The organism is Capnocytophaga sp. oral taxon 335 str. F0486, from assembly GCF_000277665.1.
GTDB lineage: Bacteria > Bacteroidota > Bacteroidia > Flavobacteriales > Flavobacteriaceae > Capnocytophaga > Capnocytophaga ochracea.
Genome location: NZ_AKFR01000036.1, coordinates 1 through 57,671, shown reverse-complemented (window position 1 = coordinate 57,671; position 57,671 = coordinate 1). Strand labels below are relative to the sequence as shown.

The window sequence follows — 57,671 nt, the reverse complement described above, 5'->3', positions numbered from 1 at the left end:
AAGCAATAGCTGCCCTAAATCCTTTGGTAATGGCTGTTTCCAGCAATACAAAGAACACAGGACCTATGGTAAAAGCTAACAACAAGCCCAAAGGTAATGCAAGCAATACATCCGCAAACATCTATTTCTACCTAAAATTTGATTAACTGCACAAAAGTACTAAAAAACTGCTGAAACACAAAAAATAAGGGAGAAGTTTTTAATACCTCTCCCCTACTCTATTGGTATTGTGATAATTATTAACTATGGCTTAATAATTTCATTTACTTGTTTTAGAGTTTCTTCATCTTTCAAATCAACCAATTCATCAAGATCTTTAGAAAGATAAAAAGCTCTTACATCAGGTACATAGACCATATAAGTCTTGCAAACAGTTCCACAACCACCAGCTTCAGCACAATCGTAAAGCAGCTTTCCACAACTATAATCTCCATTACAACCCTTTGTCCAATCTCCACCTTTAGCCCCTGTACAAGATACTGTATATGTCTCTTTGTCAGAGCGAGAAGCTTGTTGCTCTTCATATTTACCAGCAACGTCAAAACCTACACCCCAGCTTGATTCAGCAATGATACTTGACAAGAAAGTGATGGTATTGTCATCTTTGTTTAATTTGTATGAGACAAGTAATACTTTCTCATTTGGAACAAAGTCTACTGATTGCTCTGATACAGTTTCGAAGAACTCCTTATAAGTCATTGACTTATTTTGCAAATCTTGCAATGGATCTTGATTTTTATCCTTAGAGCAAGATATAAAGGCTATGCTCAAGCATACCATTAGAAATGAAAATTTAAATATTCTTTTCATAGTGTAAAAATTTAAATTTAACTAAAGACCTTCAACTTTTGATGACACTAATTCATCAATATCAGCTGATATATAAAAAGCCTTAATGTCTGGAATATAAACCATATTAGCTTTACAAACAGTTGCGCATCCTCCTTGATTCAAGCAACTTTTAACTACACCTAAACAACTATATGCTTCACATTTTTTACTCCAGCCTTTATCACAAGTTACAACATAATCATATTTTCCTCCTTCACGAGAAGTTTTAAGTTCATAATGCTTAACTATAGCATCCCAAACTACTTTTTCACTGGGGAAAGCCTCAGTACTTGACAATAAAGTAATAGTCTCATCTTTCGCATTAAATTCGTAAGAGATAAAAAGTACCTTATCTTCTGGAACACTTACTTCTTTTTCTGAAACAGTTTTAAAGAAGTCCTCATAAGTCATTGACTTATTTTGCAAATCTTGCAATGGATCTTGATTTTTATCCTTAGAGCAAGACACTAACGCTACTATAAAACATAGCACAAAAAACGAAATTTTTATTATCCCTTTCATACTAATTCATTCTTTAAATTCATAAAAATATTTCTTTTGCACGTTCTTTTTTATGAAGACAGTAACCCGTAGCTCAGTTAGGGAAAGTTATTTTTAAGGAAAAATTCTCACTATATTTTGTTTATAGAAGAAAACAACAAAATATATCTCCAAAGGAAAGAATATCAATATCAGTCATAGGCATTAGGATTTTATAAGACAAAGGTATATTATATTTTTATAACTTCCAAATATTTTTACAGCTCTTTTACTATCATTCTACAAAATAGCTTATAATTATTTATATATCAATATTTTAAAAATATATTAGTAAATACATATTGTTACTCAATATATTATTAAAAGCATAAAAAAACTTTGCCAAAGGTACGAGCCGTACGGGCAAGAAACTTTGGCAAAGTATGCGATGCAAAAACTGCTTGTCGTGCTACGACTCATTATTCACTTATCAGTTCAAAATCTAATTGCTTTTTCATCAGGTCGGTGTTTTTCACACGTATCATTACTTCATCGCCAAGCTGATAGGTCTTGCCAGTGGCTTGTCCTACCAAGGCATATTGTTGTTCGTCGAAAGTGTAATAATCGTCTTTGATGTCGCGAGCGCGTACCAATCCTTCGCATTTGTTTACGGTAATTTCTACATAAATACCCCATTCGGTTACACCTGAAATCACTCCTGCAAATTGCTGGTTTTTATGCGCTTCCATATATTTCACCTGCATATATTTGATAGAATCACGCTCCGCCGATGCTGCTAAACTCTCCATTTGTGACGAGTGTTTGCATTTGGTTTCATATTCGGCTTCCGGTTGTGAAGGGGCGTTATCTAAATAGAGTTGCAAAAGACGGTGTACCATTACATCGGGATAACGGCGTATAGGCGAAGTAAAATGGGTATAATAGTCGAACGCCAAACCGTAATGTCCTATGTTTTTGGTAGTATAAGTAGCTTTTGCCATTGAACGTATTGCCAAAGTATCGACTAAGTTTTGTTCTTTCTTACCTTTTACTTCTTCTAAGAGATTATTAAGCGAATCGGTAGTGGTTTGGCGGTTGTTCAAGTTCAAGCTATAGCCAAATCTACTAATTACCGCATTGAACTGTTGGAGTTTATCGGCATCGGGTTCATCGTGTACGCGGTATACGAATGTCTTTTTCATTTTGGCTACGTACTCGGCTACCTTTCTGTTAGCCAAGAGCATAAACTCTTCAATTAGTTTGTTGGCTTCCTTGCTTTCTTTGAAATATACTCCTGTAGGGTTGCCATTCTCATCGAGGTCGAATTTCACTTCCACTTTATCAAAAGTAATAGCTCCTAAACGCATACGCTTTCCGCGAAGTTTTTCGGCTAAAGTATTGAGTGTGAGAATAGCCTCTACTACCTCAGCAGGTACTGCACGCTCTTTATCGATAATGGAAGTTTCGGCAGGAATGGTGTACTCCTCCCCTACTTTGGCTTGCTCTATTACTGATTGTGCTTCTTCATAAGCAAACCTAAATGACGAGTGTGTCACAGTGCGTCCTATCCAAATATCTACCACTTCAGCTTTCTTATTCATCTCAAACACTGCCGAAAAGGTGTATTTATCTTCATCGGGGCGGAGTGAACAAGCGAAGTTACAGAGGATTTCGGGTAACATTGGCACTACCCTATCTACCAAATATACTGAAGTAGCGCGGTTATAGGCTTCCTCGTCTAATATAGTGCCTTCTTTCACGTAGTGTGATACATCGGCAATGTGTACGCCAATTTCGTAATTGCCATTTTCTAATACTTTGAATGAGAGTGCATCATCAAAGTCTTTTGCATCGCGAGGGTCGATAGTGAAAGTGAGGGTTTCACGCATATCACGACGACGGGCAATTTCTTCTTCGGTAATGGAAAGGTCTAACTTTTTAGCAAAGGCTTCTACCTCTTCTGGATAGGTATAAGGCAAACCGTATTCAGCTAAGATAGAGTGCATTTCAGTAGTTTGTTCCCCTGGTTTACCGAGTATCTGTTCCACTACCCCCATAGGCGAATCGCTTTTGTCTTTCCAATCTTCAATGCGTACAATCACACGGTCGCCGTCCTGAGCACCATTGAGTTTGTCTTTCAACACAAAGAAATCAGTATACATACGAGCATCAGTAGGGACGACAAAAGCAAAGTTCTTATGCATTTGCACAGTACCTACAAAGCGCACTTTGTTACGTTCTAACACCTTACTAATTTCCCCTTCCATCTTATTGCGATTTCTAAAACGCGGAAATACATACACTTCCACCAAATCGCCGTGGAGGGCTTTGTTTAGAAAATTCTGTGCTACAAAAATGTCGTTATCTAAACCATCAACTATTACATAACCATTGCCACGCGCACTCACATCGAGCGTACCTACATAATAGTGTTGCATAGGAATAGCTTGGTACTTTCCACGGTCGATTTCTACAATGCGTTTTTTCTCTTTCAGTTGTACGAGTTGTTTCACCAGCATATCACGACGTGGTGCATCGGTAATGTGGAGTTTGGCAGCGATTTGCTTGTAGTTAAAGCTCTCTTCGGGGTGTTCTTGTAACACCGAGAAAATCGCTTTGATAAGCTCTTGCTTGTTGCGTTTAGCTAAACTCTTATTCTTTTTAGGTTTCCCTGATTTGCCTTGCTTTTGAGTTTTATTTGTTTTTTTCATATTGCAAAAGTAAATATTTTTGAGTTATTAACAATCACCAAATTATAAATTGAAAAAGATTTCTTTCTAAAAAAAGAAGGGTTATTATTATGATGACGTTCATAAGAGGGATAAAATTAGGCTGAAAAACTTGCTTTTTTCAGTTTAAGAATATTATGATTAGTTATCAACAATAAAAAGTGATTTACGGTTTTTTAAATGAATATTTTAAGCAAAATTGTTGATAACTCTTTTTGATATTATGCACAACTTTTTGTTGAGAACTTTTCACTTAGCAGATTGTTCATAACTGACAAAAAGTAGTGGATATTTTATAAGAAATAAATTTGCTTTTTTCATCTTCATTTTTGTATACACAGAAAACATAAAAGAGCAAATATTTTAGTATTTTTTCTTCCTCAAGTTATACACAATTTAAGAATGAACAATGAACAATACCGATAAGGATAATGAACAACACTTAAATAAAAAAAGTAGGAACGAATATTATCCGTTCCTACTTAAAAAAAATTGAATATCTCCACAATGAACTATACTTCTTCTTGATCTTTCAAGTGCTGAATGTATTGTGCTTTTTGGATTTCGGCTCTTCTGCGTACAGAAGGTTTAGTGAAATGTTGTCTTTCACGTAGTTCACGTACTACACCTGTACGGTCGAATTTGCGTTTATAACGTTTTAAAGCTTTATCGATGCTTTCTCCGTCTTTTAAAGGAATTATTAACATAAAGATACACCCCCTTTCAATTTTCAGGGTGCAAAGATATGAAGTAATTAGCAAACGAGCAAATTTTTTGAGGAGAAAATTTTAGATTTAAGTTTTAAACCTTAGATAAGTCTGGCTTGTTTGACTTGTTTGATAACTAATGGTTGAATACTGTCATCACTTTCAAAAAACCGGTATTCAGGGGAGATTTTCTTAAAGACTTCTTGCAATTGATGAGAATAGAGTAGGGGAGTGCCAAAAGAAATGGCAATGCCGTGAGCGATGAGCTCTTGTGCTACTTTTAAGTTTTTTCTGAAACCGTGCAATATCCATAACTGTTGTGAGCGGGTGCGCTTGCGGAGTTGTATTACCTCGGCATAAGCTTTCACACAGTGAATGATAAGTGGGAGTTCTAAACTTTCGGCTAATTCTATGTGTCTTAAAAAGATTTCTTGTTGTAAGGGTAGGGGAGAGGTAACGTTCTTATCGAGACCACATTCACCTATTGCCCAGCAGTTGAAATGCTGGGCTAAGGGTATGAGTGCGTTCCACTGCGCCTCAAAATCGTTTAAAAACCAAGGGTGAATACCTACTGAGAAAGGTTCGCTGGTATCGGCGGTGAGTGGATACTGATTGCGAATCACCAAAGTATCGGAAGTTGAGTGCTGGGTATGCGAATGAACGTCGAGATACATTGTTTTAAGAGTTAGGAAGCAGTTAGAAATTAAGGATAAGGAGCAGCGAAGAGTAGCGTCCAATACTTACCACTACGAGCAGCACCAACTTCGGTAACTTGGGCATTCATAATATTAGCGCAGTGTAAAGGACTTTCGAGCCAACTTTTCATCGCTTCTTCTTCATTTTGTTGTCCCATAGCTACATTTTCAGCCCACGTAGCCCATTTATAACCAGCGTTAGTAAGTCTCCCTCCAGGATCTTGTCCGTTTTTACTATGATGAGTTAATACGTTGCGTTTAAGCATATCGTCACTATGGGCTTTGGCTACTTTTCCTATTGTTTTATTCCACTTTACAGGAGGTACGGGTTTATAATAATTACTACCACAATTGCAGCCTTTTTGTCGTTGCTGATTGATAAGGGTGAGCATCTTTTCAGAGTTCAAACCTGTGGTCTCACTATCTTGTGATTTACTACATTGTAGCGATAGGAGCGCTAAGAATAAAAAGAATAGTTTTTTCATCATTGATATTTAATATTTTTCTTTGTTTTTTAACTGTTTTAACCAGATTTTGAAAGGTTGTTATATAACACTTTTGGTGCAAAGGTAATAAAAATAGAGCTACTAAGCAAGAAAAAAAATAGAAAAAATTTGCTATGTAATAAAAAAGTTGTACTTTTGTCGCCGGCAAGTCCTACACGACCAGCTCCTGAAAAATCCTCCAGGGTGGGAACACAGCAAAGGTATTCGGTTGTAGCGGTGCGATGTAGGTAGCTTGCCACTTTTTTGTTTAAGGGGTAAGCTATTAGGTTAGTTCATTCCTCTTTGGCGTGCGATTTGTTCATAGGCTTGTTGTACTTGTTTGAACTTTTCTTCGGCGCCTTTTTTTATGGCTTCATCTTCAGTAATCACTCTATCGGGGTGATATTTTTTTGCCATATTTCTGTAAGCTTGTTTTACTTCGGCATCAGTAGCTTGGGGGCTTATACCTAAAATAGCATAAGCATTTTCATTGGGAGTTTGGGTATAGCTATTACTACCATAAGTGTTAGCAAACATTGCTTTGATGCTTATAAAATCACTTTTTTCTATCTGGAAGTAATAGGCTATTTGCTCTATTTGTTGTACTTCGTCTTGGCTTACTACTCCATCGGCTTGAGCGATACCAAAGAGAAAATAGAGGATTTGCAAGCGTGTTTCGTAGGTAGTACGAGCGCGTATGTACATTGCTACTCGGGGAGCTTCTATCTGGCGTCCTTTTATTAGTTCATTAAAACTGCGAAACACGGCATTGGCGCGTTCTTTACCATAAAGGCGTACGAACTGCAAGCGCACGAAATCTAATTCGGCTTGGGTAACACGTCCGTTGGCTTTGATAACTAAGCTACAAAGTGAGAGGAGATTCAGCTCGAATGTAGCGGGTGATATGTTTTGCTGAAATGGCTTGCGAAAGGGCTGCTCGGTGGGTAGCTGTTGGGAAAGTTGTCTAAAAAGCCAAAAGAAAAAAAGAAATATAAGAATAGAGAATAAGCTCATACGATATAAATTTTAATAATGCCAATAATACCAGAAATGCCAATAATACCAATAATTAAATATGAAGCTAATTTACTAATAATATGTGATTTCTCTTTCTACGATATATACTAATTTGCCTTCGGAAAAGCATTTCTTCTCTATCCAATTGCCTTTTTCATCGTATTGATAAGAAAAGGTATAGTTTATTTTCTTTGCTTTATTATGGGTCTTCTTTTCGAAGATTAAGAGCATTTCAGTAGGAAAAGGCTCTTTTTTATAGGTATACACTGTTTCGAGGCTTTTATTCTTTTCGTTGGATTTGGTTATTTGGTGGGTAACGAATCCGTTTTTATTATACTTTGTCTTCTTGGTGTATTTTACTGATTTATCGGGATTGTAGACTTTGGTTTCGAGTTGGTTATCCCTTTTGTCGTACTTATATGAAGAGTAGTTTTTGATACTTTCATCGGTGTTGTAATAAGTAGCATAGGTAGGGTAACTGCGTTTGTTTGTATCACTTGAAAGTACTAAATATTCCTTACCTGTTTTAGGGAAGTAGACAGTTTTCTGCATTTTTTTCTCTTTATCGTCATAAGTAAGGGTGTACTCACGCAATAGAGTATCGGTTTCATCGTATACTTTTAGGTTTGTTTCTCGGTTATTATCGTCGTAAGTTACTTCTGTTTTAAGGTTGAATACATTTCGGTCGGCAAACATAATTTGTTGGACAACATATCCTTGTTCATTGGCTAAGAGAAACAGATTTTCATCGTAATAGAATTTCTTTACAGCTGTTTTTTGAATGCGGTGTTTCTTGTTTTCTTTTACTTGATAAGGAATAACGCGCACGGATTTTACGTTTCCTTTTAAAAAGAGTTCTTTGAGCAAAAATATGTTCTGCCCAAAGGTATTAGTAGCTGTTAGTAGGGCAATGAGAGTATAAATATATTTCATAATAATTTGTTTTATGGGGGCAAAGATAGGAGGTAATTAGCAAATGAGCAAATTTGGGAATGAGATGTGAGGCCTTAGGCCACAGGCCACAGGCCATAGGCAGGGGAAAATGAACAAATTTGGAAATGAGAAAATGAAGAAGAGTCTGGTTAGGAGCTTTCGGGGAGACTCGGGAAAGTGAGCCACACAGATAGTTTTTAAGAGAAATAGGGATAAGGATTTTCAAAAAGAAAAATTTACTATTGTATAGGTAGCTTGGACGAACCTTAAACGAATCTTGAACGAATGTTGGACGATAGATGGCACTTTTTTGGGAGGAGGCATTTTGTGAAATGGAGTTTTTATGGAAAAATGTACTACTTATATAGCTTGTAGGGTAGAAAAATGTACTGAGTAGGGGAGAGGGCGTTTGGGTATGGCTGGAATTTAAGAAAAAGACAAGGTGAAGGGTAGCGGTAAAAGTGTTGAAAAAGAGGACATAGAAGCAGTTTGCGAGAGTTGAGATATACAGCTTAATACATTAATTATGAATAAATTAAAGGAGGTATACGCAGTTTTTTTAGTTTTTTTATTTGCGTAGTTCATTTTTTATTTGCACCTTTGTAAGATTTTTTGATACACTTGCGCCTTAAATGGCTTGGTGTTTGTGAACTAAAAAATGTAAAAACAGAAACAGAAAACTTATGATGAAGAAAGTCCTTTATTTTTCATTTTTTGCACTTCAGCTTTTGGTATTCACAGCTTGTAATGATACCCCTAATGCTGAGAAGGCAACCGCTTCGGCTACTGTTGAGGCACCTAAACCTCCGGTGTATGAATTTGGTTTCAACCTGAACGATTACACGATAGTGAAAGATACGATTAAGCAGGGTGATACCTTTGGTAAACTATTAGAAGAGAATAATATAGGAGCGGTGGATATTCATAATATCACCCAAAAAACCAAAGGAGAGTTTAACCCTAAGAATATACGTACGGGTAAGGTTTACGCTTTTTTGTACGATAAAAAAGACCCCTCGAAACCCCATAGCTTTATCTATCAGCCGAACGTTACAGATTACGTAGTGGTGCGTCTTGGAGACTCGGTTCACGCTTACAAAGCGCAACGCAAAGTAACGATTGTGGAAAAAGCATTGGCAGGAAATATTAACAGTAATCTTACAGTTGATGCGCTTGCGGCGGGTATCAGTGCGAATGCTACCTACCAAATGGGACAGATTTTTGATTACACCATCGACTTTTTCCGCTTGCAAAAGGGTGATAATTTTAAGATTATTTATGAGGAACGTTATGTGGACGACACTATTTTTGCGGGAGTTGAGAAAGTGAAAGCGGCTTATTTTGAGTGGCAAGGGAGACCTTATTACGCTTTTAACTTCACTACCGATTCGGCAAAAGGCACAAATGGCTATTACGACGAAAAGGGGAATATGATGAAGCGAATGTTTTTGAAATCGCCTTTGGATATCTTCCGCATTACGTCTAAATTTGGAATGCGTTTTCACCCTGTGCTTCACCGTATGAAGGGGCATTTTGGTACCGACTATGCAGCACCTACGGGTACGCCTATACGGGTGACAGCATCAGGAACGGTAATTGAGGCGGGCTATAGTTCGGGTAATGGTAACTACGTGAAGGTGCGCCACAACAATATGTATACAACACAGTACTTGCATATGTCGAGAATATTAGCACGCAAAGGACAACGCATATCACAAGGGCAGGTGATTGGACTTGTGGGAAGTACTGGCTTGGCAACAGGTCCTCACGTGTGCTATCGCTTCTGGAAGAATGGAAGACAAGTAGACCCACTCAGAGAGAAGTTACCAGAATCGGTGCCTATTGATGCGCGACTTAAAGCTAAATATTTGAAGGAGATAGCGCCACTAAAAGAACAGCTTGATGCGCTAAAAGCGACCCCTATTGAAATGGAAGAGGAGGTAACGAATGTACAAAAGCAAACGGTGTCGTAACAATGGTTAATGATTAGTGATTAATGGTTAATTAAACAGAAATACAAATGAAAAAGTTTATTTTTTATCTATTGGCTCTTGTGGGCTTTACCGCCTCAGCACAAGTGTATGAATTTAAGGTAGTAACCGCTATTGAATCGGTAGTACCTTCGGGAGCAGGACGTTCGCGACTTATCTCGGCTAATGAAACACGCAATTATAAAGAATTTACCACTACGCGCTCGGAAGAAGGAGACGAACGCAACAAAAGCGACCGTGATGAGATTCGCGTAAAGGGCTTTGATGAGACCAAACTCCTCAACTTCTTTAATCTCGGGGGGATTCGTTTTCAGAACATCGCTGCCAACGATGCTCTTATCACTTCTAAGTTGAACACAATGAGTGAAGAAGGCTGGGAACTTGCTTTTGTTACCAGTGGAGTAGAGAGCAATGCAGGAAGCAATGATTCTACAGGTATTTTTATCACCCGTTTTGTGTTTAAAAGACTGAAAAAGTAAGTTTCATTAAGTAATTTGTAAATTAGCAAATTAGCTAAAGGTGAGGCGTCATTATTTTGTAGTTTTGCACTCTGAAAAGACAGATGTTAGTTGCTATTACATAGATTATAATTAAACAAATAGAGAATTCAACTGATTATTAAGATAATTAACTTTGCCAAAGTTTCAAACTTTGGCAAAGTGAAAGGTGCAAAATTTACAGACTAATTTGTGATTGACTATAAAAAGAATAACAACATTAAACATATATAAATAAAAATGTTAAAAAATAGTAATCCAACACAAACCAATGCGTGGAAAGCATTGCAAAAACATTTTGCGGAAGTAAAAGACCGCCATATGCTTTCTCTATTTGAGAAAGACCCCGCTCGCGGGGAGAAATTTGCCATCAAATGGCACGACTTCTATGTAGATTATTCTAAAAACCGCATAGACGAAGAAACCCTTAAACTCCTTGTGCAACTCGCTGACGAATGTCACCTTAAAGATGCTATCGAAAAGTACTTCGGTGGCGACCTTATCAACAACACCGAAAAACGTGCGGTTTTGCACACCGCCCTTCGCGCACCCGAAAATAGCGTGATAAACGTAGATGGCAAAAACGTAATGCCCGAAGTAGTAGCTGTAAAACACAAAATCAAACAGTTCGGCGAAGAGGTCATCAGTGGCAAACGCAAAGGTTATAGCGGTAAAGCCTTTACCGATGTGGTGAACATTGGTATCGGTGGCTCTGACCTCGGTCCGGCAATGGTAACTGAGGCGCTTAAATTCTATAAGAATCACCTCAACGTACATTTCATCAGCAATGTAGATGGTGACCACGTGCTCGAAACTATCAAGCACCTCAACCCCGAAACTACCTTGATAGTGATTGTATCTAAAACATTCACAACACTCGAAACCCTTTCGAATGCGCTTACTGTAAAAGAATGGTTCCTCAAATCAGGCTCAGAAAAAGATATTGCTAAACACTTTGTAGCGGTGTCTACTAACTTGCAAGAAATCGATAAATTCGGTATAGACCCTGATAACGTATTCCCTATGTGGGACTGGGTAGGCGGACGCTTCTCGTTGTGGAGTGCCGTAGGCTTGAGCATTGCCCTATCAGTAGGTTATGATAATTTTGATAAGTTGCTCAAAGGAGCTCACGCTATGGACGAGCATTTCCGCACTGCTCCTTTTGAGAAGAATATTCCAGTAGTATTGGCATTGCTCAGTGTGTGGTACAACAACTTCTACGGAGCCGAAAGTCAGGCGATCATTCCTTATACTCAGTATTTGCACCGCTTGGCTGCGTACCTACAACAAGGTATAATGGAAAGTAACGGTAAACAAACCGATCGTGATGGCAACCCTGTAAGTTACCAAACTGGGGTAATCATCTGGGGTGAACCAGGAACGAACTCTCAACACGCGTTCTTCCAACTTATTCACCAAGGTACTAAATTGATACCTACTGATTTCATTGGCTTTAAACACTCATTGCACGGCAATACCGACCACCACAACAAGCTAATGGCTAACTTCTTTGCACAAACCGAAGCTCTTTTAAAAGGTAAAACCGAAGCCGAAGTGCGCAAAGAAATGGGTGACAAGGTAAACGAAGCCTTAGTGCCTTTCAAAGTGTTTACAGGAAACCGCCCTACAACCTCTATCCTCATCGATAAACTCACCCCTGAAAGTTTGGGTAGCCTTATCGCAATGTATGAGCATAAGATTTTTGTAGAAGGTGTGATTTGGAACATCTATAGTTACGACCAATGGGGCGTAGAGCTCGGCAAACAGTTGGCAAGCAAAATCCTTAAAGACATTGCCGCTACCGAACTCTCTGCACACGACAGCTCTACAACCAATTTACTAAAACAATTCAAAAAATAGAAATCTAATTACGAATGACGAGTTACGAATGACAAAACTTTCGTAATTCGTCTTTCGTAATTCGTAATTACAAATGATTCACATTAGAACAGCCGAAGAAATAGAACTACTACACCAAGCAGCCCAAGTAGTATCACGTACTTTGGGCATAATGGCTAAAGAAGTAAAACCAGGGGTAACCACCCTGTATCTTGATAAACTCGCTGAAGAGTACATCCGCAGTCAAGGGGCTATCCCAGGATTTTTAGGTTTGTATGGCTTCCCTAATACCCTATGTATGAGTCCTAATGCGCAAGTAGTGCACGGCATTCCTAACGACCGTCCATTACAAGAAGGCGACATCATCTCAATAGATTGTGGGGCACTGAAAAATGGTTACTACGGCGACCACGCTTATACTTTTGAAGTAGGCGAAGTAGCCCCCGAAGTAAAAGAACTCTTGCGCGTAACCAAAGAATCGTTGTATATAGGTATCCGTCAGTTTCGTGCGGGCAACCGTGTAGGTGATGTAGGGCACGCTATACAACAACATTGTGAGGCACACGGCTATGGAGTAGTGCGCGAACTCGTAGGACACGGCGTAGGGCGCAAAATGCACGAAGACCCCGAAATGCCTAACTACGGCAGACGCGGTAGTGGTAAAAAGTTTAAAGATGGAATGGTCGTGGCTATAGAGCCTATGATTAATTTAGGCACCAAGAGCATACGTCAACTTAAAGACGGTTGGACAATTCTCACCGCCGACGGCAAGCCTTCTGCCCACTTTGAACACGATGTAGCCCTCATAGATGGCAAACCTAAATTGCTCTCCACCTTCAAATACATATACGAAGCCTTAGGCATTGAAAGCAATGAGGAAGATGAGTTTTTGCTCAATTAGATGAATGAACACCTTTATTTCCAATATCTCTGACAATTCTGAATCTTACGTAAAGGTTTCAGAAGCTGAACTATGAAGGTTTAGGAGAGGCAAAAAAAGGTATCTTTATTTCTCATAATGAGGTAATGAAAAGGATTACGAGAACTCATAGAGAAAGAAGCCTAAGAGAAAAAACCTTTGTCTATAAATTCTTACTAGAGAACTTGAAGCATATCAAAAATAATTGAATTTAAAAATACTAAAATTATGAGTACACTTATTATTAAACCACCTAAACATCTCTCATTGGAAAAGGCTAAAGCCGCTCTTGAAAATTTAGATTTTGAGATTGTTACTAATGAATACACTGAACCTTATGCAAAGGTTTCAGAAGCTGAACTACATTCTATAGATGAAGGTTTAGAAGAGGCAAAAAAAGGTGTCTTTATTCCTCATAATGAAGTAATGAAAGGATTACGAGAACTCATAGAGAATTGGAAAAATGGAAGATCTAACGATTATTTGGTTGCCAAAAGCTAAAATTCAATTGTATGATATTTCGCTGTATTGGTTAGAAAAAACTCAATCAGAAAGTTATATTCTAAAATTAGAAGCTGAAATAGCTAAAATTTGTGAAATGCTTGAGTATAATCCAAGAATAGGAACAATAGTAGATAATAGAAAGGATGTAAGAAGAGTAATTGTACTTCGTAATTTTTCAATTTTTTACCAAATTATAGAACAAAAACAAGTGATTGAAATTATATCTTTTTGGGATAACAGAAATAACCCCGAGAAGTTAAATCTCAATAGAATATAAAAATAAATGAATTATTTAAAATTATCAACAATGAAAAAAGCCTTATTTTTAGTAGCTACTGCCGTCCTTACTTTAGCTGCTTGCGGAAAAAGCGACGATAACCCAACACCTAATAACCCTGAACCTCCTAAAACCACTGAGGTAAAGAGGATTAAGGAAGTAAAAATCACCTATTTGAAAAGGGATTATGTCCCTTCTTCAACAGAAGATAGTCCTCGTTACCAATATACAGTAAAAAATAGTTCTGTGGCTTATATGTATGATGAGCAAGGGCGCATTTCAAAAGAGACTGTCAAAGAAGAAGGTAAACCAGAAGAAGAAATTACTTTTGAATATCCTCAAGGAAAAATAGTTGCAAAATTCGGCAATCAAACACGTGAAGATGTTTTGAATAGCAAAGGTTATTACAAAGGCTATGATAATGATTTCGTATATGATGCAAAAGGACAACTTATAGAATCAAGAAGGGGTAAATACACTTGGACAGAAGGGAATATTAGCCAGCTACTTCGCATAAGAGTTGAGAATGGTGAAACAGAAACTATAACCACTACTATGACCTATTATCCTAATGAGAATAAGAATAAGTGGTTGTTTTTCAGTGACGAATCTGGAGATATTATAAGCAAATATATGTCTTTTTTTAAAGGTGAAATATTGTTACCTATAGGAATTCCTACTAAAAATCTCATTAAGTCTATGACAAAAGAATTTAGTGATGTAGAGTTTGGTTATACATCTTCCAATACCACTGCTTTTAGCTATGATTATGATAAAGATGGCTATGTAACAAAAATTGTAGAAAATCGTTTTGGAGTGGAAAATATAAATCAGGGAACCTCCAACTATTCTTTAGAAGAAACTGTAAAAGACTTAGAAAAGAAAATTGCTAAAATACAAGATGGCACTTTAAAAAATCTAAGTTACAAACTTATTAGTAATAACAATGGCACTTATAAGTTTAGTATCACCCATAAAGAGCACATTACCAAAGATTCTAAAGGCAAACCTATTGATGTAAAGTATGAACAAGAGAGAGTTTATACCTTTTCTTATAAAGAAGAAAGTGGCAAGAGAAAGTATTTGGAAAGAAAAGAAATAGTGTTTACCAAACAAGATGCCTCTACTATCTACGAAATCAGCTATTATTAATATGAATCAAGAGTTGAAAAATAATAATCTCTGATTAACAGAATGTTATCGCTTTTGCATCGCATTTTCCCCTTTGAAGATAGCCAGCGAGCAGGCGTATAGAAGCATATCAAAAGTAAAAACCTTAAAAATTGAATATTATGTGTCTATTAGTTTATCCTAAAACTCAAAATCAAATCAATGTACTAACTACTCTTTTCAAAGAAATGAACATTGATTTTGAATACAATCCCCCTCAAGAAGAGAGCTATATTCCTAATGATCTTACTCTACAAGCTATGAAAGAAGCCGAAGCTATGGCTAAAGATAAAAACAAGAAGAGTTATGCAACCGTAGAGGAATTAATGGAATCTCTTAAAAGCTAACTATGGAAGAAGAAACATTTAAATATGAAATATACTATACAGGAGTTTTCAAAAAGGATTTTAAAAAATTCCTTAATGATGAGACCAAAGTAAAGAAGATTACTGACACTATCACATTGTTAAAAAAAGGAGGAGTTGAGGCTCTCCCTGATTATATGAGACCCCACAAACTTACAGGTAATTATAAAGGTCATTTAGAATGTCATATCCTACCTGATTTATTGATAATTTGGTTGCAATATGATGAGGAACAAAATGAAATTTACTTGGTAAGAGTAGGTTCCCACTCCGAATTATTTAAAAAATAGCACTAATTCATAATTAAAATAAATGTACAGAACGCATACTTGTGGAGAGCTACGACTCTCACACGAAAAACAACAAGTAACCCTCAGTGGTTGGGTGCAACGCATCCGCAACAAGGGATTTATGATTTGGGTAGACCTTCGCGACCGCTATGGTATCACCCAGCTTATATTCGATGAAGAACGCACTGATAAAACAGTCTTCGAGCAGGCGAAAACCCTCTCTCGTGAAGACGTGATTCAAATTCAAGGTACTGTGATCAAACGCGAAGCAGCCAACGCAAATATCCCTACCGGAGAAGTCGAAATCCTCGTTACAGCACTTACTTTGCTCAACCACTCCGAACTCCCCCCTTTTACCATTGAAGATAATACCGATGGCGGTGAAGACCTCCGTATGAAGTACCGCTATCTCGATATACGCCGTACCCCCGTACGCGATAATCTTATTTTCCGCCACAAAGTGGGTATAATGGTGCGTAACTATCTATCCGAACAAGGCTTTATAGAGGTAGAAACGCCTGTACTTATTAAATCAACACCCGAAGGCGCTCGCGACTTTGTAGTGCCCAGCCGTATGAATGCTGGTGAGTTCTACGCCTTGCCACAATCACCACAAACCTTTAAGCAGCTACTAATGGTAGGCGGATTAGACAAGTACTTCCAAATCGTAAAATGCTTCCGTGATGAAGACCTCCGCGCCGACCGTCAGCCGGAGTTTACCCAAATAGACTGCGAAATGTCGTTTGTAGAACAAGAGGACATCATCCAAACCTTTGAAGGATTGGCAAAACACCTCCTCAAAGAACTCAAAGGCTTAGAGTTCGGGGCTTTCCCTCGTATGACCTACGCCGAGGCGATGAAAACTTATGGCAACGACAAACCTGATATCCGTTTCGGTATGAAATTCGGTGAACTCAACGACCTTGCGCAACACCGCGATTTCAAGGTATTCAACGAAGCCGAATTAGTAGTAGGTATTGCCGTACCTGGTGCCAACAGCTACACCCGCAAAGAGATTGATGCTTTAGTAGAATGGGTAAAACGTCCGCAAGTAGGCGCTTCCGGAATGGTGTATGTGAAGTGCAATGAAGATGGTAGCTTCAAATCATCAGTAGATAAATTTTATAACGAGGATGACCTCAAGGCGTGGGCAGAGCGCACTGGTGCCAAAGCAGACGACCTTATCTGTATCCTTTCAGGCAAGGCAAACAAAGTACGTGGGCAACTCAGCGCTCTCCGTATGGAACTCGCCGAGCGTCTCGGCTTGCGCAAACCCGATGAATATGCCCCACTTTGGGTCGTAGATTTTCCTCTTTTGGAGTGGAGTGAAGAGGAAGAACGCTTCTTTGCAATGCATCACCCTTTTACCTCGCCTAAACCTGAGGATATTCCGTTACTCGACAGCAACCCAGGTGCCGTTCGCGCTAATGCTTACGACCTCGTGCTCAACGGCAACGAGGTAGGTGGGGGTTCTATACGTATCTTCAACCAAGAATTACAAGCCAAAATGTTTGAGTTATTAGGCTTTACCCCAGAGCAGGCACAAGCACAATTTGGCTTCTTGATGAACGCCTTTAAATACGGTGCTCCTCCTCACGGTGGTTTGGCTTTTGGCTTCGACCGATTGGTAGCACTGCTCGGCGGACAAGAAACCATACGCGACTTTATCGCTTTCCCTAAAAACAACAGCGGTCGCGATGTGATGATTGATGCCCCTTCGCCTATCGATGAGGCGCAATTGAAAGAACTCAATATTCAATTGACAATTAACAATTGATAATTGACAAAAAGGCTGTCACAAACTAAAATTTGCGACAGCCTTTGTTGTTTTTTAACTTAAAAATATCTTTACTTCTCTCTTTCCTCTATCGTTAGAATAGATAAAGGATTGTTAAGACCAAATCGCTTGGTCTTATGGATAGTTCTTAGATCATACAATGCGTTTTTGTGCATAGAAGAACCTTGATGAAATCCCTTACGAAAGTTAGGGTTAGCTTCTAAATTTTTATACAACTTCTTATAAAGAGACTTAGCCGAGACGTCCATTAGTTTGGTAATGAGAATCATCCGCAAGTAAATACACTCTATAATGTCTTCCGTTTCTCTTCCTCCCGTACCTTCTATAACATAAGGCAGTATATCTTGATGATAAATACATTTTTCAGTATTTATGGTAACATCAGGGCTAGAGACAATGATAAACTGACGGTAGGTAAAACCCTCTATATCTTCAAGCATTATTGAGGGGATAGCGCTTTCATTTTCTTGAGTGATAAGAATTTGCCTATATCCTCCCTTACCATCTCCTACCTCTATATAGAATGAGGCTCGGCATTTGTTCAATATATCTTTAACGTTTGCGTAAAACTCTTGTGCAGAGGTCAATATCCAGTGTTGCATATTTTTGATATCTATTTACTTATTTGGCAAAAATACAACTTATTCTTGAATTTACTAACTATACTTTTGTCCTTCTCTTTATAAAAACACTATCTTTGTCCTTTCTTTAAAAACCACTCACCTATGGGATACTATATGGTTGCTTACGGAGTAAAAACTCCAGAGATAAAAGCTGTTTTTGGCTCTAAAAGCGAAACTGAGGAAGAAGAGATAAAGGCTATAGTTATGAACATATTATGGGACTAAAAGAGAACATCGATTTTTGTCTTGAAAATGGATTAGTTATGGTAGTTTTTTGCCATTAGTGAAAAGTGAAAAAGCATTTTTTTCGTAATTCGTATTTTGTAATTCGTAATTATTTCGTATCTTTGCCTTAATTAAAAACAAAAAATGAACAGTATGAAAAGAATTTTATTAGTGGTAGCTGTTGTTTTTGCAACTGTTACCTACGCACAAACCGGAAAAGGAAACTGGATGGTAGGCGCCGATTTAGGTCTTTCATTTCAATCTAAAAACTTAGTAGTGAAAAATGACCAAGTTACAGAATTAGATCAAACAGTAACTACTTTTAAAATCACACCTAACTTTAATTACTTTGTGGTTCATAATTTAGCAGTAGGGTTAGGAGTGAGTTATGAACATTCAAAAGATAAAAGGGGAGATAATTGGGAATACAAATCGAATACCCTTACAATTGCCCCTAATGTGCATTACTATTTTCCTACAGGTGGAAGTTTAGCACCTTTTGTGGGAGCAAAAATAGGTTTTGCAAGCAGAGAAAACCAACCGGGCACTAATGGTGAGTGGAATGGTTTAGTAGTAGGAGGTAAAGCAGGCTTGGCTTACTTTGTAAACCGAGGTGCTGCTCTTACAGCCTATGCAGAGTATGACCATTTTTCTTTAAAAAATACAGATAACAGTAAACGCAAAGCAAAAGAGGGTGTTTTGGGTGTAGGTATAGGAGTAGCTTTGTTCTTCTAAGCAGGAAATCCTTCATAATTATATAAGTATGGGGTGTTTTAAAAAGTAGTGATATTTTTTAAGACACCCTTTTTTAGTTGATGTAATAAAAGTGTAGCTTACGCTACAGAAAGTCTTTCAATTGACAATTGATAATTGACAATTGACAAATGTGATGGGCACAGATGGGCAACTTCGTTGCTGGATTTACACGGGTTGCGATGCAAACGTAATTGTGAATCGGTGTTAATTAAGGTGGGTTGGGTGTAATAAAAGTGTAGCTTACGCTACAGAAATCTTACAAATCTCAAAAAAATCAAACAAATAAATAAACAGCTTTGCTGTTTTAAATGTCTCGCACAGATTTCACGGATTTCACGGATAGTTTTTCAATTGATAATTGACAATTGACAAATGTGATGGGCACGAATGGGCAACTTCGTTGCTAGATTTACACGGATTGTAATACAAACGTAATTGTGAATCAGTGTTGTAGATTTTGAACGAATGTTAAATAAACTTTAAACGGAACTATAGTGGGTTTTCAGTGGGTCTACAGTGGCTCTACAGTGGCTCTACAGTGGCTCTACAATGAAGGTTAATTAAATTATAGTTGAACATTGATTGAGTTTATAGTGTTGCTATCTACTAATGTCACTCGTTTTGCTGGTTAGACTTGTTGGACAGGTGTTGACACACGGGTAGCCGTAGCACGGCGGGTTATTAACTTTGGCAAAGTGTATACTGCAAAGGAGATTAAGAATTAGAATTACATTTTGAACAGATATTATGGCATAACCATTCTAAAAGTTAAAACAAAACGAAAAATTTCTTTAAAAAAATTTGCACATTCGAAAATAAGTTGTACCTTTGCCTTATTAATAACAATAAAAATATAGAATAGTATGAAAAAATTTTTATTAATCGTAGCAGTTGCTTTTGCAAGCGCTACATACGCACAAACTGAAAAAGGAAACTGGATGGTAGGCTCTGACTTGGCTCTTTCATTTAACTCTGTTAAAGAAACACCTCGTTATGACGGGACATCAGGTAATGTACAAACGCAAAATACATTTAAGTTTGTACCTAATTTGAATTATTTTGTAATTAATAATTTAGCAGTAGGTTTAGGTTTAGAGTACCAAAGTACTACTACCAAAGTGAAACCTGTAGCAGGTTCAGAAACAAAGGGAACAGCTTCTGCGTTCGTTATAGCTCCTAATGCACATTATTATTTTCCTATCGGTGGCAACTTAGCACCTTTTGTAGGAGCAAAAGTAGGATATGCTTGGGCTTCAGCAGGAGATAGTAATAGTGATAAAACAAGAGGATTGGCATTAGGAGTAAAAGGAGGTATGGCTTACTTTGTAAACCAAGGTGCTGCTCTTACAGGTTATGTAGGTTATGACTATATGAACTTGAAGAACAAACAAGACAATAAAGCAGAAACGAGAATAGGCAACTTCGGTGTTGGTATCGGGGTAGCTTTGTTTTTCTAAGCTGAGAGATTTTATAACTAAATTAAGAATATGGGGTGTTTTAAAAATAGCAATATTTTTAGGCACCCTTTTTTATAGATAATAGCGAACCTATATTCTTAATAGACATTACTAATAAATTATAATATGAAACATTCCTTATTCTCCGTAGCACTACTTCTTTTAGTAGCCTGCAACCAAAACCCTAACAACACTAACGACGAAAAGATGAACTATCCTCAAACGCGTATGGATAATACCGTCGATACTTACTTTGGCACTCAGGTGGCTGACCCTTACCGTTGGCTCGAAGATGACCGTTCTGCTGAAACCGCTCAGTGGGTAAAAGCGCAAAACGATTTTACGTTTGGTTATCTTTCTAAAATACCCTATCGACAAGCAATAAAAGAGAAACTCGAGAAACTTTGGAACTATGAGAAATTGAGCGCTCCTTTTACCGAAGGCGATTATACCTATTATTACAAGAACGATGGCTTACAAAACCAATCGGTGCTCTATCGCAAAGATAAAGAAGGCAAAGAAGAAATTTTCTTAAATCCGAATACTTTTTCTAAGGATGGAACAACTTCATTAGGAGACGTCGCTTTCTCCGAAGATGGTTCGTTAGTAGCTTATCTCATTTCAGAAGGCGGTAGCGACTGGAGAAAAGGGATAGTGCTCGATGCGAAAACTAAAAAGGCAATAGGTGATACCTTAGTAGATATAAAGTTTAGTAGTATAGCGTGGAAAGGCAATGAAGGCTTCTTCTATTCCAGCTACGACAAACCCAAAGGGAGTGAACTATCAGCAAAAACTGACCAGCACAAACTTTATTATCACAAACTCGGCACATCTCAAAAGAGTGATAAGCTCATTTTTGGTGGCACACCAGCTGAGAAATATCGTTATGTGTCGGGCACAGTATCCAATGACGGGAAATATCTGTTCATTTCGGTTGCCAATGCGACCTCAGGTAATAAACTATTTGTAAAAGATTTATCTAATCCTAAATCTTCTTTGGTAACTATTACCAACAACTTCGATGGAGATACAGGATTTGTAAATAACCAAGGCACAACTCTCTTTTTAGAAACCAATATCAATGCGCCTAATGGTCGCTTAGTGAAAGTAGACTTTAAAAATCCACAGCCAGAGCATTGGCAAGATGTTATTCCTGAAACCAAGAATGTGCTCAGTATTACTACCGCAGGCAAATATCTATTTGCTAAATATATGGTAGATGCTCTTTCTCAGGTAAAACAATACGACTACGAGGGGAAACTCATTCGCGAAGTGAAGCTCCCCAGTATAGGTAGTGCGGGAGGTTTTTATGCTAAAAAAGATGAAACACACACCTATTTTAGTTTCACCAATTACGCATATCCTACCCAAATATACAAAATGGATTTGGCAACAGGAGCTACTGAACTCTATTGGAAACCCGCTATTGCTTTCGATGCCACTCACTACGAATCTAAGCAAGTGTTTTATACCTCTAAAGACGGCACTAAAATACCAATGATGATTACCTATAAAAAAGGAATCAAACTCAACGGTAAAAATCCTACCTTATTATATGGATATGGAGGGTTCAATATCAGTTTGATGCCTACATTCGGTGTTGCCAATGCGGTGTGGTTAGAACTCGGGGGTGTATATGCTGTTCCTAACTTACGCGGAGGAGGGGAATACGGTAAACAATGGCACGATGCAGGCACTAAGATGCAAAAGCAAAACGTGTTCGACGATTTTATAGCAGCTGCTGAATATCTTATAAAAGAGAAATACACCTCTCCCCAATACCTTGCTATCAGAGGAGGCTCTAACGGAGGACTCTTGGTAGGAGCCACTATGTTACAACGCCCCGACCTGTTTAAGGTAGCTTTACCCGCAGTAGGTGTACTCGATATGTTGCGTTATCACACTTTTACTGCAGGAGCGGGGTGGGCTTATGATTATGGCACATCTGATGATAGCAAAGAAATGTTTGAATACTTAAAAGCCTATTCACCCTTACACAATGTAAAACAAGGAGTAGCTTATCCTGCTACCCTTATAACAACAGGAGACCACGACGATAGAGTAGTACCTGCTCACAGTTTTAAATTTGCTGCGGAATTGCAAGCTAAACAAACGGGCAACAACCCTATTCTTATACGAATAGAGACTAACGCAGGGCACGGAGCAGGGACACCAGTGAGCAAAACTATAGAGCAAAACGCCGATTTGCAAGCATTCACTCTTTGGAATATGGGGATTAAAACACTCCGATAAAGAGTAGGGGAGAGGAAAAAAGAAAATAGCTTCGTAACAATATTACACAGCTTTTTATACTATTTAGTAGCCAAAAGTGTTTACAAAAGAAGTATTAAATAGGGTAAAAAGTAAACTCATTCTTTTACTTTTTTTTTACATTTCAAGGGGTAAAAGGGGTTAAAATGTAAAAATAGTGTTAAAGTTTATAGGTTATTGAAAAATATTGTTGAATAAATTTTGTGTGTATAAAATAAATGCGTACGTTTGCGCCCTAATTAAATGTGAATTTAAACAATGTTTATGGCAAGAAGAATATTTGTAATGCTACTTGTACTATTAGTACTAGCTGCGTGTAAGCGTGGCGGTGGCGACAGCAAAGGAGAGCTTGTAGGTGTTAAGGGGAAGAGCTGGAAACAGCCCGCTCCTTACGGTATGACGCTTATTCCGAGTGGTTCTTTCATTATGGGTAGTTCCGATGATGATAAAACTGCGAGTTTTAACGCACCAGTGAAAACTGTGAGCGTGGGGTCGTTCTATATGGACGAAACCGAAATCACAAATAGTGAGTATCGCCAGTTCGTGAATTGGGTTCGCGATTCAATTATCCGTACTCAGTTAGCTGAAATGGCGGAACAAACCGGTCAGACCCAAGGCAGTGGAGGTATCGGTGAATACGCATACTTAGATGCGAACACCGAGAAGATGAATGCTTATCAGCAGTATCTTCAAAACACATATGGCGACCAAAAAGCACGAAAATTGAACAAGAAAGTAGCACTTATTTGGGACACTAATAAATTCCCAGATGAATACTACTCGGAAGTAATGGACAAAATGTATTTGCCCGAGGAAGAAGCTTACAATGGCAAACGCATTATGGACGTTCAGAAGTTCGAGTTTAAATATCAATGGCTTGATATGGATAAAGCCGCTCGTACTCGCGGTAACCGTAAAGACTTCATTAAAGAGGAAATCGTGAAAGTATATCCTGATACTACTGTATGGATTCGCGACTTCAACTATTCTTATAACGAGCCAATGCACAACGACTATTTTTGGCACGAAGCTTATGGCGACTATCCTGTGGTAGGCGTTAGCTGGATTCAAGCCAAAGCCTTCTGTGAATGGCGTACTCTTAACAAAAACTCTTATCAAAAATCAAAAGGTGATTACACAGTAAACTCTTTCCGTTTGCCAATTGAATCGGAATGGGAATACGCAGCACGTGGTGGTCTGCCAGGAGGTACTTATCCTTGGGGAGGTCCTTATACCTATGATGATAGAGCTTGTTTCCTTGCAAACTTTAAACCAATGCGTGGTGACTATGCTGTTGATAATGCACTCTATACCGTAGAAGCTAAGTCGTACGAACCTAATGGTTACAACCTTTACAATATGGCAGGTAACGTATCAGAATGGACAAACACCTCATATGACCCCAATTCATATGAATATATGTCTACAATGAATCCTAACGTACTTGATGACAAGAATCACCGTAAAGTAATACGTGGAGGTTCTTGGAAAGACGTTGCCTTTATGTTGCAAGTAAATACCCGTGATTACGAGTACCAAGACTCAGCCCGTAGTTATATAGGGTTCCGTACCGTACAAGATTTTATGGGTATCAGCGACAAACAACAAGCTAAATCAGCAAGAGGATACAGATAGAATTAAAAGAAAAATCAAACAAATTAACTAATAAATTTAACAAATAAAAAAAAGTCTTATGGCAGGAAGTAGATCAACAAAGAAATTGTTTAATATGGTTTATGGTATAGGTGCCTCAGTTGTAATTATCGGTGCCTTAGCCAAAATTTTGCACGTGGATATCTTAGGTATCAGCGGTGGCGTATTGTTAGCAGTAGGGATGGGAACAGAAGCATTCGTCTTCTTTTTCTCAGCTTTTGAACCAATAGATGAAGAGTTCGATTGGTCATTGGTTTATCCTGAGCTAAAAGGAGGTGCTCCATCAGGACGCCAAGGAGCTTTGGCTTTACAGTCAGGAGAAGATAAGATTCTTAGAGAATCATTATCACAAAAATTAGATGGTATTTTAGCAGAGGCTCGTATTGATGCGAATATGATGCGTTCATTAGGAAGATCTATTGAAAACTTTGCAGAAGCAAGTAAAGAAATCGCTCCAGTGGCTAATACGATGGTGGCTACTCACAAATATGGTGAAGAGCTTTCAGCAGCAGCATCAAACTTAGAGTCATTGAACAGCCTTTACAAACTACAATTGGAAAGAACAGAAAGACAAGTATCTGCACAAGCAGGTGTTGTTGATAACTTAGATTCATTAAATCAGCAAATGCTTACGTTTAAAGACAACCTAAGATCTTTGAACACTATCTATGGAGGAATGTTATCTGCAATGGGCGGCGCACGATAAGAGTAATTATTTATTAACTTATTAAAAAAATAGCTTATGGCAGGTGGAAAATTAAGTCCTAGACAGAAGATGATTAACCTGATGTACTTAGTATTCCTTGCAATGATCGCATTGAATATGGGCAAGCAAGTACTAGATGCATTCGGGTTAGTGAATCAAAAGTTTGAATCATCAAACAAAAGAGCTAATGAAGGCACATCTAATGCTTTAGCCGAATTAGCAAATAAAGCAAATGAGAATCAAGCTCAATATGGTGAGATATATGAACAATCTAAACAAATAAAGGAACTTTCCGATGGATTGTACAGCTATATCCAAGATATTAAAACCAAAGTAGAAGATGTAATTGGTCAAAAAGACATTCCTGTAAATCAAAGAAACTATCAGGCAATGGATCAGTCAGATTTTACTGACAATTATTTCTTTGCTGAGGGAGCACAAGCTAAAGCTCACGCAAGTGAATTCATTGAAAAAATGAAAACCTATCGCGAAGGAGTATTAAAAGTATTGGGAGATAATCCAGCTTATAAAGCTTTAGCCGATAAAGTAAGCGTAAACTTTAATACTGACGATGTAAAGAATAGAGAAGGCAGAACCGTAAAATGGTTAAATTTTAACTTTGAAGGGTTCCCTTACGTTGCAACTTTAGCAAAACTCTCAATGATGCAGTCAGACATCTTAACTACTCAACAAGAATTTTTTGATACAGCTTTGGCAGGTAGTTTGAAATCACAAGTTTCAATGACTAACTATACAACTTTGCTTGAACAAGGTAAAGGAGCGTATTATCAAGGTGAGAAATTCGATGGTTCTATCGTATTGGGTAGAAAAGACGCTACTACACGTCCTAATGAAGTAGACATCGCTATTGATGGTAGAAAGTTAGGAACAAGTGAATACACTATTGAAGATGGTCGTGTGAAATTAAACATTTCAGCAGGTAATACAGGTGATCACAAAATTACAGGTAACTTGTACTTCGACCAAGACGGAAAACGTATTGCTGTGCCTGTAGCACAATCTTTCTCTGTGATTCCTAAACCAAACTCAGCCGTTATTTCAGCTGATAAGATGAACGTAGTGTATCGTGGTGTTGCTAACCCTATCACTATTTCTATGCCTGGTGTACCTGATAACAAAATTTCAGCATCAGCACCTGGTTTATCTAAAGCGAGTGGTAGTGGTGCTTGGGTAATGCGTCCAGGGCAAGGTAGAGAAGTTACTATTCACGTAACAGGTGAGCTTGCAGGACAAAAATTCAGCTCTTCTAAAATGTTCCGTATTAAAAATATCCCACGTGCTGTAACCAGCTTGGGCGGACAAATAGGAAATGCTAAATTACCAAAAGCAAACGTATCTGTAATGCCTGTGATGGCTGTTTTGGAAGACTTCGACTTCGACTTGAAACTACAAGTAAACGAATTTAAAGTGTTCATTCCAGGACAACCAAGTGTATACGTGAAAGGCAGTAGAATGAACGAACAAGCAAGAGCAGCTGTTCTAAGAGCTAAACGTGGTGATAAAATTCAGATATTTGACGTGAAAGCAAGTATCATCGGTAACTCTGACCTCAGATTGCCTCCTGTATCACCAATCGTAGTTGAAATAACAAACTAAGACAAACATTATTATGCACGTAAAAAATATAATATTATTATTGCTTTCAGTATTTGCATTTCAGCTCTCCAAAGCTCAGGTAAACATCTTAAACGCAAAAGTAGCAAGCGATATAGGTGTTAAATCTGAAGCTCGAATAGAAGCTGATAATGACAAACCACTACCTTATGGCTATGTGGACGACCGCGATATCCTTTGGTCAGTAGAGGTATGGGAAGTAATCGACCTCAATGAGAGAGCTAACTTTCCCCTCCTTTTCCCTACCGATACCTTGGAAATAGATGCTTATCGTCGCTCACTGTATGATGTACTTTTAAAGAACATCAAGAATGGCAAAATTCAAGACATCTATGTAGATTCTTATTTTACTCAAACAAAAACAGCAGAGTCAATAGAAGCATCACTATCAAAAGTAGATACTTTAGATGTAGGCTATGAGCAACTTAACGCAGGTGAAGCTCTTTCTCCTGAATATGTAACTCATAGAAACTTAGAGTCTGCAGATATCGCTCAGTACCACATCAGAGGTATTTGGTATTTCGACAAACGCCAAGGTGAATTAAAATATCGTTTGCTCGCGTTAGCTCCTGTAGCTCCCGACGTAAACTTTATAGATTCTGATGACTCTACTATGTCGGCATTAGTACCTCTATTCTGGGTATTTTATCCGCAAGTACGCGATATTTTGCACGAAGCGAAAACCTTTAATAGGAAGAATGACGCTCGCCCTGTCTCCTTCGACCACGTTTTAAATGCACGAATGTTCAGTTCCGTGATATTTAAAGAGGCGAATGTATACGGCGACAGAAAAATCAAGGAATTCCTCCCTGATAATGCACTCTTCCAATTGTTAGAAGCTGACAAAATTAAAGAGAAAATTCGCGACAGAGAGCAAGATATGTGGACAAACTAATTTTAAATTCACAGAAATATTCTTTAAACTGCTTTGAAAGAGCGTTGCTATCAAAAGCAATGCTCTTTTAAAGCAGTTTTTTAATAGAAAATAAATTTGTAAACTATGGATATCAAAAATGCACAATTAGCAGTTGATAATTGGATAAAAGAACACGGTGTTCGCTATTTTAATGAACTTACCAATATGGCACAGCTCACTGAGGAAGTAGGAGAGGTTGCCCGTATTATCGCTCGCCGTTATGGAGAACAGTCCGAGAAAGAAAGTGATAAAAACAAAGATTTAGGCGAGGAACTCGCTGATGTAGTATTTGTAGTACTTTGCTTAGCCAACCAAACAGGGATTGACTTGCAAGAGGCTTTCGATAAGAAGATGCTAAAAAAAACACAACGTGACCACGACCGTCATCACAATAATGAAAAACTAAAATAATTACGCTACATTATTGTATTTATCATTAGATTTTGTATCTTTGCCCTATTAAAACAAGTAGTATAAAATGGCTAAAACAACAAAAGATAACAAGGAAATGAGTGTAGAAGAGGCTAAAAAACAAGCTCTAAAACTCACCTTAGAAAAATTAGACAAAACCTATGGCAAAGGAACTGTACGTGCCTTAGGCGATAATCCTGTCGAAGACGTAGAAGTTTACTCTACCGGTTCTATCGGGCTCGATGCTGCTTTGGGCGTAGGTGGATATCCTAAAGGGCGCGTAATCGAAATTTATGGGCCTGAATCTTCTGGTAAAACCACCCTTACACTGCACGCTATCGCCGAAGTACAAAAAGCTAAAGGGACAGCTGCTTTTATCGATGCGGAACACGCTTTCGACCCTGTTTACGCACAACGCTTAGGTGTAGATGTTAAAAATCTATTGATTACTCAGCCTGACAGTGGTGAACAAGCTCTTGAAATTGCTGATGCTCTTATTCGTTCCAATGCAGTAGACCTCGTAGTAATCGACTCGGTGGCAGCACTTACTCCCAAAGGTGAGATTGATGGCGAAATGGGAGACTCTAAAATGGGGCTTCACGCCCGACTAATGTCTCAGGCTTTACGCAAAATCACCGGTAGTATTAGCAAAGCAAAATGTATCGTTATTTTCATCAATCAGTTGCGTGATAAAATAGGTATTACTTTTGGGAACCCCGAAACTACTACAGGGGGTAATGCACTTAAATTTTATGCTTCTGTGCGTATAGATATCCGTAAAGACGGAGGACCTCAAGGAAGTGCTGCTATTAAGGACAGCAATGGCGAAATCATCGGTAATAAAACCAAGGTGAAAATAGTTAAAAACAAAGTAGCATCGCCTTTTAAAACCGCTACTTTCGATATTATGTTTGGCTTAGGTATCTCTAAGTCTGCTGAACTTCTTGAGTTAGGCGTTGAGGCTGATATCGTAGATAAAAGCGGTGCTTTTTATAGCTATAAAGGCACCCGATTAGGTCAAGGACGTGATGCCTCTATTGCAATGCTTAACGACAATCCAGAAATAGCTGAACAAATAGAAGTAGAACTGCGCGAATGGCTTAAACATAATGAACTCTCTTCTAATCCTAAAAAAGGTAAAAAGAGTACTAAGGCAAAAGATAAAAAGGTAGTAGAACCTGAGTATTCTGAAGAGGAATACGATGAAGCCGATACCTATGACGAAGAAGAAGATTAGTTAAACACCAATATAATCAAGAAAGGCTGTGCAGAGCGTTCTGCACAGCCTTTCTTTTTTAATAATTGAAACAACTATTTCTTTGCAAAAGTAAGGAGTACGCCTCCTTGCTTATCGGTAAGCAACAGTTGGTCTCCTTTTAGCTGGTATTGTCTTACCTTTTGCATAGCCATACCAAAAGCATCAGCAACCTCCATTTTTTCTGCACAAAGCATTAGTGTAGAAGCTAAATCACCAAATACAAGTTCTTTATCGGTGAGGGTTTCAATACTTCCCATAAAGGTATTACAGCTGTCAGAGCCGTTCACCTTCATTTCACTGATATTGAGTTTTAATGTAGGCTGTGCCTCAGGAGTGATAGTCATTTCTCCCAAACTCACCAGTTTCCATTCGCCTTGCAAATCAAACCGAGAGTCTTTCACCTTTTCTATTTCGCGCACCAAAGTATAAGCAATATTTGGTGCACCGGCGGAGACGTCTTTCAGTGGTTTTTCGCTTACTTCTATCTTTTTAAAGTAGCCTTCTTCAAAGGTAAAACCTTCAATAGGAGCACAAAAAGCCTCCCATTGTGCTTTACTTAAATTATCACCTTTGTACACTTGCAAGCATTGCATTTTGCCAGCTCCTGCACTGCTTTCTACTTGGGAGCTATTTACCCAATATACCGCTTGGGTACTGGTAGAGCAACTCCCCAATCCTATTGCTACGCTCAGTAGCATCATAAACTTGATTTTCTTCATTGCAAATATTTTATATATTTTTTTAACGTCAGTTCAATATAACAAAAACACCCGTCGCGCTGCAACTATTTGATGTATTTCTTCAGCGTTTTCATTAAATCATTAGCTCTTAGGTTATCTCCTTGCGACAATAAGTTTCCTTCCGGGTCTATGAGAAAAGGCGCAGGTATACTCGTTACTCCATATTTCTCAGCGGTTTTGCCATCGTTGTCCCACACGTTATGCCACACCATTCCTTCTATTTTGATAGCGTCCTGCCAAGCGTCTTTATCCTTAGGTCTATCTATCGATACTGATAGAATTACAAAATTCTTCCCTTTGAACTCTTTATACGCTTGTTTGAGGTATTTGTTTTCCTTCTTGCAAGGCATACACCACGAAGCCCAAAAGTCTACCAGCACATATTTACCACGTAATGAAGATAACGCTAACTTTTCACCATTAGGCTGTGGTAAGTTAATTTCAGGTACAAGGTTATGGCGTTGCAACGCTTGTGCAAAGGATTCCGCAGTTGCCAAAAAGAAAAGTGCTAAGGCTGTAAATAAAAATCTTTTTCTCATTTGTAATCTTGTTTTTTAGTTATTGTCTTTGCTCATACAAAAACCTGACCAAAGTCGTAGCACGACAAGCAATTCTTCATATCAGAATTAACTACTAACCACTAATCATTAAAAATATCCTCCTTTTTTACGGTCTTCCATCGCCGCTTCTGTTACTTTGTCATCTATGCGGGTCTCACCGCGTTCCGAAATACGCGAAGCAGTAATCTCATTCACCACCTCTTCAAGAGTCGCTGCATTGCTCTCTACGGCAGCAGTACAGGTCATATCACCTACCGTGCGATAGCGCACACGCTTGTTTAGGATAGTATCGTTTTCATCTATCTGGATAAAAGGCGACACCGCAATAAGTCTACCTTCGTACTCAATCACCTCGCGATTGTGCGCAAAATAGATAGAAGGAAGCGCTATTTTCTCCTGCTGAATATAATTCCATACGTCTAATTCCGTCCAGTTCGAGATAGGAAACACCCGCACGTTTTCGCCTTTCTGTATCCGACCGTTGTAGATGTTCCACAGCTCCGGACGTTGCAATTTAGGGTCCCACTGACCAAATTCGTCTCTTACTGAAAAGAAGCGCTCTTTGGCACGTGCTTTCTCTTCATCTCTACGCGCCCCTCCTATGCAGGCGTCGAAGTGAAACTCCTCAATAGTGTCCAATAAAGTGTGTGTTTGCAACCAGTTACGAGAAGCAAATTTACCTTTGGGCTCGGTAAGTCCTTTCGCTTTAATAGTGTCTTCTACTTGTCGCACAATCAGTTCCGCACCTATGCGTTTAGCAAGGGCATCGCGATATTCAAGAGCTTCGGGAAAGTTATGACCCGTGTCGATATGTACCAAAGGGAAAGGAATCTTCATAGGAGCAAAGGCTTTCATTGCCAAGTGCACCAAGGTAATAGAGTCCTTACCACCACTAAAAAGCAAGGCAGGACGCTCAAACTGCGCCGCTACTTCGCGCATTATGTAAATACTTTCAGCTTCTAATTGTTTTAAATGTTCTTTATTCACGATTGTTGATTAGTTAGAACCCCAAATTAAGGGTTAATATATGTTTTATAAATATTCTTGTTCGTGTACATAGCCGTCTTTATTTCCCTTATCAGCAAAAACAGTATTATGATAACTAACGTAACTTAGAAAGCACAAAGGTAGTACATTTTTTTTGATTTCAAAAATATACTACCTTTTAACAATTGTTTTCTGCTCTTTTCTCCTTTTCCGTGACTACATTCCCCCTTTAAAGGAAATCCACATCACCACTCGTCACTCTTCATTCTTCATTCGTCATTTCTTCCCCTTTCCGTCACTACATTCCCCCTCATTGAGGTAGCCAGCGATAGCTGGGTATGTGCACCGCAAAAGCGGAGTATGTGTAAAGGGAGAGGTCACTTTTGGTTTTCCGTCATACTCCCCCTATTGCCTATGGCCTAAGGCCTAGTGCCTCTTCTCTTTTCTTTCGCCTCGAAACCTCTTTTTTAACATTTTTAGCCTTGTTGTATTATACTATGAGTCAATCACTTATATACCCTTTCTATACCAATCGTCCAAGATTCGTATAAGCTTCCTATAAGCTCTCTATAAGCTAACCCCACCCTCCTTACACCCTTTTTCCATCAAAAACTCTATCTCTCCTCTTCCGAACTTTTCCGTTTCCTTCCGAACACCCCTAACAGTCTCAACACATCGCTTTTTCATCTCAAACTTTGCCAAAGTTAATTGCCCGTCGTGCTACGACTGCCTGTGCGGCTCGCACCTTTGCCAAAGTTGAACAAACTAACAATCTCTCCGCTGGTTTACAAGGCGTAGCCTTGATTTTGTTTAAAATTTGTTTGATTTCTGAGGCACAGCCTCATTCCTCTAATACAACCTCACACCCCATTTTCTCATTTTCTAATTTCCTCATTACAATCGGTTCTTCTCTTCTTCTCCCGCACCTTGTCCTTTATACTTGCTTTGGGTGGTGTTGAAATTATAGCTCAACCCTACTTTAAAACTTATATTACTGTAATTCTGAGCAGTACTATTACTAATGTACGAATTTTGTACACGTGTGTGTTCATTGAGACCGTTAAAAGGGTCAAAAACTACAGCATACACCGTAAGCGATTGGTGGAAGAACATACGGGCTACCCCTACGACTATTCCGCTCATATCTTTGTAGGCGTAGGCTTCTCGGTTTGAACCTTTGCTTGCATAAATAAACATCGCTAAGATTAACCAATTTTCAGTAGGGGTGATTTGGTTCATCCATTCTACCATAAACCTACCTTTATTGGTGTAAAACACATTACTTGCAAAAGGCTTTCCGTAAGTAAGGGTAAGCTTAGGCATCCATTTGCCTATTTGGGTTTGCGCATTGAGTACGCATTTCAGTACGCTAAAATCATCGTAATTGCGAATGGTTTTCTCAACGGCATCGGGATTGATGCTTGAGAGTTGGTAATCGGAATAAATACCCTTGTGAATATTCGAATAACTTACCGAAGCCGAAATAGGACCATAAGTAGCCAAGGCATTCCATTCATCAGTAAGCTGAGGCACAATATATGGGTTTCCACGATTGTACAAGAAAGGAGAACTATAAGTGTTGTAATCGCTGAGCTCATAAAAAGCCGGACGTTTAATTTTGCGTGCATAACTAAAGGTCAGTTGAGTTTTATCCCAAGGGAATGCGATAGAAATATTGGGTAACCAATCGCGGTAGGTCTTGCTTTTTACGGGGCTCTTTTGTCCGTTTTCGTAATAACCAAAGTCGGCGTACTCGTAACGCGTACCGAGTTTCAAATTTACCTTTTTGATAGGGTAAGAGAAGCTCACAAAACCAGCCGAACGCGTTTCGGTATTCTTAATATCCGAAGCCGAAAGCACATTATCGGTATAGTCCTCAGTGCGATGCAGGTCGCTTGCTTCTACGCCATAGTTTATAGCGCCCTTGCCAAGGGTTTGTAAGAAAGTAGTTTTGAGTCCCCACCAATCGGAAGCAGCATCGGAATGGGTGTGCACATTGCGAGAGGTAGCGGTGAGAAGGTTGCGCTCCACAATATCGGAAGTGTTATCGGAACGCTGACCGATATAATCTACATCGGTTTGCAGTTTCAGTTTGTCGGTAAGTTTACCTTCGTAATAAGCATTAATGCTTAACTTTTTATCTTGGCTAAAGCGGTCGTATTCATTGAGCCCTTTGGCGGTAAGGAGGTTATTTTTGAAGGTAGCAGTCTCTTGGGTGCTAAACCGATGTCCGCTAAAAGGCTCTAAACTTCCTCTCACACTTGCGCCAATGGAATGTTTGTCCGAAATCTCGTGAGCTACCCCTATTTTAGCGTTTATTCCTTTGGCATTACTCCTGTTAGTTTCGTCGCTCGTTACGCGCCAATCATTACTTTGGGTATGCACTTGCAAAACCTGATAGAGGTCGGCATTTTTCTTGTTGAAGTTGTTGAAGTTGCCAATGGTAGTAAACCAGTCGGTTTTACCTTTGCGATAGTTCAGGTTGAGCCAACTCTCTGTCGAAGAGCCTTTTTTTACTAAGTAAACATCGCTATCTACAGAGCCGCTCAGTCCATCACCTTGTTTCTTTTTCAGTTTGATATAAATTACCGCACCCACCGTATTGTCGTGTTCTGCACCAGGTTGGGTTTCCAGCTCTATGCTCTCAATATCTTTGGGCGATAACTGATTCACCTCATCTAAATTGCGCACCCTGCGGTTATCGATATAGAAGATAGGATTGCCTTTGCCAAACACCTCATAACCTCCACCGGTGTAGGAAGTGCTCACCCCAGGCAAGAAGTTGATAAGCATTTCGGCTTTGGGGAGGTTCTGCAAGGTCGATTGCGCCACATTGGTACTGATGCGCGTACCCTTTTGTTCTAAGATAGGGCGATGTGCCGTTACCACTACTTCTCCTAACTGATTGGTAGCAGGGGTCAAAACAATGGTGCCCAAGTTGCTCCCTGAGGGCGTAAATACCACCGTTTGATATTCCAAATGCGTAATTTTGATAACCACCTTTTTACCCTCAGCGGCATTGGGTAGTTCAAAAACACCTCGCTGATTGCTTATTGCCCCTTTTACGAGGGTAGAGTCGGGGAGAGTCATTAGGAGTACATTGGCAGTACTCACAGGCTTTTTTTCAGTATTCAACAAGGTTCCTTTAAAAGAAGATTGTGCAAAGCTACAGGTAGTTACAACTAATAGCAGTGATAGAATAATCTTTTTCATTGTTTGTATGGTTTTTGGTTACTAAATATAAACTAATTAATTTCACGGCGCAAAGATATAACAAATAAAAGTATTATGCAATACAAAGTACCATAAAAATAGCGTTATGATATCATTATTTTTTCATTACGCTGATTATCAATTATCTTTTCTTGATTATTTTTTAAAGAAGAAAGCTAATATTTTTCACTTTCTGCTCTATAAACGAAGAATTTTCAAAAAGGTTGGAATAAGAAGTAAAAAACTTTGCCAAAGGTCGTAGCACGACAAGCTAATTCAAACTTCAAAGTTTATACTGCAAAAATTGCTTGTCGTGCTACGACTATTCGTTGTTCTCAATCGTCTTATAAGCCTCTATAATACTGCGTACCAGTGGGTGACGCACAACATCTCTGTCGTCTAAGTGGAGGAAGGCGATACCCCGTACTTTTTGAAGGATAAGCATCGCTTCTTTAAGTCCGGAGGAAACTTTGCGGGGGAGGTCTATTTGTCCAGGGTCGCCGGTAATCATAAACTTGGCATTGCGCCCCATACGGGTGAGGAACATCTTCATCTGGGCGTGAGTGGTGTTCTGTGCCTCGTCGAGAATTACAAAAGCGTTGTCTAAGGTGCGCCCGCGCATAAAGGCAAGAGGGGCAATCTCTATGATTCCTGCCTCAATAAAGGCGTTGAGCTTTTCGTGGGGAATCATATCGCGCAAGGCATCATAGAGGGGTTGCATATAGGGGTCGAGTTTCTCTTTGAGGTCACCAGGAAGAAAGCCGAGATTCTCGCCTGCTTCCACTGCCGGACGAGTGAGGATAATCCTACGCACTTGTTTTTCTTTAAGAGCTTTTACGGCTAAGGCAACGCCCACATAGGTCTTACCCGTACCGGCAGGTCCTACGGCAAATACCATATCGTTTTGGTGCATCAGCTCTACTAATTTTACTTGATTAGGGGTTTGCGGACGTATGATTTTGCCATTCACGCCGTGCACAATGATGTCCTCTTCGCGCACTTTTTCGCTCTTCTCAGTACTAGTAGCCGAAAGAATACTATCGATAGTGCGCTCGTCTAAGCGATTGTATTTCGCGCAATAGGCGATAAGCTTTTCCATTTGTTTCTGAAAATCTTTTAGCAAATGTTCTTCGCCAAAGGCAATAAGTTTAGACCCCCGTGCTACGATTTTTAGCTTCGGGAAGAGCGTTTTAATGTATTTGATATTATTTTCGTCTTCGCCACAAAACACTTGGGCGCTCACGTCAGTAAGTTCTAAGTTTAATTCGTTCACTTTATTTAGTTATCAGTTAAGAGGTATGAGTTAAAAGTTTTGGCAAAGATATGAAAAAATTGTCAATTAGCCAATTTGTTAATAAGCAAATCACTCGTTAGATAAGTCCGCACCCTCTGTCCTGTCCGACAGCTCTCCCTAAGTCTCTCTCTAATTTACTAATTCTCTAATTATCTCTTCCCCTTTTTCCATCGCTACATTCCCCCTCTCCTTGGGAGAGGGACGGGGTGAGGATTCCTTTTCTTTCGCCTCGAAACCCCGTTTTTCCCATTTTTAGCGCTGTTGTATTATATTATGAATCAATTTTTTACACACCCTTTCTATACCAATCGTCCAAGATTCGTATAAGCTTCCTATAAGCTCTCTATAAGCTACCCCCACCCATCTTACAGCTTTTTTTCACCAAAACTTCTCTCAGCTCTCTTCCGTTCTTCTCCGTTTCCTTCCGAATCCTCCGATATGTCACTTTTAGGGGTACACACTTTGCCAAAGTTTCAAACTTTGGCAAAGTTGATTGTTTGGTATTATTGGCATTTCTGGTATTTCTGGTATTTCTGGCATTATTGGCATTTACCTCATTTTCTCATTTCCTAATTCTCTCATTTTCCAATTTTCTCATTTTCCAATTTTCTCATTTCCTAATTACTTCTTACCTTTGCAAAAAAATATTAAATAAGATGAAAAAATTAATTTTATTCCTCACCATTTTTGGTGCTTTGCTATCAGTCTCTTGTAGCAAAAGCAACTCCGATGAACCAACCCCCAACCCCAACAACCCTATTGTTCCCACTCCACAACCCAACCCTAACCCGCAACCTAACCCGCAGCCCAATCCACAACCTAATCCGCCTACCCCTTCCCCTTCCGATAAAAAGATACTTACAGGTACCTTCATACAGCTTTTTAACAAAGGCGATTGGAGCGAGGCTCAATGGGACAATTTTTTAGGCGAAATTAAAGACTTGGGGATGAACACCCTCATCGTGCAATACATAGGATATATAAATCCTTCTAATAACCTCACTTGGTTCGATTCAAACAATAACTTTACTACCACCAAAATTAAACCTACCCTACAACGAATCCTCGTCTCAGCTCAGCGTAAAGGCATAGAAGTACACATAGGCTTGCTCTTTGATGAAAGTTATTGGCAACACCAAACCGATGCGTCGTGGCTACAAACTCAAGCCAATTATTGTATTGCTATTGCTGAAGATATCCAACGCCAGTTTGGTACTCACCCAGCCTTCAAAGGGTGGTATATTCCACACGAACCCGAGCCTTATGCTTATAATACCGATGATAAGATAGCCCTTTTCAGAGAAAAATTTATAGACCGCATCTCTAATCGTTTGCACCAGCTGAATAACAAACCCGTTTCAATTGCTGCCTTTTGGAATAGTGCACTTTCGTCTCCCGAACAGTTGCAACACTTTATGGCTGAACTCGCTAAGAGTAATTTAGAAATCATTATGTTACAAGATGGGGTAGGGGCACAACACGTAACCCTCAACCGCCTTGCTGAGTACTACCAAGCGGCTGAGCGCGGACTATTTCAGGAAAACAAAAACTATAAAGGAGTATTTTGGTCAGACCTCGAAACCTTTGCCTCACCTAATGGTCAGGTACCTTTTCATCCCGCCACTTTCGATAGAGTCAAACAACAACTCACTACCGCCTTCTCCATTCCCAAAGTAACCAAAGTAGTATCTTTTGCATATTTTGACGATATGTACACCCAAAGCCCCAATAAAGCCCAAGCCGATGCTCTACGCGAAGCCTACAAACAATATATAAAAAACAAATAACAATAAAATTAACTATAAAAAATGAAAATAGCCATAGGAAACGACCACGCAGGAGTCGATTATAAAAAAGCTATTGTAGCTTTTCTGGAAAGTAAAGGAATAGAAGTACTCAACTGCGGTACCGATACTTCTGAAAGTGTAGACTACCCCGATTTTGGTCACGCCGTAGCCAAAGCCTTAGAAGAAAACAAAGCCGACCTTGGTATTGTGATTTGCGGTAGTGGTAACGGCATTGCAATGACCGCCAATAAGCACCCTCACATCCGCTGTGCAGTTTGCTGGACAAAAGAGCTCTCTGCTCTTGCCCGTGCCCATAACAATGCCAATGTACTGAGCATTCCCGCCCGCTTTACCGCCATTGAACAAGCCGTAGATATAGCCAATACCTTTCTCAACACCCCTTTTGAAGGCGGTCGCCACGAAAGAAGAGTAAAGAAGATTTAAATTGCATTTGCGTCGCTACACTTTGCCAAAGGGGCGAGTCGCACCTTTGGCAAAGTGTACAACGTATAAAAGATTTTTCCTTAAAAACAGAAGCGTAGCTCTCAAATTTAAAAAGAAGCATTACGCAATCCGTCCTATCCGCATAATTTGCGGTAGACCAAAAATAATATGAATAATCATTGGTTAGAACGTACAGAGCTTTTAATTAAACAACAAGGTATTACCACTTTGCAAAATGCCCATATCCTCATTGCAGGCTTAGGGGGCGTAGGCTCTTATGCTGCCGAATTTGTAACTCGTGCAGGCGTAGGAGCTATCACTATTGTCGATGCTGATACCGTTTCCCTCTCTAATATCAACCGCCAGTTGCCCGCCCTTCATTCTACGATAGGGCAAGCCAAAACCGAAGTGATGAGAGCACGTCTTTTGGATATCAATCCCGAGCTGAAACTCACCGTCATTCACGAATTCCTGACCCCTGAGCGCGCTTGGGAAATCGTAACGCCTGACTTCGATTATGTCATCGACTGTATCGATAGTATTACCCCTAAACTGAACCTTATTCTTGCAGCTAAACGCAAACACGTAAAGCTCGTGAGTTGTATGGGTGCAGGAGGTGCTACCGATGTTTCCCAAATAAAAGTAACCGACCTGATGAAAACGTATAACTGTCCGTTGGCAAAGTTTATTCGCAAACGGCTCAAAAACGAGCGTATTCACTCAGGTATAAAAGCCGTATTCTCTTCCGAAATAGTTTCCAAGGATTCTATGCAACGCACCGAAGGTCTCGACTATAAAAAGTCTTTCTATGGTACCATTAGCTTTATGCCAGCCGCTTTTGGGTTACACGCTGCTGCTACTGCGGTAAATTACCTATTAGCAAAACAACAAAATAAAGAAAATGTTAATTTATAATGTGAATCAATGTTTGAGAAATGATTGTCTCTGATTTACAATTTCATAGTCGCTTTTGCGTCACACATTCCCCCTCAAAGAGGGGGCTAGGGGGAGGTTTATAATCAATAAGTTAATTCAACCCTTTGTTAAAACTAAGCAAAGAAAATCATCAACTTATAATACAATCAAGTGATTTTCATTTATAACAACGCTGAGGTATGACTTTCTTTAAAACTTAAAAGTCCTTTTTTATATTGATTATGAAAATCTTACATTTCTCAGTTTCATTTATTTTCTAAAAAAATTGCTTTTTTTAAAAAGAAAGCGTATTTTTGCCCCAAATATACAAAGTTCGCTGTTTGATGAGTGATTTAAAAAAGTTGGTAGCGTTATTAGAAGAGAAAGCCATTGTCTTACAGAGCAAATTCAATAGTCTTAGGGAAGAAAATGGCAAGCTAAAACAAACCATTGAAGAACTTCGCAGTGAGAAACAGTCGCTTGAAAGCACTATCACTACACTGAAAGAAAAGAACGAAACACTCGCCATAGCCAACCGTATATTAGGCAGTAAAGATAATAAAAGAGAAACTAAATTGAAGCTCAATACGCTCATTCGCGAAATCGATGCGTGTATCACTCAGCTCACTAAACAATAGCAATGGAACAGGACGGATTGAGAATTAAACTTTCGGTAGCCGATAGGTTATACCCTTTAACCATTGCTCCACAACAGGAAGAGGGATTTAGAAAAGCCGCTAAAAAGATAAACGATATGATTCAAGATTTTGAAACCGTTTATGAACTGCGCGATAAACAAGATGGCTTAGCAATGTGCGCTATCGCTTTGGCAAGAGAAATAGAACAAGCCAAACTCAACGAAACGCACGAAGATGAATCCCTCAAAGAAACCTTAGCACAGGTGTACAACGCCTTAAACCAAATAGGTTAAAACACGTTCCTTTACATAGAAAACTTACTGCCTATATTGATTGTCCTTTCGGTAAACTCAACATTAACATTTCACAAAAGGGAGAGTTACAGCGGCTAAAGCGTGCCGGTCTTCAGTTGCCGGATACTTGCCCCACTGAGTATCCCTAAACCTGTTTTTCAGAGTTTTACGTGAAACATATTAATCAATATAGGCATTTTTTATATCAATATTTTATTTTTTAAACAACAAAGATGGATAGTACAGTTATTATAAGTATTGCAGTTTTTATCATTGCCCTTTTCATAGGGTTCGCTATCGCCAAATCGCTGGAAAAGAAGAACGCCTCTAAAATCATTCTCAACGCTAAGAATGAAGCCGACGTTCTTCTGAAAAACGCTAAATCCGAAGCTGAAAATATCAAAAAAGACAAGATATTCCAAGCAAAAGAGAAGTTCCTTGAACTAAAAGCTGAACACGAAAAAACAATCACTGCCAAAGATAAAAAAATGGCAGAGGCTGAGAAGCGTATACGCGATAAAGAGTCGCAAGTGTCTAATGAATTGGCACAAAATAAGCGCTTAAAAGATGAGTTGGAAAAGAAAACAGAAGAAGCCGACTTTCGCTTGCAAACCCTCGACAAAAAACAAGAAGAAATAGACCGCCTACACAAAAGTCAGGTACAACAATTAGAGGTTATTTCAGGCTTGTCTGCCGAAGAAGCTAAGAAACTACTCACCGATTCATTGCGCAGTGAAGCTCAAGCCGACGCGATGGCTTATATCCAAAATACCATTGAAGAAGCCAAACTCACTGCTCACCAAGAAGCGCGCAAAATCATCATCAACACCATTCAGCGTATAGGCACTGAGGAAGCAGTAGATAATTGCGTATCAGTATTTAATCTCGAGTCTGATGAAGTGAAAGGTCGCATCATCGGTCGTGAAGGTCGCAATATTCGTGCCCTCGAAGCAGCTACTGGGGTCGAAATCATTGTAGACGATACCCCCGAAGCGATTATCCTCTCTTGCTTCGACTCGGTACGTCGCGAAATCGCACGTCTTTCTTTGCACAAGCTTGTAACCGACGGGCGTATCCACCCTGCACGCATTGAGGAAGTGGTAGAAAAAACTACCAAACAAATAGAAGAAGAAATTGTAGAAATAGGTAAACGCACCGTGATTGACCTCGGTATTCACGGATTGCACCCCGAGTTAGTAAAATGTGTAGGACGTATGAAATACCGTTCTTCTTATGGTCAAAACCTCTTGCAACACTCACGCGAGGTAGCCAAACTCTGTGGCGTAATGGCAGCCGAATTAGGCTTAAATCCTAAACTCGCCAAACGTGCCGGACTCTTGCACGACATCGGTAAAGTACCGCAGATAGAAAGTGAGACTCCTCACGCTCTCCTCGGTATGGAATGGGCAGAGAAATACGGCGAAAAACCCGAAGTGTGCAATGCTATCGGGGCACACCACGACGAGATTGAGATGACCTCCTTGCTTTCGCCTATTGTACAAGTATGCGATGCTATTAGTGGAGCTCGTCCAGGAGCACGTCGTCAAGTACTCGATTCGTATATACAACGTCTCAAAGACCTCGAAGATGCTGCTTTCACTTTCCAAGGCGTGAAGAAAGCCTATGCAATCCAAGCAGGTCGTGAGTTACGTGTAATCGTAGAAAGCGAAAGAGTAACCGACGATAAAGCCGCAGAACTTTCATTCAACTTATCGCAAAAAATCCAAACCGATATGACCTACCCAGGTCAAGTGAAAGTAACGGTAATACGTGAAACTCGTGCTGTGAATATCGCGAAGTAAAGTTATATGAACTATATACAAGACTACCTATATCAAATTATTGCTACTGCCATTACATTGGTGGTCTTTATTGCTTTGCGTTACTTGGTGAACTCCATCATCAATAAGTTCGGAAAAAAAGCGGAGTTCGTAGAGAGTCGTACTCATTTAGTAAAGAAGTATATAGACTATTTTATTTATGCGCTAGCTATCCTTACCATTGTCTCTATTTGGGGAATAAAAACCGAACAGCTATTCCTTTTTGTTACTTCGATACTTACCGTAATAGGGGTAGCGTTTTTTGCCCAATGGTCGATTTTGAGCAATATTACAGCGGGGATTATCGTGTTTTTCTCTTCTCCGTTTAGAATAGGTGATACGATTAAGATTTTAGATAAAGATTATCCTATCGAGGCTAAAATAATCGATATAAAATCTTTCTATACTCTTTTGAAAACAACAGAAGGCGAACAGATAAGTTTGCCGAATAATCTTTTGCTCCAAAAAGGGATTGTAATTGTTTCGGAAAAGAAATATGCGGTGAAGATAAAACCGTAAATTGCTTACGTGCTTTGCTAATAACAAAAACCCTAATATATGCTGACCAATTACATCAAACGTTCCGTGATTATAGCCATCGCATTGGCGGTAGGCTTTTTGCTCTATGGGTTGCTTCCTTATGAAGAGCCTACAAATAAAGGCTTGGCACTCCTTGCCTTTGTAGCTATCTTGTGGCTTACCGAAGCCATACACATTACCGTTACAGCACTCTTAGTTCCTGTATTGGCAATACTCTTGGGCTTAGAGAGTACCAAAAGTGCCCTACAAGCTTTTGCAAACCCTACAATCTTCCTATTCTTTGGAGGTTTCGCTATTGCTACTGCCCTGAGCGTACAAAAGCTTGACAAGTACATCGCTCATAAGGTGATTGCTATAGCCAGAGGCAATTTCCTGTTAGCGGTATTCTTCCTCTTTTTGGCTACTGCTTTGCTCTCTATGGGTATCAGCAATACAGCTACTGCCGCAATGATTATTCCTTTGGCAATGGGTTTGCTCAAAAACATCGACTACGAAAGTAATAAAGGTACGTATGCTTTTGTGATACTCGGGGTTGCTTATAGTGCGAGTATAGGAGGTATGGGTACCTTGGTAGGTAGTCCACCGAATGCCATTGTCGCCTCTCAACTGAATATCACATTCTCAGAATGGTTGCGCTATGGTATGCCTACAGTCTTAGGTTTAATGCCTTTGATGATTGGTACGTTGTACGTAGTCTTCCGCCCAAAACTTAACATTAAAATTACCTCTACTGAAGGTGCAGTAGATAAGCTTAATGGCAAGCAGTATCTCACCATTCTCATCTTCCTTATCACAGCCCTTTGTTGGATATTTAGTGATGTAATCAACGAAACGCTCACTTCTTTTTTAAGTATCGAAAAAATCAAAGACTTTGATGCAGTGGTAGCAATGATTGCTGCCGTGTTCGTATGTTTGTTTGGTGTTGCCGAATGGAAACAAATACAAGAAAACACCGATTGGGGTGTGCTAATGCTCTTTGGAGGTGGGCTCTCACTAAGCGTTATCCTTACACAATCGGGAGCAAGCAAGGCGTTGGTAGACTCTGTGCAGTTCCTCATCGCTGATAGCAACTATTTTGTAATAGGACTTATGGTAGCCACCTTCATCATTTTCTTAACTGAATTTACCAGCAATACCGCCAGTGCAGCTCTCTTAGTGCCTATCTTCATCTCAGTAGCTGAAAACTTAGGAGTTAATCCTTTGGGTCTTTCGCTTATTATAGGTATAGGAGCCTCTTGTGCCTTTATGTTGCCTGTAGCTACGCCTCCTAATGCCATAGCTTACGGCACGGGCAAGGTAAGTCAACGCGATATGATAAAAGCAGGTTTTGTATTGAATATTCTTAGTATTATCTTTATATCAGTAGTAGCCTACTATTTTTGGAGATAATAGTTAAAATGATAATAAAAAAAGCGGTCTATTAAGACCGCTTTTTTATTTTAAATATGTTTGAAATCTCTTTATTGTATTAGCAATTAATCATTGTTTTACCAACCTGGGTTTTGTTGCCAATTGGCTCTACCTTGTTCATAGAGAATGTCACTTGGAGAAAGTGGCCAAACCATTTTATAATTCCCCGCAGGGATATTAAGCTGATAATACTGGTCAGCAGGGTCTGAAACAATAGCACTGAGGTTCTGAGGGGTACCACGTACTACGCCCAAATTCCAACGCTTGATATCTGCCATACGGAAGCCCTCGAAAGCAAGTTCGCGGTTGCGTTCGTTTTGAATCTCTGTCCAAAGGTCGGTATAGGTTACACTACCGATACCACGAGCGGTGCGCAATCTGTCTAAGTAGGTTTTAGCATTAGTTTGATCGCCGTTTTTATAAGCGGCTTCGGCTGCTATTAAGTATATCTCAGCAATACGAAATACCTTAGGACGATGCATATAAGTAGGGGAGATACCTGATGTTTGTTTTAGAAGAGGATTGTCAGGGTATTTATTTACCAAATACAAATCGGTGAAAGTAGCACTACCATAATTAGCAAAAAGTTTTTTGATGTAAATAGACTTACGATAATCGCTGTTATTATACAAATCTACGAAATCTTGAGTAGGTATTGCTTTTGGCAAATACCTTATTTCATACCTACGCAATCTATTGTTCCACTCTCTTTGGTAGCCCAAATAAATATCATTGGCTGATGGTAACTCTGCTGTATTACCTACATCGTATTTAGCATAAAGCTGTACAATACTTTCTGCAGTATCATCATCTTTCCATACCTTTTCTAAATCACTACTACTACTCACTAAGCTATAACGACTACCTATAATTGAAGTAGCTGCGGCATAAGCCTCTGCCCACTTGCCTCTATAAAGCAATACACGTGCCTTGAGTGCTGCAACTGCATCTTTGGTAAACTTCTCTGACCCTAAAGCACCTGTTACATCACTAAGGCGAGTTTCAGCTTGTGCTATATCGGCCAAAATAAAGTCGTAAGTCTGTCCTACTGTACTTCTGTTAGGAAAATTGTTGATAGTAGGCCCGCTTAGCAAAGGCAATCCATAAGCTGAAGCCTCGTCGGTAGGGCAATAATGCGTAAGCAGATAGGTGTAGTAATAAGCACGTGCCAAATACAATTCGCCCATATTGTGCTTTATCTGTGCCGCATCGGTGCGGTAATTTTCTTGGGGAATAGTAATAGTAGGAATCCCCTCTAAACCTATATTTATATTTTGTATTGCCCCAAAATAGCGTTGCCAAATAGTTGCTGTAGCTGCATTATTGACAGTAAACAACGTCCAGTTTTGAAAGTTTGTAATTGTTTCGTTAGTACCGTCTCTTAGAGCCATATTCAGGAAATCAGCTTGCAAGTCGGTAGCATACATAGCACTTCCGTATATGTTTGTACGCAACTTACCATACATACCATTCACCCAAAATTGAGCATCTTGTACGGTTTTAAAAGAGTTAGCTTGGCTCAAATCTTCATAAGGTTGTTGGTCGAGGTTGAAACAGCCGGTAAAGAACAGAGGAGCTACTACTAAAGTTATTATTTTATAAATCTTTTTCATTGTTTTACATTTTTAAAAATTAACATCTACCCCTAAGGTAAATTGACGAGAAGGAGGATAGCCACCTGATGAAATAGCATTATTGTACTCAGGGTCTGCACCTTCGTATTTGGTAAGCGTAAAGATATTACGAGCAGTAGCATATAAGCGTACTCCTTCAAAGAAATTCAATTGTTTGATAACTTCTTTTGGGAGGCTATAGCTAAGGGTAATATTTTTCAAACGCATAAATGAGGCGTCTTGTATCATACGTGCATCCGATGAATTTACGAAAGTGGTAGTGTTTATCTTAGGGTGGCGGGTGTTATCACCTGGATTTTTCCAATAGTCTAATATTTTTCTACTTAGGTTGTGATCACCAAACTGGTCAGGATTTTCGGTGTACTTCATATCGTAGTTCCACTTATATTTTTCCAACGAAAAAGAGAATGCCATATCGAGCGAGAATGTTTTATAGCTGATATTCCAGCCGAATCCACCATTGATAGGGGCTTGCATTTTCTTGCCTGTGGTTTGTCCTAATTTACTAGAGTCGTAAGTAGTTGTTACTCTATTATCATCAGTTACTTGCTCCATACGGTCATCACCTGGTATGTAATACTCCATTTGTCCGGTATCAGGGTTTACGCCTTTGGGGATAACGGCAGCCCATTCAAGGGCACGACCTAATTTATACCCTATTTCAGAAGAAGGAACCACATTAGAGGTTTTATTGCCAAAAAGAGCGGTTATTTCTTGCTTGTTATAGTTTACGTTGAAGTAAGGACGAATGCTCAAGTCTTGATTTTCACTTCTGTAAACTACTGATGAGAAAGTGAAGTCTATCCCACGGTTGCGCATACCCCCTGCATTGTCAAAGAATTGATTTTGCCCTGAAGTACTATTGAGCTCACGACTTGAAATCATATCGTAAGTCTCGCGGTCGTAGTACTCGATATTGAAAGAAGTACCTCTATCAATCACAATATTAAGTCCTACAGTAGTTTTGCGTTGCTCTTCCCAACGTAGATCAGGATTACCCAAGCTACCTACTGTATAAGCTGTTTTACCTTGATAGAAATTATCTGGTTTTATAGTAGTGATATGTTTGTAGCCTCCTAAAGCATTTCCTGAAAGCCCTGTGCTGAAGCGCAAATTGAGGTCTGAAAGCCATTTTACATCTTTCAAAAAGTTCTCTTGTTTGAGTTTCCACATCGCTCCTATTGCCCAGAAGTTGCCGTAGTGGTTGTTCTTACCAAAAGCTGACGAACCATCACGGCGCATTGATAGGTCTAAGAAGTAACGAGTGTTATAAGAGTATTCTACTCTTCCGAAATAAGAATTGAAAGTACTTACAGTCTTTTGGTCTTCTATTCTTTTATCTTTACTGCCGTGTCGGAGCATTGTTAGCCCTTCTGAAGGTTGTCCGAAAGTAGTAGCATCTAATTGTTTGCTGCTATTTTCAACCGACTCTTGTCCTAATAACACATTGAAGCTATGTTTTTTGTTTTCTCCTAACAGGAAGCGATATTCTAACGTGTTAGTAATTGTTTTTCTGAGTGTACGACTGTTAGACACTGAAGTGTAAGGATTAGGGTCATCGAAAAACTTATAATCTATAAACGAAGGTAATTCTTTTAGTTCTGATTCGCCATACCCGTATTGTATCCCTCCTTGTGTTTTGAATATGAGGTTTTTAATAGGCTCTATAGAGACGAATCCCGAAGGCAAGAAGTCATCGGAGAAAGAGTTGCTAGGGTGTGTTTCGGCATAGTAGTCGGGGTGGTAGAAACCAGCTGAACGACTGGTGATGCCAGGGATATAGTTTTTACGACGGCCATCTTCGTAAGTAGGACTGTAAAGTGGCAAAGCTATCACCTTAGGGGTGTTGAGGGTGGAACCTCCTTTGCGCTCAGTATGTCCTGCTGCAAATGAGAAGCCCGTTTTTAACCATTTAGTGATTTGGGTATTGATACTACCATTGACAGTATAACGACGGTAATCGCTACGAGGTGCTGTAGAACCCTCTTGGCTGAAGTGCCCAAACGACAAATAATAAGTACTATTATTAGTACCTCCTGAAATAGAGACATCAGTACGTATCAACGGTACAAAATCTCTGAAGAAAACTTTATCCCAACGGGTATTGTAAGGATTATCGGCTAAGATTTTATCTGCTGACTGTCTCGCTACATCCTTGCTTGAACTGAACTTACCTACAGCCAAGTTTACTGCTTCAGGATTTTTTTCTATCCAAAAGTCCATATACTCGCGTGGGGTCATCATATCGTCAAAAAACTTACGACTGGCATTGGTAAGCGCTGTAAAACCGAGTTGGTGACTGATAGTTACGCTTGTACGCTCGTTATTACGTCCTTTTTTGGTAGTGATGAGTATCACTCCATTGGCGGCACGAGCTCCGTAGATAGAGGTAGAAGCCGCGTCTTTAAGTACCGTAATACTCTCTATATCGTTAGGGTTGAACCTGTTCATCACACTACTGCTTACGGCTATTCCATCCATTATATAGAGAGGTTCTTGGGTTCTTTCACCTCGTAGTGCGCCTTGGAAGTTGTTATACCCGTGGATAAGGATATCGCTATTGCTACCAGGGCGACCTGAATCGCTGGTTACCACTACCCCTGCTAATCGTCCTTGTAAGGCATCGGATACGCTGGCTACCGGAGCGGCACTCACATCTTTACCTTGTACTTGTGCCACTTGTGCAACGGTGCGGCTGGCGAGCTTAGGAGCTCCATAGCCGGTAACCACCATCTCTTCAAGCTCTTGTACATCTTCTTTAAGAACTATGTCTAATCGTTTGGTGGAGGCGGTTATTTTTCTCTCTACTGTCTTCATTCCTAAAATCGAAAAACTCAACGTTTCTCCCACTTTGGTTTGGATAGTATAATTCCCCTCCATATCGGTAGCGGCACCGTGCTGGGTACCCTTGATTAATACCAATACACCTAATAAAGGCTCACCTTTTTCATCTTTTACAGTACCTGAAACCTCTATGTTCTGTGCTGTAACACTAAAAGTTACCAGCAAGAAGAGAGCCCAAGCGTACAACATTCTCAGTTTTGTCATCTATATTTAATTTTGCGCAAAAGTAGTAAAAAGGTTTCAATAATGCAAGAGTTTTTAACACAAGTAAATACATTTGTTAATTTTTAATGTTTTAGGGCTCTTTTATTAGTTTTTTTAACCGTCTTATCCGTTGTATATTAAATATTGTTTTTGTACCTTTGCCCCGCTGTAAGAAAACCGCCTAAATGTTTCTTTATGTCGAAAAAACTATTGATAGCTCTTGCTGTTCTATTATGCCTTGCGGGCATTGTCTTTCTATTCTTCAAAACTACTAATCAGGAGGCGTATACCTCCGTAGATGATATTAATAAAGAAACTCCTCAGGACTACATAGGTTCGGCTTCCTGCAAGCAGTGTCACCTAAAAGAGTATAATGAATGGACGCTCTCCGACCATTACAAGGCAATGCAAATCGCTAACGATAGCACCGTACTCGGCAATTTCAATAATGCTACCTACACCGCCGATGGCATCACTTCTCGTTTCTTCAAGCGCGATGGCAAATTCTTTATCCATACACAAAGCGAAGACGGGTCTTACAAAGATTACGAGGTATTGTATACCTTTGGTTATTACCCCCTGCAACAGTATATTACCGATTTTCCTAACGGCAAAAAGCAAGTCTTCCGTCAGTCGTGGGATAGCCGTCAAAACAAGTGGTTTCACCAATACGCAGGCGAGGTAATTCCCCCCGATGATTACCTGCATTGGACGCAAGCAGGACAGAATTGGAATCTAATGTGTGCCTCTTGCCATAGCACTAACCTGCAAAAAAACCTCAACCCTTATACCGACTCCTATCACACTACTTATAGCGAACTCACCGTAAGTTGTGAGTCCTGCCACGGAGGGGCTAAAACGCACGCCGAGAGTAAGGGAAAAACTCGCACGTTTGTCCTTGCCTCGCAAACCCAAGAACTCAATGCCTGTATGCCTTGCCATACGCGTAGGGGAGAGGTAACTCAGCACCACGCTATGGTAACAGAGGTAATGGACGAATATCTGCCCGAAGTGCCCGTAACCGACCTTTATTTTCCCGACGGACAAGTATTAGGTGAAAACTATAAATATTCGTCTTTCTTGCAAAGCAAAATGTATCACCAAAACGTGCGCTGTACCTCTTGCCATTCGCCTCACACAGGCAAGCTGAAAGCCGAAGGTAGCAAAGTGTGTTTGCAGTGTCACGCACCTAAGTACGCTTCTCAGGCACACACTTTCCACAAGGGCAACCCAGCCGAAACCGATTGCCGTGTGTGCCATATGCCTACCCGCACTTATATGGGCAACGATGTGCGTCACGACCACAATTTCTACGTCCCTCGCCCCGATTTGTCTGCTCAGCACGGCACACCCAACGCTTGCAATGCTTGTCATACCGATAAAACCGCTCGGTGGGCAGCCGAAGCTGTTACCAAGTGGTACGGCAAACAGCGCAAACCGCATTTCGCCGAAAATCTTATTAAAGGAAGTAAAGGAAATATCACCGCACTCAGTAGTCTGTTAGAAGACAAAACAACCCCCGCCATTGTGCGTGCGGGAGCCATTCACTATCTGGGCAATCACCCTTCTGAAAAGAGCTTTGCGCTTATTAAAAAAGAACTTCACAATCCCGACCCACAAACGCGTTATCGTGCCGTGGTGGCTATTAGCGAATATCCTCTGAATCTCTATGAAAATGATTTGTTGCCCTTACTTACCGATAAGGTGAAGGCGGTGCGTATGCTCGCGGCTAATGCATTGCTCACCCAAAAAGGATTAGAGGCTTGCAGGGTCTATAATGGATTTGAACAAGCACACCAAGAGTATAAGGAGTTTGTGCTCTCACAGTCCGATTTTCCATTAGGAAGCGCTACGGCAGGCGACTATTTTGTGAAGATAAACGATACCGATAACGCCATTCGTTTCTACGAGCGCGCTCTGCTGAAAGACAAACAGCTGAACTACATTCGTCTAAACCTCGCCGTTCTTTACAGTGGCAAAGCCCAAAACGACAAGGCAGAAAGCTTCTTAAACGAAGCCTTGAAGTACGAACCCAAAAACGCCCAAATCTATTACGATTTGTATTTGCTCTACAACGAACTTGGACGCGAGGCAGAAGCCAAAGTTGCGCTTAGTAAAGCCAAAGCCTTAGGGATTAAGGGCAGGTTTTAATCCTTAAAGCATACCGCTTACAACATTCCTACCACTCACAACCAGCCCTTCTCCGCTTCTTAATCATTAATCATTAACCATTAATCACTAATCATTAAATCCTAATTGGTATATTTTTTGCAATGGTCTTGTTACTATGAAAATACAATTAAAACGCGTATACGAAGCAGAAAGCCCCGAGGACGGTTTTCGTATTTTAGCCGATAGGCTTTGGCCTCGTGGTATCAAAAAAGAAGCACTTCATTTAGATTTTTGGGCGAAAGAGGTAGCTCCCTCCACAGCTTTGCGCAAACGTTATCATCAAGACGGCAAATTCGAAGATTTTAAAGCAGATTACACCCAAGAACTCTTGGTAAACCCCGCTTTTGCATCTTTCTTAGAGATGCTTAAACCTCATAAAGTAATCACCCTCCTCACCGCTTCTAAGCTGATTGAAAAAAGTGCCCTCCCCATACTCAAAGAGGCAATCTCCAAAAATCCCCCAAAAACCTCTTGAAATAACATTATCCGAGTATCTGACTATCAATAGCCGAGAGTGTGTATAGAAGAATATTTTCCCCACATTACCTCCATTTTTTCCGTCTCTAATTCCCCCTTTGAAGATAGCCAGCAAGAGATTTTCATCACATTTCCTTCGTCATTCGTCATTCGTCATTCGTCATTTCTTCCCTTTTCCGTCATACTTCCCCCTAGTGCCTATGGCCTAAGGCCTAATGCCTTTTCTCTTTCTTTCGCCTCGAAACCCTGTTTTTACCATTTTTTGCATCGTTGTATTATACTATGAGTCAACTACTTATATACCCTTTCTATACCAATCGTCCAAGATTCGTATAAGCTTCCTATAAGCTCTCTATAAGCTACCCCCACCCTCCTTACACCCTTTTTTCATCAAAAATTCTACTTCCTCTCTTCCGAACTTCTCTGTTTCCTTCCGAACACCCCTAATAGTCTCAACACGTCGCTTTTTCATCTCAAACTTTGCCAAAGTTTCAAACTTGGGCAAAGTTGAATAAACAGACAATTCCTCCGCTGACGCTTTTCTTGTAGCTCGCACCCATTTTCTCATTTTCTAATTTCCAAATTTTCTAATTCTGAGATTTACGTCCAACCCACATTTATTAACAAAAAAAACAAATGGCAAACTTTGTACAACTACAAAATCTACCATTTGTTCCTGTGTATAACCAAAATGTTTATTTATTAGCTTTGCAATATCCTAAAACAAAATCTTCTATCAAAACAAAAAAGACCTTATACATAGTGTTTCCTATCTTAATATCCGTCTCCTTGTCATTAGGGAAAAAGTCTTTTACCCTCACATCGTTTAGGGTAAGTGTAGGTTTGTTATGAATTTTAAAACCTACTTCTTTGGCACACCACGTCATTGTAAGTTTCTGAATGATGTTATGAATCGAGTAATTCGCTGAGCGATAATTCCATTGAGTGAATTTATGTGCGATACGCAATATTTTCTCTCGTTTCTTCTCAATATCCACCCCCACAGGTTTATTACTTATCATCACCACAACTTTATCAAACGAATGACTAATCGAAATAAAATCTTTTCCTTTTAAAAAAGGCTTCCCGTAAGCATTGTAATGCAAAGAATTGGGGGCGTGTCCTAACTGAGTTAGCAATAAACGCGTAGCTAAAAAGTTCTTTTTAGCCCTCTCATTGCTAATAGCATTGTAACTCTCCTTTTGTTCAGGAGTAAGAGGAGTTTCTTCTTCCAACACAGCAAGCTCCTCCCTTACCTCCCAAATGTACAAGGTGGTTTTTTTATCTACTTTTATGGTGCTCTCTAATGGCATATATAATTCCCCTCCTAATTTCGCACAAAGATACTGAAAAATTCTTAATCCTTACAAGTTATATAAACCACCTCTGTGTCTTTTTCTTTTCTTTCAGAAATCAATAATATGTTAAAACAACGCCCTTATAATGAGCTTATTTAGCATCATTTTAATAGTTCATAAACAATGAAGACGTTAATTTGTGTTACAAACATAACTTTTATTCTTTTGCTTTCCTATCAAAAGTTTAACAAAAGATTAACGCTCTTAAACGAAAAAAAGTCTTCACGATGAGGAAAAATCGTGAAGACTAAAAAATAAAATATAACTTTTAAAAAAATAAAAATGATAGCAAATTCTTATTTATAAAGTACTTTTTTTACTGCTTTTACTACGTCGTCAGCATTTGGCAAAAACTCTTTCAAAAGCTCTGAAGAGAATGGTGCTGGCGTATCAGTGGTAGTAATGCGTTGTACAGGCGCATCGAGATAATCGAAGATGTGCTCTTGTACTTGATAAGTAATTTCAGAAGACACACTGGCAAAAGGCCACGCTTCTTCCAAAATCACTAAGCGATTAGTTTTCTTAACCGATGCGAATACCGTGTCAAAGTCAAGCGGACGTACAGTACGCAAGTCGATGATTTCACACTCAATACCTTCTTTGGCTAAAATATCAGCAGCTTTATGCGCTTCTTTAATAATTTTACCGAAAGAAACGATAGTTACATCAGTACCCGCACGCTTAATATCGGCAACGCCTAATGGAATAGTGTATTCTTCTTCTGGCACTTCACCTTTATCGCCATACATTTGCTCAGATTCCATAAAGATAACGGGGTCGTTATCACGGATAGCCGACTTCAAGAGTCCTTTTGCATCGTAAGGCGTAGAAGGAACTACTACTTTCAATCCAGGGCAGTTAGCATACCAGTTCTCAAAAGCTTGAGAGTGGGTAGCCGCCAACTGACCAGCAGAAGCGGTAGGACCACGAAAAACGATAGGAATATTAAACTGACCTCCTGACATCTGGCGCATTTTAGCCGCGTTGTTAATGATTTGGTCAATCGCTACTAATGAAAAGTTGAAGGTCATAAACTCTACAATAGGACGGTTACCATTCATAGCAGCCCCTACTGAGATACCTGCAAAACCGCCTTCAGCGATAGGGGTATCAATAATACGTTTAGGCCCAAATTCATCGAGCATTCCTTTAGAGGCTTTGTAAGCGCCATTGTATTCGGCTACCTCTTCACCCATCAAATAAATAGACTCGTCGCGACGCATTTCTTCACTCATCGCTTCGCAAACGGCTTCTCTAAATTGTATTGTTCTCATTTATATTTATTAAATAAGGTATATAACTAAAATTTCTGTTTTGAAAGCACAAAAGTAATAATAATTATTTAATCTCCTAATTTTTTTACTACTTTTATTTTCTATATATTATCTAAAACGTTATATATCAAATATTTATTATGTTATTTACCTTATCTCTAATCTCACCACTCTCTGGTTAAATCGCCTATAAAAATACGGAATCTTATATAGCGTACGGAAGATAAAAGGGTAGCGCCCTTGGTCGTACTTACTCATAAAGTACTCTTTTGCCACGTGCAACTTAGGGTGCCACTGCTCCATCGCCTCGCTATACTTTTCGCTCCATTGAAATTCAGGGCGCCTGTCTTTATCCATTGCTTTTAGTGTATCGTGGTTCTTAGCGTGCCCTACTAAGGCATAAGCGAGCATATCGAAGAGAAGAGTAGCCTCAGTAAATGCTTCACAGAGATGTATCATAAAATCTTTTACCTCAAATGGAGGGAAATACATCAGTACCCCCTCAACAATAATGAGTATAGGCTTGCGGTGAGCTTTTACTTTTTCTATCCATTCGGTATCAAAGAGAGACATTTCTAAAAAACTACGTCTTTCATTCTCCTCAAAAAACTGACGCCGGATAGCAATCACCTCAGGCAAATCGAGGTCATACCAATGGGTAAGTTCCGGACAGCCCAAACGCTCATAACGAGCATCGAGACCCGTACCCAATTGTATTATTACTGCATCGGGGTGTTGCTCTATAAAAGCACGTGTTTCTTCGTCTATCAGGTGAGCGCGTACACACACGCCTGCTTGGGAGAATTTACCTTTCTTGAACCGGCTAAAATCATAGTCTATTTTGTTTATAATCTCAGCAGCCTTCTCATCGCGTAACAGCGGTTGAGGTTCTTTATTTTCAGTAGCTTTTGCCCATAAAGTAATGAGCATTGTTTCGGGTATTTTGTTCATTTTAGTTGATGGATTTATTGTATAATATTCTATATTTTAAGCGATTTAATCATAGAAAAGTAGGGTAGGTGATAAGTAATAAGTGAAAAATATTGTTCATAATTAACAAAAAAGCAAATTTATTTGGTCAATACATTCATATTATTTACTTTTGTTCTAAACAACAGATTTCAGAGCGCAAAAATACAGCAAAAAGGAAGTACGATTGTTTAATTTCCTTAGCAAAGTTTTACATCTGAATAGCAAATAATGTGATTAGTTGTTCGTAGTCGGCTAGTGGTGCTGACGGCAAACGGCTTATGAACGTGATAAACGACTGATGAATATGATAAACGAAATAACATTACCTTTGGCAACCAACGAAGAAGAGGTGCAAAATTATTACGAAAGAGTGAATGAACAAATAGGGGTGTTCCAATTGGAACAACAAACCTTAGGCAATCATACTTATTACCGATGGCAAGCACAAATGAAAGAAGAAGTGACTTTTGTGGGACGTATGGATATCCCCTCAGTGCGTCTTTATTTTGTAACCCGAACCTACAAAGGTATGGCGGTGCAGGTAGACGGGCGAAATTGTATCAGTAAGGCGGGGACTCACAATATCTTTTTTGGTAAAGAAGAATGCTTGGGCAAAGACTTGTTGCATAAAGATGATATTATAGAAGTGATTACGGTTGCTATCAGTGCTGAGCAATTTGCGCAAATAGCTATTCAATATCCCGAAACTTTTATGGCGTGGTACCAGCGCTATGAGCGGGGTGGTAACTTTATTCTTTCGCCTGAACAATCACTTCCTACTGACTTTGCTATGCAAACCGTTCTTGACCAACTGCAACACGCTTCTCTTTTAGGCAGGGCAGCACGACCTTATGCCGACCTAAAAGTGCAGGAACTCTTTTTGTTACAATTACATCAATACGAACAGCAACAGCTACAAGTATACCAATACTGCAAAACCCAAACCGACGTGCGGAAGATGTACGAAGTGCGCGACCGCCTTACGGCTCAGTTGGACGTTACGCCTTCGATAACTGAATTGGCACGTGCCGTAGGTGTGAACGAAAAGAAGTTGTGTTATGGTTTTAAAGAGGTATTTGGCACTACTGTTTTTGGTTATCTATACGACTATAAAATGGAGTTGGCACAACAACTGCTCCTTCACACCGATAAGAGTATAAGTGAAATCGCCCTCACTTGTGGATATGATTATATATCGCATTTTTCGACTGCCTTTAAGAAGAAGTTTGGTAGAAATGCAAAGGAGGTAAGAAATAAGAGGTAAAAAAAGACTGTCTATGGTTTTTAGACAGTCTTTTTTATAAAATTTTTTCTATGAAGCTACTAGAACTTGTAACCTACCCCTACTTGGAATACGCGGTTTTTGAAATTCAAAGTAGGAAGTTTATATCCGTTTTCTGAATACGATTTAGTCGATAAGTCGGTAAGACCTAAATTAAAGGAAGCATCGAAAAAGAAACCAGAATCGAAGTTGTATTCAGCACCAAAGCCTAATCCTAAATCGAATTTCTTGTCGAGAGTTAAAGGTTCATTGTCTACATTTACTAAACCAAAACTCGAATTATCTTTACCGCTGGCTTTAGCTTTTGACACAAAACCTAAGTTCACCCCTATTTTAGGGCGGAAACCGTTGAAGTCGTATTTAATCCAAAGAGGAATGTTGAACTGCTCGATTTTCAATTTACCGTCCTTAATATCTAATTCTCCAAGCGAAAAGTTGTTGATCCTACCACTTAAAGAATTGATATTAGCTCCTTGGAAAGCATAGTCAACACCAGCTTCTACCCATAATTGTTCGTTGAAGCCATATTCGATAAAGGCTCCGAAGTGGAACCCAGGGCTGTAAGAAGCACTAAATTTGGCGGTTCCTGTAAATCCTCCTACTGAAAGTGATGTTTCAGGGTCAGAAACATTGGACATCAAAAAGCCCGCTTTAGCACCTACTTTAAATTCTTGGGCGTTAGCGCCAATGATAGTGGCGATTGCCACAACAAAAGTAATAAATGTTTTTTTCATTTGTAATATGATTTAATGGTTTTTACTTATGGTTATTAATATCTCTGAGCTCTTTGAGTTTTCAGAGGGGTAGTAGAATAGTAAATTAAATGAAGTGTGATATAAAACTTGGATTTCTGATGAGTTTTTATTTTGCAAAGATAAATAAAAAATTTTAATTAGCAAATTTGGAAATGAGAGAATGAGGAAATGAGAGAATGAGGAAATGAGAGAATGAGGAAATGAGAGAATGAGGAAATGAGAGAATGAGGAAATTGTCACGTCCTAAAAAAGGTTGTCATAATTAATTATTGTTTTATTAGTCAATTTTTTTCATTAAGCTACCTTTTGAAAGTACACCTGATCAGGAGTTTTTAAGTTCAATGCATAGTGAGGACGTTTTTGATTATATGTCTTTATAGCCGAACATACCGCACTAAGAGCTTGTTGTTCAGTATTAAAAGTAACTCCTAAATTAAACTCTTGCTTGAGAATCCCATTGATACGCTCCGCGTGAGCATTTTCATAACAGTGATTCTCCTGAGTCATACTAATTTGAATGTCCTCTTTTTGCAATAACAATATATACTCTTTGCAACAATATTGAACTCCTCTATCCGAATGATGTATTAAAGACTCTGACCTTTTCTTCCCTTTTAAAG

Annotated in this window: 53 protein-coding genes and 1 other RNA gene (1 of these 54 running past the window's edge); 32 read left to right on the top strand and 22 right to left on the bottom strand. The window is 39.3% G+C overall.

Features of this window, described 5'->3' with window-relative positions; all coding sequences use genetic code 11:
• From HMPREF1320_RS09845 to HMPREF1320_RS09815, 7 genes are all read right to left on the bottom strand, one after another.
• A protein-coding gene (locus HMPREF1320_RS09845) for a LysE family translocator (protein ID WP_009418550.1) crosses the window boundary here: on the bottom strand, positions 1–121 show its beginning. Its footprint begins 545 nt before the window's first position; the window shows 121 of its 666 coding nt (coding positions 1–121); its start codon is at positions 119–121; its stop codon lies beyond the left edge, outside the window.
• Between the two features lie 122 nt (positions 122–243).
• On the bottom strand, positions 244–810 hold the full coding sequence (locus HMPREF1320_RS09840; RefSeq protein WP_034554514.1) for a hypothetical protein: 567 nt from the start codon (positions 808–810) through the stop codon (positions 244–246).
• A 21-nt stretch (positions 811–831) separates the two neighbouring features.
• Positions 832–1,353: a hypothetical protein gene (locus tag HMPREF1320_RS09835; RefSeq protein ID WP_009418549.1), complete on the bottom strand. Its 522-nt coding sequence runs from the start codon at positions 1,351–1,353 to the stop codon at positions 832–834.
• A 437-nt stretch (positions 1,354–1,790) separates the two neighbouring features.
• A complete protein-coding gene (gene rnr, locus HMPREF1320_RS09830) occupies positions 1,791–4,022 on the bottom strand; it encodes a ribonuclease R (protein ID WP_009418502.1) in 2,232 nt (743 codons plus the stop codon).
• 530 nt (positions 4,023–4,552) lie between these two features.
• Positions 4,553–4,747, bottom strand: a complete 195-nt coding sequence (gene rpsU / locus HMPREF1320_RS09825; RefSeq protein WP_002674401.1) for a 30S ribosomal protein S21 — start codon at positions 4,745–4,747, stop codon at positions 4,553–4,555.
• Positions 4,748–4,848: 101 nt separating this feature from the next.
• The gene (locus HMPREF1320_RS09820; RefSeq protein ID WP_009418507.1) at positions 4,849–5,421 is read right to left on the bottom strand and encodes a TatD family hydrolase; all 573 of its coding nucleotides are present in this window, start codon (positions 5,419–5,421) and stop codon (positions 4,849–4,851) included.
• Positions 5,422–5,450: 29 nt separating this feature from the next.
• A complete protein-coding gene (locus tag HMPREF1320_RS09815; RefSeq protein ID WP_009418530.1) occupies positions 5,451–5,930 on the bottom strand; it encodes a CAP domain-containing protein in 480 nt (159 codons plus the stop codon).
• Between the two features lie 160 nt (positions 5,931–6,090).
• On the opposite strand from HMPREF1320_RS09815, the gene ffs reads away from it, so the two are divergent.
• Positions 6,091–6,189, top strand: an RNA gene (gene ffs, locus HMPREF1320_RS10815) — signal recognition particle sRNA small type.
• Positions 6,190–6,215: 26 nt separating this feature from the next.
• Here the strand turns inward: ffs and HMPREF1320_RS09810 are convergent.
• Positions 6,216–6,941, bottom strand: coding sequence for a molecular chaperone DjiA (locus tag HMPREF1320_RS09810; protein WP_009418508.1), 726 nt, complete (start codon positions 6,939–6,941; stop codon positions 6,216–6,218).
• Between the two features lie 75 nt (positions 6,942–7,016).
• Positions 7,017–7,877, bottom strand: coding sequence for a hypothetical protein (locus HMPREF1320_RS09805; RefSeq protein WP_009418515.1), 861 nt, complete (start codon positions 7,875–7,877; stop codon positions 7,017–7,019).
• Between the two features lie 683 nt (positions 7,878–8,560).
• Between HMPREF1320_RS09805 and HMPREF1320_RS09800 the strand changes: the two genes are divergently transcribed.
• From HMPREF1320_RS09800 to aspS, 10 genes are all read left to right on the top strand, one after another.
• Positions 8,561–9,850 carry a M23 family metallopeptidase gene (locus HMPREF1320_RS09800; protein WP_009418509.1) on the top strand — a complete coding sequence of 430 codons (1,290 nt, stop codon included), beginning with the start codon at positions 8,561–8,563 and terminating at the stop codon, positions 9,848–9,850.
• 47 nt (positions 9,851–9,897) lie between these two features.
• Positions 9,898–10,347, top strand: coding sequence for a hypothetical protein (locus tag HMPREF1320_RS09795; protein ID WP_002674390.1), 450 nt, complete (start codon positions 9,898–9,900; stop codon positions 10,345–10,347).
• 258 nt (positions 10,348–10,605) lie between these two features.
• Positions 10,606–12,225, top strand: coding sequence for a glucose-6-phosphate isomerase (gene pgi / locus HMPREF1320_RS09790; RefSeq protein ID WP_009418498.1), 1,620 nt, complete (start codon positions 10,606–10,608; stop codon positions 12,223–12,225).
• 73 nt (positions 12,226–12,298) lie between these two features.
• On the top strand, positions 12,299–13,105 hold the full coding sequence (map, locus tag HMPREF1320_RS09785) for a type I methionyl aminopeptidase (RefSeq protein ID WP_009418503.1): 807 nt from the start codon (positions 12,299–12,301) through the stop codon (positions 13,103–13,105).
• Between the two features lie 246 nt (positions 13,106–13,351).
• Complete coding sequence (locus HMPREF1320_RS09780; protein WP_009418528.1) at positions 13,352–13,624, top strand: hypothetical protein; 273 nt, start codon at positions 13,352–13,354, stop codon at positions 13,622–13,624.
• Complete coding sequence (locus HMPREF1320_RS09775; protein WP_009420594.1) at positions 13,587–13,904, top strand: type II toxin-antitoxin system RelE/ParE family toxin; 318 nt, start codon at positions 13,587–13,589, stop codon at positions 13,902–13,904. The genes HMPREF1320_RS09780 and HMPREF1320_RS09775 overlap by 38 nt, the downstream gene beginning before the upstream one ends.
• Before the next feature lie 30 nt (positions 13,905–13,934).
• On the top strand, positions 13,935–15,056 hold the full coding sequence (locus HMPREF1320_RS09770; RefSeq protein WP_009418540.1) for a sugar-binding protein: 1,122 nt from the start codon (positions 13,935–13,937) through the stop codon (positions 15,054–15,056).
• Positions 15,057–15,196: 140 nt separating this feature from the next.
• Positions 15,197–15,421: a hypothetical protein gene (locus HMPREF1320_RS09765; protein WP_009418538.1), complete on the top strand. Its 225-nt coding sequence runs from the start codon at positions 15,197–15,199 to the stop codon at positions 15,419–15,421.
• A 2-nt stretch (positions 15,422–15,423) separates the two neighbouring features.
• Positions 15,424–15,729, top strand: coding sequence for a type II toxin-antitoxin system YafQ family toxin (locus tag HMPREF1320_RS09760; RefSeq protein WP_009418544.1), 306 nt, complete (start codon positions 15,424–15,426; stop codon positions 15,727–15,729).
• Positions 15,730–15,751: 22 nt separating this feature from the next.
• The gene (gene aspS, locus HMPREF1320_RS09755; RefSeq protein WP_009418537.1) at positions 15,752–17,506 is read left to right on the top strand and encodes an aspartate--tRNA ligase; all 1,755 of its coding nucleotides are present in this window, start codon (positions 15,752–15,754) and stop codon (positions 17,504–17,506) included.
• Between the two features lie 71 nt (positions 17,507–17,577).
• Here the strand turns inward: aspS and HMPREF1320_RS09750 are convergent, their stop codons facing one another.
• Positions 17,578–18,129, bottom strand: coding sequence for a hypothetical protein (locus HMPREF1320_RS09750; RefSeq protein ID WP_009418531.1), 552 nt, complete (start codon positions 18,127–18,129; stop codon positions 17,578–17,580).
• Between the two features lie 123 nt (positions 18,130–18,252).
• Here HMPREF1320_RS09750 and HMPREF1320_RS11770 point away from each other — a divergent pair, with 123 nt between their 5' ends.
• The 10 genes from HMPREF1320_RS11770 to recA all read left to right on the top strand — a co-directional run bounded on the left by HMPREF1320_RS11770 (position 18,253) and on the right by recA (position 29,417).
• Positions 18,253–18,375: a hypothetical protein gene (locus HMPREF1320_RS11770; protein WP_009418534.1), complete on the top strand. Its 123-nt coding sequence runs from the start codon at positions 18,253–18,255 to the stop codon at positions 18,373–18,375.
• 144 nt (positions 18,376–18,519) lie between these two features.
• The gene (locus HMPREF1320_RS09745) at positions 18,520–19,110 is read left to right on the top strand and encodes an outer membrane beta-barrel protein (RefSeq protein WP_009418533.1); all 591 of its coding nucleotides are present in this window, start codon (positions 18,520–18,522) and stop codon (positions 19,108–19,110) included.
• Positions 19,111–19,994: 884 nt separating this feature from the next.
• Positions 19,995–20,588, top strand: coding sequence for an outer membrane beta-barrel protein (locus HMPREF1320_RS09740; RefSeq protein WP_009418513.1), 594 nt, complete (start codon positions 19,995–19,997; stop codon positions 20,586–20,588).
• 126 nt (positions 20,589–20,714) lie between these two features.
• Entirely contained in the window at positions 20,715–22,841 is a 2,127-nt protein-coding gene (locus tag HMPREF1320_RS09735) for a prolyl oligopeptidase family serine peptidase (protein WP_009418510.1), read from the top strand.
• Positions 22,842–23,117: 276 nt separating this feature from the next.
• Positions 23,118–24,494, top strand: coding sequence for a gliding motility lipoprotein GldK (gene gldK, locus HMPREF1320_RS09730; RefSeq protein WP_002674370.1), 1,377 nt, complete (start codon positions 23,118–23,120; stop codon positions 24,492–24,494).
• Positions 24,495–24,552: 58 nt separating this feature from the next.
• Positions 24,553–25,218, top strand: coding sequence for a gliding motility protein GldL (gldL, locus tag HMPREF1320_RS09725; protein WP_002674368.1), 666 nt, complete (start codon positions 24,553–24,555; stop codon positions 25,216–25,218).
• Between the two features lie 36 nt (positions 25,219–25,254).
• On the top strand, positions 25,255–26,835 hold the full coding sequence (gene gldM / locus HMPREF1320_RS09720) for a gliding motility protein GldM (protein WP_002674366.1): 1,581 nt from the start codon (positions 25,255–25,257) through the stop codon (positions 26,833–26,835).
• A gap of 13 nt (positions 26,836–26,848) precedes the next feature.
• Positions 26,849–27,748: a gliding motility protein GldN gene (gldN, locus tag HMPREF1320_RS09715; protein ID WP_009418520.1), complete on the top strand. Its 900-nt coding sequence runs from the start codon at positions 26,849–26,851 to the stop codon at positions 27,746–27,748.
• Positions 27,749–27,853: 105 nt separating this feature from the next.
• Positions 27,854–28,180: a nucleotide pyrophosphohydrolase gene (locus HMPREF1320_RS09710; protein ID WP_002674362.1), complete on the top strand. Its 327-nt coding sequence runs from the start codon at positions 27,854–27,856 to the stop codon at positions 28,178–28,180.
• Positions 28,181–28,247: 67 nt separating this feature from the next.
• Positions 28,248–29,417 carry a recombinase RecA gene (gene recA, locus HMPREF1320_RS09705; protein ID WP_009418546.1) on the top strand — a complete coding sequence of 390 codons (1,170 nt, stop codon included), beginning with the start codon at positions 28,248–28,250 and terminating at the stop codon, positions 29,415–29,417.
• A gap of 74 nt (positions 29,418–29,491) precedes the next feature.
• On the opposite strand, the gene HMPREF1320_RS09700 is transcribed toward recA, so the two are convergent.
• The 5 genes from HMPREF1320_RS09700 to HMPREF1320_RS09675 all read right to left on the bottom strand — a co-directional run bounded on the left by HMPREF1320_RS09700 (position 29,492) and on the right by HMPREF1320_RS09675 (position 36,211).
• On the bottom strand, positions 29,492–30,157 hold the full coding sequence (locus HMPREF1320_RS09700) for a DUF4377 domain-containing protein (protein WP_009418523.1): 666 nt from the start codon (positions 30,155–30,157) through the stop codon (positions 29,492–29,494).
• 65 nt (positions 30,158–30,222) lie between these two features.
• A complete protein-coding gene (locus HMPREF1320_RS09695) occupies positions 30,223–30,717 on the bottom strand; it encodes a TlpA family protein disulfide reductase (RefSeq protein WP_009418499.1) in 495 nt (164 codons plus the stop codon).
• A gap of 108 nt (positions 30,718–30,825) precedes the next feature.
• Positions 30,826–31,725 carry a sulfate adenylyltransferase subunit CysD gene (gene cysD / locus HMPREF1320_RS09690; RefSeq protein ID WP_002674358.1) on the bottom strand — a complete coding sequence of 300 codons (900 nt, stop codon included), beginning with the start codon at positions 31,723–31,725 and terminating at the stop codon, positions 30,826–30,828.
• 894 nt (positions 31,726–32,619) lie between these two features.
• Entirely contained in the window at positions 32,620–34,938 is a 2,319-nt protein-coding gene (locus tag HMPREF1320_RS09680) for a TonB-dependent receptor domain-containing protein (RefSeq protein ID WP_009418542.1), read from the bottom strand.
• A 322-nt stretch (positions 34,939–35,260) separates the two neighbouring features.
• Positions 35,261–36,211, bottom strand: coding sequence for a PhoH family protein (locus HMPREF1320_RS09675; protein WP_009418496.1), 951 nt, complete (start codon positions 36,209–36,211; stop codon positions 35,261–35,263).
• 677 nt (positions 36,212–36,888) lie between these two features.
• On the opposite strand from HMPREF1320_RS09675, the gene HMPREF1320_RS09670 reads away from it, so the two are divergent.
• The 8 genes from HMPREF1320_RS09670 (at position 36,889) to HMPREF1320_RS09635 (ending at position 44,058) form a co-directional block, all read left to right on the top strand.
• On the top strand, positions 36,889–38,019 hold the full coding sequence (locus tag HMPREF1320_RS09670) for a DUF4434 domain-containing protein (RefSeq protein WP_009418512.1): 1,131 nt from the start codon (positions 36,889–36,891) through the stop codon (positions 38,017–38,019).
• Between the two features lie 21 nt (positions 38,020–38,040).
• On the top strand, positions 38,041–38,463 hold the full coding sequence (gene rpiB / locus HMPREF1320_RS09665) for a ribose 5-phosphate isomerase B (protein WP_009418526.1): 423 nt from the start codon (positions 38,041–38,043) through the stop codon (positions 38,461–38,463).
• A gap of 168 nt (positions 38,464–38,631) precedes the next feature.
• Positions 38,632–39,378, top strand: coding sequence for a ThiF family adenylyltransferase (locus HMPREF1320_RS09660; RefSeq protein WP_009418504.1), 747 nt, complete (start codon positions 38,632–38,634; stop codon positions 39,376–39,378).
• 344 nt (positions 39,379–39,722) lie between these two features.
• Entirely contained in the window at positions 39,723–40,016 is a 294-nt protein-coding gene (locus HMPREF1320_RS09655) for a hypothetical protein (protein ID WP_002674144.1), read from the top strand.
• 2 nt (positions 40,017–40,018) lie between these two features.
• Positions 40,019–40,309 carry a cell division protein ZapA gene (locus HMPREF1320_RS09650; RefSeq protein WP_009410520.1) on the top strand — a complete coding sequence of 97 codons (291 nt, stop codon included), beginning with the start codon at positions 40,019–40,021 and terminating at the stop codon, positions 40,307–40,309.
• A 233-nt stretch (positions 40,310–40,542) separates the two neighbouring features.
• Positions 40,543–42,111: a ribonuclease Y gene (rny, locus tag HMPREF1320_RS09645; protein ID WP_009418514.1), complete on the top strand. Its 1,569-nt coding sequence runs from the start codon at positions 40,543–40,545 to the stop codon at positions 42,109–42,111.
• A 6-nt stretch (positions 42,112–42,117) separates the two neighbouring features.
• Positions 42,118–42,648 (top strand): mechanosensitive ion channel domain-containing protein, encoded by a 531-nt coding sequence (locus tag HMPREF1320_RS09640; RefSeq protein WP_009418516.1) that lies wholly within the window; start codon positions 42,118–42,120, stop codon positions 42,646–42,648.
• 39 nt (positions 42,649–42,687) lie between these two features.
• A complete protein-coding gene (locus HMPREF1320_RS09635; RefSeq protein WP_009418548.1) occupies positions 42,688–44,058 on the top strand; it encodes an SLC13 family permease in 1,371 nt (456 codons plus the stop codon).
• A gap of 98 nt (positions 44,059–44,156) precedes the next feature.
• On the opposite strand, the gene HMPREF1320_RS09630 is transcribed toward HMPREF1320_RS09635, so the two are convergent.
• Both HMPREF1320_RS09630 and HMPREF1320_RS09625 read right to left on the bottom strand, forming a co-directional pair.
• Positions 44,157–45,692, bottom strand: coding sequence for a RagB/SusD family nutrient uptake outer membrane protein (locus HMPREF1320_RS09630; RefSeq protein ID WP_009418529.1), 1,536 nt, complete (start codon positions 45,690–45,692; stop codon positions 44,157–44,159).
• A 12-nt stretch (positions 45,693–45,704) separates the two neighbouring features.
• The gene (locus HMPREF1320_RS09625; protein ID WP_034554508.1) at positions 45,705–48,761 is read right to left on the bottom strand and encodes a SusC/RagA family TonB-linked outer membrane protein; all 3,057 of its coding nucleotides are present in this window, start codon (positions 48,759–48,761) and stop codon (positions 45,705–45,707) included.
• A gap of 195 nt (positions 48,762–48,956) precedes the next feature.
• On the opposite strand from HMPREF1320_RS09625, the gene HMPREF1320_RS09620 reads away from it, so the two are divergent.
• Together HMPREF1320_RS09620 and HMPREF1320_RS09615 are read left to right on the top strand one after the other, a co-directional pair.
• Positions 48,957–50,912 (top strand): multiheme c-type cytochrome, encoded by a 1,956-nt coding sequence (locus HMPREF1320_RS09620; RefSeq protein WP_034554507.1) that lies wholly within the window; start codon positions 48,957–48,959, stop codon positions 50,910–50,912.
• Between the two features lie 136 nt (positions 50,913–51,048).
• Positions 51,049–51,408, top strand: a complete 360-nt coding sequence (locus tag HMPREF1320_RS09615; protein WP_009418511.1) for a DUF488 domain-containing protein — start codon at positions 51,049–51,051, stop codon at positions 51,406–51,408.
• A 697-nt stretch (positions 51,409–52,105) separates the two neighbouring features.
• Here HMPREF1320_RS09615 and HMPREF1320_RS09605 read toward each other — a convergent pair.
• The 3 genes from HMPREF1320_RS09605 to HMPREF1320_RS09595 form a co-directional block, all read right to left on the bottom strand.
• Positions 52,106–52,723 (bottom strand): 4'-phosphopantetheinyl transferase family protein, encoded by a 618-nt coding sequence (locus HMPREF1320_RS09605; RefSeq protein WP_009418518.1) that lies wholly within the window; start codon positions 52,721–52,723, stop codon positions 52,106–52,108.
• 341 nt (positions 52,724–53,064) lie between these two features.
• Positions 53,065–54,042 (bottom strand): pyruvate dehydrogenase complex E1 component subunit beta, encoded by a 978-nt coding sequence (locus HMPREF1320_RS09600; protein ID WP_009418524.1) that lies wholly within the window; start codon positions 54,040–54,042, stop codon positions 53,065–53,067.
• Between the two features lie 147 nt (positions 54,043–54,189).
• Positions 54,190–54,993, bottom strand: coding sequence for a class I SAM-dependent methyltransferase (locus tag HMPREF1320_RS09595; protein WP_009418505.1), 804 nt, complete (start codon positions 54,991–54,993; stop codon positions 54,190–54,192).
• Positions 54,994–55,312: 319 nt separating this feature from the next.
• Here HMPREF1320_RS09595 and HMPREF1320_RS09590 point away from each other — a divergent pair, with 319 nt between their 5' ends.
• Positions 55,313–56,278 (top strand): helix-turn-helix domain-containing protein, encoded by a 966-nt coding sequence (locus HMPREF1320_RS09590; RefSeq protein ID WP_009418545.1) that lies wholly within the window; start codon positions 55,313–55,315, stop codon positions 56,276–56,278.
• A 59-nt stretch (positions 56,279–56,337) separates the two neighbouring features.
• Here the strand turns inward: HMPREF1320_RS09590 and HMPREF1320_RS09585 are convergent, their stop codons facing one another.
• Both HMPREF1320_RS09585 and HMPREF1320_RS09580 read right to left on the bottom strand, forming a co-directional pair.
• Complete coding sequence (locus tag HMPREF1320_RS09585) at positions 56,338–57,030, bottom strand: porin family protein (RefSeq protein ID WP_009418543.1); 693 nt, start codon at positions 57,028–57,030, stop codon at positions 56,338–56,340.
• Positions 57,031–57,345: 315 nt separating this feature from the next.
• Positions 57,346–57,671 (bottom strand): integrase core domain-containing protein (locus HMPREF1320_RS09580; protein ID WP_034554502.1); only part of this gene is annotated, 326 nt, incomplete at its 5' end.

Excerpts from the sequence above, each read along its gene's own strand:
- HMPREF1320_RS09840 (WP_034554514.1), bottom strand. The coding sequence starts at position 810 with ATGAAAAGAATATTTAAATTTTCATTTCTAATGGTATGCTTGAGCATA.
- HMPREF1320_RS09835 (WP_009418549.1), bottom strand. The coding sequence starts at position 1,353 with ATGAAAGGGATAATAAAAATTTCGTTTTTTGTGCTATGTTTTATAGTA.
- rnr (WP_009418502.1), bottom strand. The coding sequence starts at position 4,022 with ATGAAAAAAACAAATAAAACTCAAAAGCAAGGCAAATCAGGGAAACCT.
- rpsU (WP_002674401.1), bottom strand. The coding sequence starts at position 4,747 with ATGTTAATAATTCCTTTAAAAGACGGAGAAAGCATCGATAAAGCTTTA.
- HMPREF1320_RS09820 (WP_009418507.1), bottom strand. The coding sequence starts at position 5,421 with ATGTATCTCGACGTTCATTCGCATACCCAGCACTCAACTTCCGATACT.
- HMPREF1320_RS09815 (WP_009418530.1), bottom strand. The coding sequence starts at position 5,930 with ATGATGAAAAAACTATTCTTTTTATTCTTAGCGCTCCTATCGCTACAA.
- HMPREF1320_RS09810 (WP_009418508.1), bottom strand. The coding sequence starts at position 6,941 with ATGAGCTTATTCTCTATTCTTATATTTCTTTTTTTCTTTTGGCTTTTT.
- HMPREF1320_RS09805 (WP_009418515.1), bottom strand. The coding sequence starts at position 7,877 with ATGAAATATATTTATACTCTCATTGCCCTACTAACAGCTACTAATACC.
- HMPREF1320_RS09800 (WP_009418509.1), top strand. The coding sequence starts at position 8,561 with ATGATGAAGAAAGTCCTTTATTTTTCATTTTTTGCACTTCAGCTTTTG.
- HMPREF1320_RS09795 (WP_002674390.1), top strand. The coding sequence starts at position 9,898 with ATGAAAAAGTTTATTTTTTATCTATTGGCTCTTGTGGGCTTTACCGCC.
- pgi (WP_009418498.1), top strand. The coding sequence starts at position 10,606 with ATGTTAAAAAATAGTAATCCAACACAAACCAATGCGTGGAAAGCATTG.
- map (WP_009418503.1), top strand. The coding sequence starts at position 12,299 with ATGATTCACATTAGAACAGCCGAAGAAATAGAACTACTACACCAAGCA.
- HMPREF1320_RS09780 (WP_009418528.1), top strand. The coding sequence starts at position 13,352 with ATGAGTACACTTATTATTAAACCACCTAAACATCTCTCATTGGAAAAG.
- HMPREF1320_RS09775 (WP_009420594.1), top strand. The coding sequence starts at position 13,587 with ATGGAAGATCTAACGATTATTTGGTTGCCAAAAGCTAAAATTCAATTG.
- HMPREF1320_RS09770 (WP_009418540.1), top strand. The coding sequence starts at position 13,935 with ATGAAAAAAGCCTTATTTTTAGTAGCTACTGCCGTCCTTACTTTAGCT.
- HMPREF1320_RS09765 (WP_009418538.1), top strand. The coding sequence starts at position 15,197 with ATGTGTCTATTAGTTTATCCTAAAACTCAAAATCAAATCAATGTACTA.
- HMPREF1320_RS09760 (WP_009418544.1), top strand. The coding sequence starts at position 15,424 with ATGGAAGAAGAAACATTTAAATATGAAATATACTATACAGGAGTTTTC.
- aspS (WP_009418537.1), top strand. The coding sequence starts at position 15,752 with ATGTACAGAACGCATACTTGTGGAGAGCTACGACTCTCACACGAAAAA.
- HMPREF1320_RS09750 (WP_009418531.1), bottom strand. The coding sequence starts at position 18,129 with ATGCAACACTGGATATTGACCTCTGCACAAGAGTTTTACGCAAACGTT.
- HMPREF1320_RS11770 (WP_009418534.1), top strand. The coding sequence starts at position 18,253 with ATGGGATACTATATGGTTGCTTACGGAGTAAAAACTCCAGAGATAAAA.
- HMPREF1320_RS09745 (WP_009418533.1), top strand. The coding sequence starts at position 18,520 with ATGAACAGTATGAAAAGAATTTTATTAGTGGTAGCTGTTGTTTTTGCA.
- HMPREF1320_RS09740 (WP_009418513.1), top strand. The coding sequence starts at position 19,995 with ATGAAAAAATTTTTATTAATCGTAGCAGTTGCTTTTGCAAGCGCTACA.
- HMPREF1320_RS09735 (WP_009418510.1), top strand. The coding sequence starts at position 20,715 with ATGAAACATTCCTTATTCTCCGTAGCACTACTTCTTTTAGTAGCCTGC.
- gldK (WP_002674370.1), top strand. The coding sequence starts at position 23,118 with ATGTTTATGGCAAGAAGAATATTTGTAATGCTACTTGTACTATTAGTA.
- gldL (WP_002674368.1), top strand. The coding sequence starts at position 24,553 with ATGGCAGGAAGTAGATCAACAAAGAAATTGTTTAATATGGTTTATGGT.
- gldM (WP_002674366.1), top strand. The coding sequence starts at position 25,255 with ATGGCAGGTGGAAAATTAAGTCCTAGACAGAAGATGATTAACCTGATG.
- gldN (WP_009418520.1), top strand. The coding sequence starts at position 26,849 with ATGCACGTAAAAAATATAATATTATTATTGCTTTCAGTATTTGCATTT.
- HMPREF1320_RS09710 (WP_002674362.1), top strand. The coding sequence starts at position 27,854 with ATGGATATCAAAAATGCACAATTAGCAGTTGATAATTGGATAAAAGAA.
- recA (WP_009418546.1), top strand. The coding sequence starts at position 28,248 with ATGGCTAAAACAACAAAAGATAACAAGGAAATGAGTGTAGAAGAGGCT.
- HMPREF1320_RS09700 (WP_009418523.1), bottom strand. The coding sequence starts at position 30,157 with ATGAAGAAAATCAAGTTTATGATGCTACTGAGCGTAGCAATAGGATTG.
- HMPREF1320_RS09695 (WP_009418499.1), bottom strand. The coding sequence starts at position 30,717 with ATGAGAAAAAGATTTTTATTTACAGCCTTAGCACTTTTCTTTTTGGCA.
- HMPREF1320_RS09680 (WP_009418542.1), bottom strand. The coding sequence starts at position 34,938 with ATGAAAAAGATTATTCTATCACTGCTATTAGTTGTAACTACCTGTAGC.
- HMPREF1320_RS09670 (WP_009418512.1), top strand. The coding sequence starts at position 36,889 with ATGAAAAAATTAATTTTATTCCTCACCATTTTTGGTGCTTTGCTATCA.
- rpiB (WP_009418526.1), top strand. The coding sequence starts at position 38,041 with ATGAAAATAGCCATAGGAAACGACCACGCAGGAGTCGATTATAAAAAA.
- HMPREF1320_RS09660 (WP_009418504.1), top strand. The coding sequence starts at position 38,632 with ATGAATAATCATTGGTTAGAACGTACAGAGCTTTTAATTAAACAACAA.
- HMPREF1320_RS09655 (WP_002674144.1), top strand. The coding sequence starts at position 39,723 with ATGAGTGATTTAAAAAAGTTGGTAGCGTTATTAGAAGAGAAAGCCATT.
- HMPREF1320_RS09650 (WP_009410520.1), top strand. The coding sequence starts at position 40,019 with ATGGAACAGGACGGATTGAGAATTAAACTTTCGGTAGCCGATAGGTTA.
- rny (WP_009418514.1), top strand. The coding sequence starts at position 40,543 with ATGGATAGTACAGTTATTATAAGTATTGCAGTTTTTATCATTGCCCTT.
- HMPREF1320_RS09640 (WP_009418516.1), top strand. The coding sequence starts at position 42,118 with ATGAACTATATACAAGACTACCTATATCAAATTATTGCTACTGCCATT.
- HMPREF1320_RS09635 (WP_009418548.1), top strand. The coding sequence starts at position 42,688 with ATGCTGACCAATTACATCAAACGTTCCGTGATTATAGCCATCGCATTG.
- HMPREF1320_RS09630 (WP_009418529.1), bottom strand. The coding sequence starts at position 45,692 with ATGAAAAAGATTTATAAAATAATAACTTTAGTAGTAGCTCCTCTGTTC.
- HMPREF1320_RS09625 (WP_034554508.1), bottom strand. The coding sequence starts at position 48,761 with ATGACAAAACTGAGAATGTTGTACGCTTGGGCTCTCTTCTTGCTGGTA.
- HMPREF1320_RS09620 (WP_034554507.1), top strand. The coding sequence starts at position 48,957 with ATGTCGAAAAAACTATTGATAGCTCTTGCTGTTCTATTATGCCTTGCG.
- HMPREF1320_RS09615 (WP_009418511.1), top strand. The coding sequence starts at position 51,049 with ATGAAAATACAATTAAAACGCGTATACGAAGCAGAAAGCCCCGAGGAC.
- HMPREF1320_RS09605 (WP_009418518.1), bottom strand. The coding sequence starts at position 52,723 with ATGCCATTAGAGAGCACCATAAAAGTAGATAAAAAAACCACCTTGTAC.
- HMPREF1320_RS09600 (WP_009418524.1), bottom strand. The coding sequence starts at position 54,042 with ATGAGAACAATACAATTTAGAGAAGCCGTTTGCGAAGCGATGAGTGAA.
- HMPREF1320_RS09595 (WP_009418505.1), bottom strand. The coding sequence starts at position 54,993 with ATGAACAAAATACCCGAAACAATGCTCATTACTTTATGGGCAAAAGCT.
- HMPREF1320_RS09590 (WP_009418545.1), top strand. The coding sequence starts at position 55,313 with ATGAATATGATAAACGAAATAACATTACCTTTGGCAACCAACGAAGAA.
- HMPREF1320_RS09585 (WP_009418543.1), bottom strand. The coding sequence starts at position 57,030 with ATGAAAAAAACATTTATTACTTTTGTTGTGGCAATCGCCACTATCATT.